Consider the following 57,526-nt stretch of genomic DNA (forward strand, 5'->3'; position numbering starts at 1 on the left):
CGTTATAACAAGCTGAAGTGTATTGCCGGTTTCCAGACCAGTTGAGCGAAACCAGGCCTTCTGCACTTCGTGTTCCTTGAATACAATTCGCCTTAGTCAAAAAACCGACAGCCAAAAAAGCCAAAGATGTAGCAATCAATACCCGGAGGGGAGTCCAAAACCGCTGCGTCCCCACTTGTGCAAAACGACCGAACCGACCACCGATGGCATCAATGAAGTCTCGTGCTACTGGCTCACTATCACCAGGCGATACGCGGCTTACCTTGTGCTGGTCCATTTTCTGGTCCATCATCATCGGCGGTCGGCTCCTTAAGAAGTCTTTTAGGCTAGAACCAGATTTTAGCCGATTCCTAAGAGGTCACCTGGGATAGTCAATCCTGGCAGAATTTCTACCTGACCATTGTCTGCACCTTCGGCAGGAACATTGGGATCAACTACTGGAGGCTCAATTACTGCATTTGGATCTTCCACAGGTGTTTCCACCGCTGGGGCTTCCGCTTCATTACCACCAGTGCTTGGGGTCGGCGTCCACACGTATTCCGGAACAGGTGGGTTGCCGTAGCCCAAAGATGGAACGGTATCCCATGTTTCTAGAGGAGTTGTTTCCAACGCCTGATCCATCGTTGCTTTCCAGATAGTGGCAGGGGAGTTGGAGCCGTACATATTGCCACCCCAAGTGTTGTACAGCGGAGTGTTATCAGAAGTACCTACCCAGACTGCGGTAGCTAGCTGCGGAGCAGCACCCAACATCCAAGCATCCTTGTTCGCACCAGTATCACCGAGCTGAGTGGTACCGGTCTTCGATGCAGAAACCTGCCCATCGGCAAGAGCGTTGCCGTTGGAATAAGAAGCAACTGGTCCCATCGCCTTGAGAAGATTCAAAGCCACCTTTTCAGAAACTCGGCGCTCACCTTCGCCATCTTCAAATTCATAAAGCACTTCGCCGCTGACGGTCTCAACCTTGGCCACAAAGTGTGGACGGTGCCAGATGCCCTCATTGGCAATTGTTGCCATTGCAGAAGCCATGTCCAAAGGACGGGACTCATACTGGCCCAAGATGATGCCCTCATAAGGGGTCTCACCGTTCTCGGTCAGAGTCTCTGGAATAGATGGCAAAGACTTTGCGATACCCAATGAATGCGCCATATCTGCAGTGTCTTGGGAGCCGTTTTCCAGATCCTGCTGCAGACGAATGAAGCTGGTGTTGTAGGAGTGCAACAGGGCCTGCTCGATAGAACAGGAACCACAACCAGTACCGCCAACATTTCCGATCCGCGCATCGCCAACAGTTACCGGCGCAGAACTATAAGGCTGTGACAGTGGAATACCTTGCTGCAGTGCAGCAGCTAGACCGAAAATCTTGAAAGTGGAACCAGTTTGGATTGGAGCATTTGCAAAGTCCCAACCAGTCGCATCTTCGCCACCGTAGTATGCACGCACTGCGCCGCTGTGTGGATCGATAGAAACGACAGCTGCACGGTTGTTCTCTGAAAGGGTCTCCAGTTGATCATGTACTGCATCAACTGCGCCTTCCTGAGCATTCGGATCAATGGTTGTGGTGACCCTCAAACCACGGTTTTGCACATCTTCTTCGGTAATACCAATTTCTGATAGCTCAGCCATGACCTGGTTCTTGATCAAGCCATTGGTTCCGGTTGCTTCTGTATAAGCACGGTTGTTGGCTGGATCAGTGGTTTCTGGGTACGTAGCTGTTGCTCGTTCTTCCGCAGTAATCGCACCAGTTTCCACCATGCCGTCCATGACATAGCTCCACCGCGATTCAGCCTCAACTGGGTTTACCCACGGATCAAGCTGGCTTGGGCGCTGAATGCTGGCTGCCAAAAGAGCACCTTCTGCAGCGGAGAGATCTTCAACTGGCTTGTCAAAGAATGCATGCGCTGCAGCCTGAACACCATAGGCGTTTCGGCCGAAGTACACAGTGTTGAGGTATGCCTCAAGGACTTCGTCCTTAGACCATTCATTGGCCATCTTTGCGGAATAGACCAACTCCTTAGCCTTACGGATAAGCGAACGTTCATCGCCCACCACAGCCTTTTTGACATACTGCTGTGTAATCGTAGAACCACCACCAGCTGATGGGTTGCCCGTGATCACGCCAAGGGCTGCACGCGCATAACCAGAGATGGAGAAACCTGGGTTGGTGTAAAACTCTCGGTCTTCCGCAGCCAAAACAGCATTGCTCACGGTGTCAGGAACCTGATCAATCGTTACCATCTGGCGGTTACCTTCTGGCGGAACGATTCGTGCCAGTTCGGTCTCACCATCGGAAGCATAAATTTGCGAAACCTGTGGTGATACCAGTTCTTCAGGCTCCGGAACATCCACCACGATGTACGCGCCCATGAAAACTATTGCAGGAATCAAAATGGCCGCAGCAATAACACCAATGATGGAGTTTCGTACTGCATGGCCCTTAGTATCTTTAGCGCCTTTTAGACGCCTTTTGCCACTGCTCTTTTTAGCAGAAGAATTATTAGTATTCGTCAACTGGTGTATCCGTTCAATCAGATTTGGTTCTTATCTGAAGCTTGTGCTGTAGAGAATACTGTGCCCAAGCCTTTTCATCTGAATCTGAGAATCAGCTGGCCGTCGCGGTTTCTGCCTTAAGCAGGTGATTCCACTTACAGACAGGACAAACTTCAACTGTATGCACCGTCGCTTGCCTCCCATTTTTTAACAACTGCTCAATTTCTTCTTCACGGCGGGCTGATCCCGCAGCTTTACCGATTTCATCGCCATAAACCCACAGCACCACACGCAAATCCTCGCTGCCACAAATCGGACAAGGATAATCTGTCAAGTCTCCGTGATATTTGCTCGCAGTGACCAAGATGAACTCGGCATCACAAATTGCGTCTTTTTGCACCAACCCCGCCCGAAACTGACGGAGTGTCTGCCTACGAGCTAGTTGGTGACTGATCTCATTTTGATATTGCACCACGATAAAAAGTGTAGTCCTAAGCAGTCCAATATCATGCTCTTCTGAACGACTCAGTTAGAATTGTCTCTAACCATAAAATCGTGGATGTGGCAGGAAAGTTACTTCCGCCCCCATTTAAGGCCTAAATTACATAAGCGTAAGTTGTTGTTTTTCTGTGTGAATTATTAATTTTCCCGTGGATAGGTTCCCCAACGGAAATTAATCTGCAATCCCGCTATGCTTGCAGACATGCCTAATGTAAACGCCGAGGAGTTGGCAGTCCGCGTGCGACCCGCGCTGACTAAACTTTACGTTCTTTATTTCCGCCGCTCCGCGAATTCTGATCTTTCGGGTCCACAGCTCACTATTTTGAGCCGCCTGGAAGAAAACGGCCCTTCCCGCATCAGCCGTATCGCTGAACTCGAAGATATTCGTATGCCTACCGCTTCCAATGCACTCCACCAGCTGGAACAGTTGAATCTGGTTGAGCGTATTCGAGATACCAAGGATCGTCGTGGTGTGCAGGTTCAGCTCACCGATCATGGCCGCGAAGAGCTTGAGCGTGTCAATCACGAACGAAACGCTGAAATGGCGCGAGTTCTTGAAATGCTGCCTCCTGAGAAGCTGGCACGCACCGAAGAGCTAGTTGACATTATTACTGAACTAGCAGAGGTGTACGGTAACTGGAAAGAAACCGACAGCGGTTCTTAATAGTTTTCTACATCTCAACACCGGAATTTGATGAAACAGCCCCTTCGCGTACTTATTTCTTGCCGGCCCGAAGAAACATCGGATCGCAAACGTAATGAACAAAATGATGCTGCGTTTGAGTTTGCCGCATGGCTAGCTCGTACTTCAGACATCAATGTTCGCGGAATCACAACTTTCATCCGCCCATGGCCTTCTACCTCCATTAGTAAACTTGGCGGGAAGTACCATAAGTGGTTCAAGAATTTGGATTCTCACTACCGAAATCGCACCGTCAAAGGGCTCAAAGAGTCCGGAGTTGAAAAATCACAATGGGATGATGACGTCTCAGTGTTTGTTGATGGTCCTTCTGAATCCACGCTGCTCACCCATGCCGCCGAAGAATTCGATGCAGACCTCATCTTGCTCAGCTCGGACGCGGCCGCACCTAAAGGCCGCTTCTTAGCCAGCTCCACTGCAGACGCACTCCTGCATTCCTCGCCCGTCCCTTTGGGATTAGTGCCACGAGGAGTCAATCTTTCCAAAAAGGGTGTCACCCGAGTCAACTACGCTTTCACCAATGAAAGCGATGACTTTGAACAAGGCTTGAACTACGCAGCAGAACTAGCCAGCACATGGAATGTTCCTCTGCGTATTCTGTCTTTCTCTCCAGCAGGAATTACCTCTGCGCCGACTTCTGGCAGTTTAGATCTTTCAACGGAGCTATCTTCCGAATGGCGCGAACTTACCTTGGCGTTACTCGACCGCGCACGCTATGGCGTCCTCCAAGACCATGGAGCTTTGAGCGTGAGTAGCGAAGTCGGTTCTGGTTGGGGTTGGAGCGGAGCCATTGATGCATTGAAGTGGAAGAAGGGTGATCTGCTTTGCCTTGGATCCCATCGCACCGATGCGTTATCTCGCGTCTTTGTGGGATCAGAAACAATGGAGATAATCCGTAATTCTCCTGTACCCACGATCATTTACCCGGGCCGTTAGGCTCACTTAACTTGGGTGACTAGACTTGAGGTGTCTGTAGAGGAGGGCAATTCCATGAACACCAATCCAGAGCACCCCGAAAATGATTTAGTCGACGAAGCTGATTTTTCTAATCGGCCCCGGACATACTCAGATAGTTTTGACGCTTTAGCCGATGCTCCTGATCCCAAGATCGAACAAGCTAAAAACAAGCAGTCCTCACGACAAGCCCTCATCTACCTATTTGCAGTTCCCCTAGTTACGTTCGTTTCCGCGTATCTATTGGCATGGGTATCTCGCCTACAAGGTGGCCCCATCTGTGAAGCCGGTGATGCTGTCTGGATTTGCTCCCGTGCTGCAGAATTATGGTGGCCTATCACCACTAGCCTGATTGCTTTTGGAGGCATGCTCGGATCTGCATGGATTCTCTACGATAAATACCGTAATTACCTGCGCTGGCGTCCATGGATGGGCGTGTTGTGGATTTTGATTCCATTCAGCATGCTGTGGGGAACTTCAGTGCTCACTTTGTCTATCTTGGGGCACTAACCAGAAGACACTAACAGCTGCTCAACATACCAAAGCCGGAACCACCTAAAAGGTGGTTCCGGCTTTTAGTATTTAAGCGCCGGTAGATCCTAGAACAACTTCAAATTCCAGTAGAGATGCTCCGGAGGCAACTGGTTTCTTGTCTGAACCGTGTGCTCCGTGGCCACCCTTGGATTTTTCAGCATCACGCCAAGCGTTGTAGCTTTCTTCATCTGCCCACTGGGTGACGACGAAGTAGCGGTCTTCACCAGCAACAGGACGAAGCAGCTGGAAGCCTTCAAATCCTGGGGAAGAATCCACTGCGTTTTTACGTGCGGCAAAGCGCTTTTCTAGCTCTTCACCAGCACCTTCAGGTACGGAAATGGCATTGATTTTAACGATACTCATACTGTGCCACCATACTTGAGTTTTAGGACTTAACTAGGGGATCAATTCCTTGTTTCGCGAAATCTGCTGCCATGTCTGCACATTTTTCGCGCTTGCAGTGACGGGTCTCAACGTTGCTGAAGCAATCAGGGCACATCAACACCAATTCGCGGCAATCGTCTTCATTCAGGCAATGCTCGAACTTGTTGGTTGGAGTATCGCAGTGAATGCAGTGCCCGAGGCGCTTGTAGTCATCGCCGAATTCCATGTGCATGCGCTTGTCGAAGACGTAGAGGGAGCCTTCCCACAGGCCCTTGTTGCCAAATTGTTCAGCGTAGCGGACGATACCACCATCGATTTGGTAGACCTCTTTGAAGCCCCGGTTGATCATGAGGGAGCTCAAGATTTCACAGCGGATACCGCCGGTGCAATAGGTGACCACAGGCTTGTCCTTGAGGTCATCGTATTTTCCGGATTCAATTTCTGCGATGAAATCGTGTGTGGTTTCTACATCTGGGACCACAGCGTCTTTGAACTTGCCGATTTGAGCTTCCATTGCGTTTCGGCCGTCAAAGAAGACAACTTCATCGCCACGGGATTCAACCAGTTCATTAACCTGTGCTGGCTTGAGGTGCACGCCGCCACCGACAATGCCGTTTTCATCGACCTGCAGCTCATCTGGTGCTCCGAAAGCCACGATTTCATTGCGAACTTTGACGCTGAGCTTTGGGAAATCCTCGGCGCTGCCCTCAGACCACTTGAATTTCATGCGGCTGAAGCCTGGAAGCTCACGGGTCTTTTTGATGTATGCCTTGCAATCATCAATGTCTCCGCCCACAGTGCCGTTGATGCCGTGGGAAGAAACTAGGATGCGACCACGAAGGTTTAGCGATTCGCAGAGCCCACGCTGCCACAGCTGCACAGCCTTAGGGTCAGAGAGCGGGGTGAATGCGTAATAAAGAAGAATTTTGTCGGTAGCCACAGTTCTTTAGTCTAGTGCGCTTGTGTGCTTCCTAAAAATGCCAGGATTTTTCGAGCAAGAGTCTGGAGCTAGTGAAGAAGTAGTAAAACCTCAATTAAGGTTTAACTCCCAAATGGGGGTGCTGCTTGATCGATCAACTGAGGATGCTTGATCGATCATGTGCATTTTCCGGTAGGAAACCCCACGTTATGGAACGTAGCGTCGAGAAGCGTGCAGCGAAGCTTTTTCTGTCGCGGCCGTTATCTTTTTAAGAGGAGAATTTTTAGATGAGCACGTCCACCATCAGGGTTGCCATTGCCGGAGTCGGAAACTGCGCGACCTCCCTTATTCAGGGTGTGGAATATTACCGAAATGCCGATCCCACTGAGACTGTGCCAGGTTTGATGCACGTTCAATTCGGCGATTATCACGTTGGCGATATTGAATTTGTGGCAGCATTTGATGTTGATGCAGAAAAAGTCGGCATCGATCTTGCCGATGCCACTGAAGCTTCACAAAACTGCACCATCAAAATTGCGGATGTCCCGCACACTGGCATTAATGTTTTGCGTGGCCCCACTCTTGATGGCCTGGGTGAGCACTACCGCGCCATGATCGATGAGTCCGCCGCCGAGCCAGTCGACGTTGTCCAGACGCTTATCGACGCACAAGCCGATGTTTTGGTGTCTTATCTTCCAGTGGGCTCCGAAGAAGCTGACAAATTTTATGCCCAAGCCGCAATCGATGCTGGTTGTGCCTTTGTTAATGCGCTTCCGGTGTTTATCGCTTCTGATCCAGAATGGGCACAGAAATTCACCGATGCTGGCATTCCGATTGTCGGTGATGATATTAAATCCCAAATCGGTGCAACCATTACCCACCGTGTGTTGGCACGACTTTTTGAAGAACGTGGCGTTCGTGTGGATCGCACCATGCAGCTCAACGTCGGTGGCAATATGGACTTCAAAAACATGCTTGATCGCAATCGCTTAGAGTCTAAGAAAATTTCCAAAACACAGGCTGTGACCTCCAATATTCCGGAAGGTCCCCTGGCCGGCAAGATTGAAGATCGCAATGTTCACATCGGACCATCCGACCATGTGCAGTGGCTAGATGACCGTAAATGGGCATATATCCGTCTCGAGGGCACTGCATTTGGTGGGGTGCCACTGAACCTGGAATACAAGCTTGAGGTCTGGGATTCGCCAAACTCCGCCGGCATCATTATTGATGCAGTCCGCGCAGCAAAGATTGCCCTTGACCGTGGCATTGGTGGGCCAATCATGCCCGCGAGCTCTTATTTGATGAAGTCCCCTCCAGAGCAGCTCCCCGATGATGTAGCACGAGAACGCCTGGAAGCATTCATCATCGATGCCTAATTAACGCTTTCGGTACAAAGCTTTACGTTGGTACTTCGGCTCGGAGGTAACCAATACTCCAAGGTTGCGGAAGATGCTCTCATCTACTGATCCCAGGATCGTGGTGGTGTGCACATCGCAGCCTTGGAGGTTTTTCAGTTCATCTAGTGCTCGGCGTGCTGTTTCGGAGTTCGCTGCAGATACGGAGAGGGCGATCAGCACTTCATCGGTATGCAGACGAGGGTTGCGGGATCCCAGGTGTTGGGTTTTCAGGGATTGGATCGGTTCGATAGATTCTGGGGACAGCAGATCTACGCTGCGATCAATGCCAGCGAGTTCCTTCAGTGCGTTGAGTACCATCGCTGCGGAACAACCCAGCAGTTCGGAAGTTTTGCCAGTGACCAGGCGTCCATCATTGAGTTCGATGGCACAGCCCGGCGCGCTGGTTGCTTCTTCGATTTCGAGTGCGCGGGCAACAACGCGGCGGTCGGCAACAGTGCAACCGGCCTTGCTCATGACGATGGCGATGCGCGCTGAAATCGTATCGTCCTGCTCCTCGCGGCGCTCGTCGACAAGTGCTTTGAAGTAACGGCGAACGATCTCTTGGCGGGCAGCTTCCTGGCAGGTGGCGTCGTCGATAATGGCATACCCGACCATGTTGACACCCATGTCGGTGGGGGATTTATAAGGTGAGGAGCCTGCGAGCATTTCCAGCATGGTTTTTAACAGTGGGAAGACTTCCACGTCGCGGTTATAGCTGGTGGCTTTGGAGTCATAGGCGGCGAGGTGGAAAGGGTCGATGATGTTGATGTCATCGAGGTCCGCGGTGGCGGCTTCGTAGGCCAGGTTGACTGGGTGCTCAAGTGGCAGGTTCCAGATTGGGAAGGTTTCAAACTTGGCATAGCCGGATTTAATGCCGCGCTGGTGATCGCCATAAATCTGGCTGAGGCAGGTAGCCAGCTTGCCGGATCCAGGGCCCGGCGCGGTGACAACAACGAGGTTGCGGCTGGTGTCCACGTACTCATTGATGCCGAAGCCTTCTTCGCTGACAATGCGGCGGGCATCAGTGGGGTAGCCGGGGATGACGCGGTGAGCAGCAACTTTAAGGCCAAGGCGCTCGAGGCGTTGTTTGAAAGCAAGTGCCTGGTAGTTATCATCTTCCAACTGCGTGAGCACCACATGCTCTGCCAAAAAGCCCAGTTCGCGGAAAACATCGATGAGGCGCAGGACATCTTCTTCATAAGAAATATCAAGATCTGCACGGGTCTTCTTGCGCTCGAGGTCCTTGGCGTTAATAGCCACCAAGATTTCTAGTTCATCTTTAAGTTCTGTGAGCATCGCTATTTTATTGTCGGGGGTAAAGCCCGGCAGTACGCGGGAGGCGTGCATATCATCAAAAAGTTTGCCGCCCATTTCCAGATACAGCTTGCCGCCGATCTGCTCGCGCCGTTCGTTGATGTGCTGCGACTGCATCTTGATATAGAGGTCGCGATCGAATCCGGTGCGCATAGCGTCAACTCCCCAGTTGCTTCGGCTGAAATCTAACCCCTGAAACTCTACCCGGACGCCCTATAAAAAGGGCAAGGCGCGTGGGAACCAAGCACTTTACGCGCTTATCGACGCCTTCCTCCCGGTTATTTCCCGCCCTCCATTCTTCCCGCTAGGGTTGATATTTATGCCTGAAGGACATGTGATTCATCGATTAGCTAGGGACCTTAATAAGAACTTTGGTGGTGCCGATTTAGAGGCCACGTCACCGCAAGGACGTTTTGCTGCTGAAGCTGCGCTTATTAATGGTCATCGCATCACGGTTGCGGAAGCCTTTGGCAAGCACCTTTTCGTGGAATTCGACTCAGATAATCCAGAACACATTCTCTATATCCACTTAGGCCTCATCGGCACATTCCACTTTGAACCTGCAGAAGAGACTCGTGGTCAGATCAGGCTGCACCTCTCTGATGGAGACATCGCAGCTAACCTGCGTGGACCCCAGTGGTGTCGGTTGATCACCGATGCTGAGCGCACTGTAGCCATTGGGAAACTAGGTGCGGATCCCATTCGTGATGATGCGGATCCAGAACCAATACGCATCAAAGTGCAACGCTCTGGCCGCAGCATCGGATCGTTGTTGATGGATCAAAAACTCTTTGCGGGAGTGGGCAATATTTACCGTGCAGAAACACTCTTCCGTCTCGGTATCTCACCTTTTGCTATTGGAAAAGACATCACCACCGCACAATTCCAGGCCATTTGGGCAGATCTTGTCGTTTTGATGAAAGACGGAGTCGTTGCCGGTCGTATTGATACTGTGCGCCACGAACACACTCCCGAAGCCATGGGCCGGCAACCTCGTAAAGATGACCACGGCGGTGAGGTTTATACCTACCGACGCACTGGCCAAGAGTGTTTCTTATGTGACACTCCCATCAAGGAGCAAGTGATGGAAGGCCGCAACCTGTTTTGGTGCCCGAGCTGCCAGAGCTAGTAAAAAACCAGACTGGGTGACCAAGCGAATGGAGTTTTTAGGGAGTCTTGGTCGCTGTGTCCGGTGTGAAATTTTTAAACCAGACCAGGTGACCAAAATGTGCTGACCCGATGTAACTTTTGGTCACCCAGTCTGGTGCATCTAAAAATCGCTCTTAAAGCCCCGAAAAGCACCCTCTCTAAAATGGCTTCTAAGCGCCTCGCGGACTCCATTCCAGGCAAACACTCATTCGAAAATATCGACCCCTTAAATCACCATTAACGGCGTTGCTCTTGCCAGAGGTCCCATTACCTGTAATGATGACGATTACACGTTTAAAGATCAGACAAGGAGTTAGGCCATGCGCTTTTATCAGCATTTACAACTGCTGCAAAAGCTTGCGCCGCCATGCCTGTTAAACGTGTTGGTTACGTAAAAAAGACCACTCAACACTTTTAAAGCCCTCTCCGGTGCAGCTGACATCAGCCACTGGGGAGGGCTTTTTCATATCTGACCTCTAAGTAAAGGAATTTTTCATGAATCATGTCATTAACTTCGCTTCCCATCTAGAAGACGCTGCTCTCAAACAAGCTGAAGCAACTGCCACCATGCCGTTTATCTATCCACATGTGGCACTCATGCCTGATGCACACTACGGGTTGGGTTCCTCGGTGGGCACGGTATTCGGAACCAAGGGTGCGATCATCCCGGCGGCCGTAGGCGTGGATATAGGTTGCGGAATGATAGGCGTGTGTACCAACTACACAGCTTCTGATCTGCAGGGGCGTGATTTGGTGATACTGCGGGATTACATAGAACGTGTCATTCCGCTGTCTCCGGGAAACTACAATTCCACCACGCTGAAGGACACCGTCAAACCAAAGATCGCAGAATTGGAGGAATTGGCAACCCGCGATGGCGTTGATCTGTCACATTCACCAACGTGGAAACGCCAGTTGGGTTCCCTTGGCGGCGGCAATCACTTCATTGAGCTGTGTCTTGATGAGTTGGATCGCGTGTGGATGTTCCTGCACTCAGGTTCCCGCGGTGTGGGCAACAAGATTGCACAGAAACACATCAAAGTTGCCAGAGCTGCCTGCACAGAAGTGGAACTTCCCGATCAGGATCTTGCCTACTTGAGCGAGGGCACTAAAGAATTTGATTCCTACATCAAGGAACTGAACTGGGCGCAGCGTTTTGCGTTCCTCAACAGGGAAGAGATGATGGACAGATTTGCTCGGGAACTGGGGTTTTTCGTCGACAAGCCGTTGGAAGAGGTGGAGCGCATCAACTGTCACCATAACTACACGGTTCCGGAGGAGCACTACGGCGAAACCGTGTGGCTCACCCGCAAGGGTGCCGTGTTGGCGGACGATGGCACGCCGGCGTTGATTCCGGGGTCGATGGGCACCGCGTCTTATGTGGTTAGTGGCAAAGGCAACACCGAGGCTTTGCGCTCTGCACCGCATGGCGCGGGCCGACGGATGTCACGCAACCAGGCTAAAAAACGCTTCTCGACGGCCGACCTGGACTCCCGGATGGCGGGCATTGTCTACCGGCCGGGCAAGGAGTGGATCGATGAGATCCCAGATGCCTACAAAGACATCGACCAGGTGATGGAAGATGCGAAAAATTTGGTGAAAATCCGGCATAAGCTGCGCCAGATCGTCAACGTAAAAGGCACCTAATTCAAGTTGGCGGTAAAGTGCAATAAGGTATTTTGACTGACATTTTTCAACGTTGAAGGATCGTGAATGCTTTGCGCCGGACATTGGCCCGGAACCAGCTGAAACTCAGCCACGTACTTTTCCGATGCATCCTGCCCCTACTCATCTCAGTGGTTCTACTGTGCGGATTGGTGCTGGCATGGTTTGTGTACCCAACAAAAGCTGAACCGCAACCCGTTGATGTTGTTTTGGTATTAGCTGGATCCAGCGATGGCAGGCACCAATACGGCGCTCAATTGGTGAAAGAAGGCTACGCCAGCAATTACGTTGTCTCCAACCCCAGCGGTGCGCGTGACAAAGTAGGTTATGCCCACTGTGCCGGGAAACTTCGACCCAAAAATGCCAGCTCTTTTTGTATGGATCCCTATCCTGTCATTACTTCTGGTGAAGCCCGCACGTTCAATGAGCTAGCCAAAAAAGAGAAATGGGAGAGCGTGCTTGTGGTGACAAGCCGTACGCATACGCAACGGGTGCGCAGCATGTTTTCCCAGTGCTACACCGGAAATTCCACAGTGCTCAATGTCAATAGCTTAGGACGCGCAGGCCTACATAATGCAGTCCTCCATGAAATTGGTGGTTACATCAAATTCTGGATCACCGCACCATGTGCATAAATGCGCTAGCGCTTTTCCAGTTCTAATAACCACTGCTTGGCTTCTAGGCCGCCTCGGTAACCACCCAAAGTGCCATCGGTTCTTAAGACTCGGTGACACGGAGCAAAAATAGGCAGCGGATTTGTGGCGCATGCACTACCCACAGCACGGACCGCACCCGCGTTTCCTAGATCGGCAGCAATCTGTTTGTAGGTTTTGCTCTCACCATAAGGAATAGAGAGCAAAAACTCCTGCACTTTGCCACGGAAGCTAAGTAAATTTTGATTCGGCCATTCCAATGGCGTACTAAAATCAGTGCGCTGGCCTGCAAAGTATTCTTTCAGCTCAGCGACTGCCTGTGCCAAAATGGCATTGCTGCCAGGAGTGGAACCGACCGTGCATGCTGCATAATTTTCATCAGAAAATGCCACATAACTCAGCCCTTGATCGCTTGCGACAAGAAGGAGTTCACCAATGGGAGATTCGAAACGTAAATGACGCATTTGTCTATATCCTCACAACGATTTTTCCTGAAGTTTTACCTTGCTCGACCAACCGATGGCCTTCCATAATATTGGCGGCATTGAGCCCATCCAGCACCGTAGCTGTAACTGCCTCAAACTGCCCACGATCCACCATGTCTGCGATCTTGTTTAAGATTTTTCCCTGCTCATCCATGTCCGGAGTATGAAACATTGCTCGGGTAAACATGAACTCCCAGTGCACAGCAATAGCTTTTTGCTTAAATGCGCCCAAGTTGGGATTCTCTGGATCATCAATAAGCACCAGGTGGGACTGTGGTTTCATCAACTCAGCTAGTTCACCCTCGCGCCCAGCGGTCCAGGAACTAAACACAAAATCTACGTCTGAAATCTGCTCGCTCAAGTTCTTTGAGTGATCAATGACTTCATGCGCACCAAGCTTTTTCACCCAGGCTTCTGATTCCGGGCGGGAAGCAGTTGCGACAACTTTCAATCCAGTGAGCGCACGAGCAATTTGGATAAGAGCAGAAGGGACTCCACCAGAACCGCCCAACACCAATAAGGTGCCAGTGGAAGACTGCGTGACACCCAAACGATCAAAAAGTGATTCCCACGCAGTAAGCGCAATAAGTGGAAGTGCTGCAGCATCATGAGGTTCTAAGCTTTTGGGCGCATGTCCCACGAGGCGTTCATCCACTACCTGAAACTGAGCGTTGCTTCCTGGACGTTGATTGGATCCGGCGTAAAAAACTTTATCGCCAGCAGAAAAAAGCGACACCTGAGATCCCACTGCCACCACGGTTCCTACAGCATCAAACCCTAAAATTTTAGGATGTGTTTGCTTCCCGGCGCGCATGCGCACCTTGGTGTCCACCGGATTGATGGATACAGCTTCTATCTGGACCAATAGATCTTGAGGGCCAGGGGTGGGGCGATCGACTTCTACATCAACTAAAAAATCTGGTTGCTCAGACGTGATGGAATCTAGCATTGCAACTGCAAACATAGTGGGATCTGGAGTATCAATCTGCACGCTCATGACCTCGATGCTAGTCCGAGAGTGCTTTTCATGCCGATATTTTTCTTCATCTTAGATTTGGATTAACTCCTCCTACCCAAGATGGTCTATCAAATTTACTACCACCGACTCTCCGGTGACCTCTTCCACGCCACCAGCCAAGGAGGAAATAAGGAGACTTTCTCCCTCACAAATTGTGGTGCGCACGTGCAGACCAAGCGATGAGTTAGTTTAATAACTTCCCTGGATATCCGCCTTTTTAGCGTGGCTGAATCTACTAACCACGGCTACTGTTTTTCATGACTTACTTTAACTTCTATGAGCTTCTTTAAAATTTTCCCCAGAAAAGGTTAATTCGCAGGCTCTCCTCTTTAATAAACAGCCCCTCGTATAAGGAAAACCCGCAACCATGAGCACTACCACCGCGCCTGAAGCCCGGTTCCCTGTCATCCCTTTGACCGCTATGAGTTTTGCGGCCTTTGTTTATGTCACTTTTGAAATGTTTGCGGTTGGTCTTATCAAACCAATGTCTCGTGATCTTGGGGTGACAGAATCCAGCATTGGTCTTTTAATGACCATTTATGCGGGCGTTGTTGCAGTCGTGACCATTCCGGCAATGATGTGGGTATCGCGGTTTAATAAGCGCACAATTTTCCTGATCACCCTCGCGTTTTTGGTCACAGGAATTATCATCCAGGCCCTGACCATCAACTACGCAATGCTTGCTGCAGGTCGCATCATCGCAGCTTTAACGCACGGTGTGTTTTGGGCGCTAGTAGGGCCGATGGCAGCGCGAATGTCCCCGGGACATACTGGGCGTGCAGTGGGTGTGGTCTCTATTGGATCGACCATGGCGCTAGTGGTGGGTTCACCATTGGCAACGTGGATTGGTGAGCTTATTGGCTGGCGCCCGGCGACATGGATTCTTGGCATTCTCACAATTGCTGCTGTTGTTGTCCTACTCCCAACAGTACCGTCATTGCCACCACTGACACCCAATGAATCTGCGACAGCAGAGAAGAAAACCATGCCTTGGGGTTTGATCTCTTTGGTGCTGTTCCTGCTGAGCGCAGTCACTGGTGTGTTTGCCGCATATACCTACCTCGGGCTCATCATTGCAGAGACAGTAGGGGATAGCTTTGTCTCCATCGGACTCTTTGTCTTTGGCGCATTGGGACTCATCGGCGTGACTGTAGCAACGCGCACCGTGGATCAACGCATGTTACGCGGCAGCGTTCACACCACCACATTTTTTGTCATCGCAGCAATTTTGGGGCAGATCGCGTTTGGCCTTGAAGGCAGCTTGGCAGTAGTTATTATCTTTCTTGCTGTCATAGTTTTCGGTGGAGCTTATGGTGCGCTGCCTACACTTGGCACCACGATTTTCCTCCATGCGGGTCGGAATAATCCGGATTCTGCTTCATCGATTTATGTCGTGACTTATCAGGTGGGTATTGCTTCTGGTGCAGCACTTGGCGCGATGGCGGTGGATGCCAATTGGATTGCCGGCACCTTGTGGATCATGGCTGCCCTCTCGCTTGCTTCCACGCTGGTTTTGGCTTTGTGGTCTCGTCCATTGCTGAAATAAAGGCAAGTTTATGCACCGGAAATTTTTCTTTGCAAACAGTTAAATTCATAACAAGTCACCCCTGCACAAAATTAGCAATAAAGGTCAGGGGTATTTTACAAATGTTCGCATAGCGGAGTTTTTGTTGAGCGACAGAATTGGCTAGTGTTTTTGTTCCAGAACCTTTAAGAAGGTTCGCTATTCCATAAAAACATCGATCTACAAGGCCAAATGATATGACCATCGAGCTGCAGCGTTCCACCCAAAACCTCACCCATGAGGAAATCTTCGAAGCACACGAGGGCGGCAAGCTCTCTGTTAGCTCCACTCGTCCGCTGCGCGATATGCGCGATCTCTCCCTCGCCTACACCCCAGGTGTGGCAAAGGTCTGCGAGGCAATCGCAGAAGATCCAGAGGTTGCTCGCACACACACTGGCATCGGCAACACCGTTGCGGTTATTTCCGATGGCACTGCCGTCCTTGGTCTTGGCGATATCGGACCACAGGCATCCCTTCCTGTCATGGAAGGCAAGGCGCAGCTGTTCAACTCCTTCGCCGGATTGAAGGCTATTCCTATTGTCTTGAATGTTCACGATGTTGATGCATTAGTAGAAACCATCGCAGCCATCGCGCCGTCCTTTGGCGCGATCAACCTGGAGGACATCTCCGCACCTCGTTGCTTTGAGGTAGAACGCCGTCTCATCGAACGTCTAGACATCCCAGTCATGCACGATGATCAGCATGGCACCGCCGTGGTTATCCTTGCAGCGCTGCGCAGCTCCCTCAAGTTAATGGATCGTAAGATCGAAGACCTTAAGATCGTTATTTCCGGCGCAGGGGCCGCAGGCGTGGCAGCTGTAGATATGCTGAGCAATGCAGGCGCAACAGACATTGTTGTCCTGGATTCCCGCGGCATCATCCACGACAGCCGTGAGGATCTTTCCCCAGTTAAGGAAGCCCTCGCAGCCAAGACCAACCCTCGCGGAATCAGCGGTGGCATCAACGAAGCGTTCACTGGCGCAGATCTATTCATCGGCGTTTCCGGTGGCAATATCGGCGAGGAAGCCCTCAAACTGATGGCTCCACAGCCAATCCTGTTCACCCTGGCTAACCCCACCCCAGAGATCGATCCTGAACTATCCCAGAAGTACGGCGCGATCGTAGCAACTGGCCGTTCTGATCTGCCAAACCAGATCAACAACGTGCTGGCATTCCCAGGAATCTTCGCTGGCGCTCTCGCAGCCAAGGCAAAGAAAATCACTCCAGAAATGAAGCTTGCTGCTGCAGAAGCAATCGCAGCCATCGTTGCTGATGAGCTCGATGCCGGCCACATTGTGCCTACCGCACTGGACCCTCGAGTTGCCCCAGCAGTTAAGGCCGCAGTCCAGGCTGTTGCCGAAGCACAAGGCGCTTAACAAGATCGCTTGTCGACGCGCCCCTCTTCCGATAGTGCCCCACGCCCCATCCGTCCCCGATGGGGCTTTTCGGTTTGCAACATGTTACGTAATGCAGCCTTAAACAGAAAGGAGTCCTCCCATGACTAATCAAACCGCTGGTGATGCACCTCGTAATCTCCAAAAAGTAGGAGCGAAAGTCTATCGGGTTTCAGGCGGCATGCGCCGAAGTGCTGTCACTGGAAAGTTCGTCGTCTCCGGGAAAAGCAAGATCGTGGCCAAACGTGCTGGCAGGACTTCTAAGTAGCAGAGGCTATCAGTCACCCTCCCCAAAAAACAGGAGGGCGTCGAAAAGCTAAACCAACGTGCGGTAGAGGGCGTCGAAAAGCTCTCTTGCCTTGGTGTAATGCTCGGCAAAGCGCGGCTGATGCGCGGTGCCAAATGGTGGCGTCGCGCGAGGAGCGCCTGGTTCCAACTGCTCAAGAACGATGAGCGCGGTGCCGCGGAGAGTCGCGCGCTTCATCTCTAGCGGAATAACTGGGGTATCCAGGGCGTCGGCCAGCATCGCCAGGAACTCTGGATGGTCAGTGGCAACTCGGCCGGAGGCAATAACGCGCTCTGGGGCCGCACCGGCTAGCTCCATGTGCTCCCATACTCGCTGGTAGGAAAGTGCGAGTGATTCAAAAACTCCACGCCACATCTGCTCTGGGCCGGTCTGTTCTTGAATATTAGTGATCGTTGCCTGCGCGGATGCTGCCCAACCAATCGAGCGTTCACCAGAGAAAAATGGCAGTACAGCAGGTGTGCCTTCCAGTGGTTCACGGATCAGTACTTCATCCAGATTCTCAGGCTTGATCACCGTGCGTTCCAACCATGTCACAGCACGTCCGACATCATTGAGCGCGCCGCCCACGATGCACTGATCGCGGGATACTCGGTAGCACCACAAGCCTGAAGGAATCTCGGCTGGAACGCTGGGCAAAATAACGCGCATTGCGCCAGAGGTAGCAGCAGCCACCGCCACCGTGCGTGAATCAACAGCACCTGGGCCAATATTGGATGGCCAACCATCAGGGATTGCATGAAACCATGGAATCTCTTCCAATTGTTTCCACTTTTCATCCGCAACGACAGCATTAGTGGCAGGTTCATCAGGATTTCTGATCTCACCAAAAAGCGCTGGGTCAATGCCAATATTCTGCAGAATTGGTAAATCAAGCTCACCGGTGTGCGCATCCAAAATGCCACTCCAGGCTGCAATAGACATAGCCATTCCGGTGATGCCAGCAAGTTTGAAATAAACGTACTCACCGATCGTCATCACATATTTAGCCTGTGCGAAAGCCTCAGGGAACTCAGCTTTCAGCCACAAAAGACGGGCAGGATGATAAGAGGTATGCAGTCGGACACCAGTGCGTCCGTGGTAGGCTTCCTCATCAATCTCCGCGCGAAGCTGCTCCACATACTTCGCGGAACGAGAATCCGCGTAGGTAATGCACGGAGTCAAAGCGTTGCCAGCGGCATCCACCAATACCAATGAAGAAGCAAAAGAATCAAGCGCAACGGCTGCGATCTGATCTTTAATATTATGATCATCGGCTGCTTTAAGAATGCCGTTGATAACCTCGGTGATCTCTCTAACAACCTGATCAGCATCAATCGTGGACACACCTTCACCAGTAGTGAATTCATGTGATTCCCGCTGTTTGGTGCCCTTAATCGGGCAACCAGAAGCATCATAAAGACCACCACGAGATGCAGTGGAGCCGATATCCATAGCTAGGATATACGGACCACGTGAGTCATCGAAAGGGATGGACATTGTTGGAATTGATCCCATAAGGCTTCCTTTAAAGGTCAGACTAATAAAGAGCGTCCTTTAAGGATATAGCCTGAAGCTCAATCACTTTATCCGGGTCGCCTAACCGAGGGCCGAGCGCCACCAAAACTATAAAAACTACCGCCAAAATCAGAGCCAACCAGACCCATATGTAGAAAAATCTCCAGCCGAAAATCTTGGCAATCGTAGCTCCCGCAGCAGCGCCTAAAGTATTGAAAATAATGTCATCAATATCGCTGTAGCCCAGCATGAATACATATTGGGAAACCTCAATGGCCATGCTGAATAACGCGCCAAGCAGCATTGTTTTCAGTACTGCATTTTTCTGCCAATATTTCCGCGGAGAGGATTTCAGCAGTGCGTATAAAAGCACTCCAAAAGGAACGAAGAATGCGAAATTTCCGCCATACCCAAAAAGCGGCGAAAACCACGATCCAGATTCGAGAAAATCATTAAAGGGAGCAATAGAAATAGAACGATTTCTATGAGCTTCTGGCACCCACAACAACCCAATGACAAAAAATGATTTCAACATGGTCAAAGAGACCATCACTGCACTATAAGCAAGTAGTGCCAAGCACATGACGGGAGTCGACGGAGTTTTCATGTCTACTGATCGTATAGCTGCACCTGAGATTTTTCTGGTCTCCAAAGAGATTAAATAGCCATGCTCGAATAGAGCATCATCGCCATCACACTTAAGGAACCTGCCATCACTATTCCACTGATCACTTTGCTCGCTTTCACAGGTACGCACACCGCAACCACAGCGCCGATCATGCCGCCGATGGAGTTGCACAGGAGATCATCAACATCTGAATAGCCCACAGCGAACACCCACTGCAATACCTCAATAATCAGACTGCTTAGCCCTGCGAAGAGGACTGTTTCCACAAAGGGAAAACGGTGGCCTAATTTACGCAGCGCTGTATAGAGGAAAAATCCAAAAGGTATAAACAATGCGATATTGCCGAAAGTATTAGTCCACGGCCCCCACCAGATTGGAGCGTCCACAAAGCCATTGAAAAGTTCCAGATCAATCGACCTGAACTGATGTGCCTCGGTGTTCCACAATCCGCCTAAAGAAAGCCGATTTTTCAACAGTGTCATCATCACAAGCAGCACAACATACACACCAAAAGAAATAGAAAACAGCAGCCAAGAGACTTTTCCTTCGCGGCCTGGCCGAGTGGTGTGGTGAGATTGCTGTGGTGCTTGTGGCACCTGAATCCCTGAAGCGTGAGTGGTCGACATGAGAAACTACCCTAAAACGATGCCCTGTGCGTTTACTGCAAGGTTTCAGCAAAAACGCTACGGAACTGCGAATAGATTGCTCGAGAGTACGGTGGGCCACATGGATTCTGAATTTGATCTCATTGTTATTGGATTTGGCAAAGCTGGAAAAACTATCGCGATGAAACGCTCAGCAGCCGGAGATAAAGTTGCACTGATTGAGCAAAGTCCACACATGTACGGGGGAACGTGCATCAACATTGGATGTATCCCCACAAAGAAATTGTTGTTTGAGACTTCCTTAGGAACAAATTTCGTAGATGCAGTGGCAGCGCGCGATGAGTTGATCGGAAAACTCAATGCCAAGAATCTGCACATGGCGCAAGATAAGGGCGTGACTGTTATTGATGGCACGGCACGTTTTACGAACAGCCATGAAATCACAGTAACTGCAGGCGATGACACTCTTGTACTGCATGCATCGAAAATTGTAATCAACACTGGATCCACACCAGTACTCCCAGATGTGCCCGGTATAGACAATCCGCATGTCTTTGATTCCACCAGCATCCAACATATTTCACCGCTGCCTAAACATCTAGCCATCATTGGTGGCGGCCCCATCGGATTGGAATTTGCCACGCTTTTTAGCGGACAAGGCTCCCATGTGACGATTATCGATCGTGCCGAGGTTGCGCTGCACAATTTCGATAGCGAAATCGCCGAGCTCGCACAAAGTGACCTTGAAGCACGCGGCATCACCTTTCTCAACAGTGCTGAACTCACTGGGTTCAGCGGCGACTTTACAGTTCATCTCAAAGACCGCGACCTCAACGTCGATGCTGCCCTCATCGCCGTCGGCCGTCGCCCAGCCACCACGGGGCTCGGGCTTGAGCAAGCGGGCATCAACACCGGCACGCGTGGCGAAGTGCTTGTCGACGCCCACCTCCGGACAAATATCGACGGCATCTTCGCTGTAGGGGACGTCAATGGTGGACCACAATTTACTTATGTTTCCTACGATGACCACCGCATTGTGCTTGATCAGCTCGCAGGAAAAAGTAAGAAAAGTACAAAGAATCGCTTGATTCCGACCACCACGTTCCTCGAACCTCCACTATCTACCGTCGGAGTAACTACCGATCTCGGCGATAACGTAGTGGTGAAGAAGGCTCTTATCGCAGATATGCCCATGGTTCCTCGACCAAAGATCATTAACCAGGCATCAGGCATGGTGAAGTTTTACGTCGATAAGCACTCTGATGCCTTAGTGGGGGCGACGTTGTACTGCGCTGATTCCCAAGAAATCATCAACACTGTCGCGTTGGCCATGCGTCACGGCATCACGGCTTCTGAGCTGGGCGAGGGCATTTACACGCACCCCGCCACCTCAGAGATTTTTAACCAGTTGCTAGAGAACTAACGCAGCGGGTTAAAAGGCTTGATGATCGAATTCGTCTTGCCGGTAGCCATCAGCTCTGCCAAATATTTTCCGGTGGCAGGGCCAAGCACAATGCCCCACATGCCGTGGCCACCAGCAACATAGATATTTTCCGCCTTGGTCTGACCGATCAGTGGACGGCCATCTGGAGTAACCGGACGCGAACCAACCCATTCATCTTGGCGTTCATCAAAATCCACACCCCGCATGAGGCGTTTTGCTTGAGACACAATCGCCTCAACTCTTCGTGGCTGGAAAGGCTCATCTGGCCCACGGAACTCCATCGTGCCCGCAATGCGGAATCTACCCTGATACGGAGTACACGCCATGCGATGGTGGGGCAGATACACAGAATGTTGTGCGGGAATATCGGTTGCTACTGAAAAGGAATAACCTCGACCAGCTTGCACAAGAGTTTTTACTCCGTATTCCCGAACTAGCCCCGGCAACCAAGCTCCAGTAGCGATAACCACTTTGTCAGCTTCTTCACGACTACCATCAGCCAAAATAACCGCAGGACGACTATCACCCTTTGCCACATGAACGACTTCCGCACCAGCATGGATCGTGCCGCCACGTTTCACCACTGAATCGGCCAATGACTGAACATAAGGACCCGGCTCGATGAAGCGTTGACCTTCCAAGCGATAAGCCACCTGGATTTCCTCACTCAGCATCGGGGCAAGCTCTTGAGGGTTATCCAAACGCGTCATCTCCGCTTTTTGGCCATGCCGGACAACACCAGCAATTTCTTTGAGGAACCCCGCTGATTGGCTCTCTTCTTCAAAGCCAATAACAAATGGACCTTCATGCGTGAGTTCTTCTACGCCACCAAGTGCCAGCTCGTCGAAGGCAGCAAGCGCTACCTTATCGATCGCAGTGAGATCAGCCATGGTGGAGTCCCATTTGCTCTGAAAAGCTTGGGCCATAAATTGCACGAGGAAAAGCCACAGTTTGGGATCTACACGAAGTGGCATATGCATAGGGGAGACCGGATTGAAGAGTTCCTTAGGCCCATACATCCAGAGACCTGACTCCGATAAAGGGATGGTTTTTGCCGGTGCTAACCAGCCAGCATTACCCCAAGATGAGCCAGCAGCAACACCATCCCGATCAAGGACGGTCACCTCAAACCCACGTTCTTGCAGATGCCAAGCGGTGGATAACCCCACCATCCCAGCTCCAACAACAATGACTTTTCCAGACGAACTCATGAAACCCTCCTGATTGTGGGGTGGACTCCTAGTAAGCCCAGTATCCATGAGTTTCTCCATGCATGTGCCTTTTTCTGTAGACAGATCCTAGGCATAGAAAATCCCTGTGCACCTTTTGCAAGGTGCACAGGGATTGAAAAATTCTAGTTTGAACTAGAACTTGAGATCGATGCCAACCTGTGCGGCAGCCTGCTCGATTGCAGGAAGGTTTGCATTGATCAGACCGAAAGCTGCAACTGCGGTTGCGGCGATGGTGTAGCCGTACCAAGCAGAGCCGAATGGGGTTGCCTCATCGAAATCCTTGGAAGAGCCCCAAACTGCACGCTCGCTCTCATTAGCGTCGAGTGCATTTCCAATCTCAGAGGAAGCGGAAGAGCCAGCTGCAGAGGACTCAGCCATTGCTGGAGTAGCGGAGAAAGCCAGTGCACCAGCAGCAAGCAGAGCTACGGATGTGGTACGAAGTTTACGCATGAAAAAATCCTTTGATTTCAAATGGAATATTGTACTAATAGGTTACCAAGTTTACAAACAATAAGCTGAGTTTAACCTGCACCTTTGTAAGGTAAATCTTATTCCATCTAAGGTCAAGGACCTTTTGGGGATATAAATTTATGAATATAAATATTGCATAACCGTGATTCCACACACATTTTAGTTGATGTGGGAACAAAAATGTGGCTGCGGGTAGTTATGCAGAGTATGACTACTGTTACCCAAGACATCATGGCAATTGACGAAGACGCACAGAACCTTCTCTTCCGCGAAGCTCGCACCGCAAATGCTTTCACAAATGAGCCAATCTCAGACGAGCAGATCCAGGCAATCTTTGATCTGGTCAAGTGGGCTCCAACCGCAATGAACTCCCAGCCACTCCGCGTGGTCATCGTTCGTTCTGAAGAAGCAAAGGCGCGCCTCGTCCCATTGATGGCTGAAGGAAACCAGGCAAAGGTTGCTGCAGCACCAGCAGTTGCACTCCTGGCAGCAGACGTTGATTTCCACGATGAGATGCCAAAGCTTTTCCCACACTTCGCAGGTGCACGCGATATGTTCGCTGCTGATGAGTCCTCACGCTCTTCCACCGCAGAACTCAACGCTGGCCTACAGGTCGGCTACGCAATCATCGGAATCCGTGCAGCTGGCCTCGCTGCAGGACCAATGACTGGTATGGATGCAGAAGCTATCTCCAAGGAGTTCTTCCCTGACGGACGCCACCGCGTTCTCGTTGCCATCAACATGGGCAAGCCAGCTGAGGAAGGTGCTTGGCATGACCGCCTGCCACGCCTTGGCATGGATGAAGTTGTTGAAACTCTTTAATTAAATCGCAAGAAATGCCCTGGACGGGTTCACTGTCCAGGGCATTTTTCTATTCTTCACATCATGCGGGCGGGCAGGTGTCCTGCGTGCGGAATACATTCCTAAAGTTCGACTTCTCATGCTCAACTTCAATAGGATTTTCCAAAATTTCATAGTGAAGTCGGTGATGAGAAGTCGAACTTTAGGTACTCACGCTGAAGACATCCACATCACACACATAAAAAGCTGCACCCACCCTAAGAAAAGGGTGGGTGCAGCTTTTTCAAGCTGTGGGAATTACTTCACCACAAGGTTGACCATGCGGCCTGGGACAACAATCTGCTTGATGAGGTTCTTACCCGCGAGTTGTTCCTGCACCTTCTCGTCGGCAAGCGCTACTTCGATGACCTGCTCCTGGCTGGCATCGGCTGCAACGGTGATGCGGCTGCGCACCTTGCCGTTGACCTGGACTGGCAGTTCGATTTCATCGTCGGTGAGCCATTTTTCCTCAAAGGTTGGGAATGGTTCGTAAGTGACGGTGTCGTCGTGACCAAGCTTCTGCCAGAGTTCCTCTGCGATGTGTGGCGCAACAGGGGAAGCCATGACAATAAGTGGCAAGACCGCGCCAGTTGGGATGGTGTTTGGGTAGGTCTTGGTCAGGTAGTTGACGTACTCAATGAGCTTGGCAACCACGGTGTTGACACGCAGGTTGGTGTAATCATCACGCACACCTGCGATGGTGCGGTGCAGCTGCTTGTTGTCATCATCGGTGAGTGCTTCCATATCGCGGGTGAGCACTTCGCCGGTGTTCTCATCAACGATCAAGCGCCACATGCGCTGGAGGAAGCGCTGTGCGCCGACCACGTCCTTGGTTGCCCATGGACGTGAGGTGTCCAGTGGCCCCATGGCCATTTCGTAGACGCGCAGGGTATCAGCACCAAAATTGTTGCAGATGTCATCTGGGGCGACGGCGTTTTTGAGGGACTTGCCCATTTTTCCGTATTCCTGGTTGACTTCTTCACCCTGGTAGAAGAATTTTCCATCCTTCTCTTCCACCTCATCGGCAGCCACGTAGACGCCACGGGAATCGGTGTAGGCAAATGCCTGGATGTAGCCCTGGTTGTAGAGACGGCGGTATGGCTCCTTGGAGGAAACATGTCCGAGGTCAAAGAGGACTTTGTGCCAGAAGCGTGCGTACAGCAAGTGCAAAACAGCATGTTCCACGCCACCGACGTAGAGGTCTACGCCGCCTGGATCATTTGGTCCATGGGTTTCTGGACGTGGGCCAGTCCAGTAGCGTTCGTTTTCAATGTTGCAGAACTGCTCATCGTTGCTTGGATCGATATAGCGCAGCTGGTACCAGGAAGATCCGGCCCACTGTGGCATCACGTTGGTGTCGCGAGTGTACTTCTTTTTGCCATCACCAAGGTCCAGTTCCACCTCGACCCATTCGCGGGCCTTTGCTAGTGGTGGGGATGGCTCTGAGTCTGCGTCTTCTGGGTCGAAGGAGACAGGCTTGTAGTCTTCTACCTCTGGCAGCTCTACTGGCAGCATAGATGCTGGCAGGGCGTGTGCCTGGCCGTTTTCATCATAAACAATTGGGAAAGGCTCGCCCCAGTAACGCTGGCGGGCAAAGAGCCAATCGCGGAGCTTGTACTGAATGGTGCCACGGCCGAGTTCTTTTTCTTCCAGCCACTCAATCGTCTGTGCAACAGCTTCAGCCTTAGCCAGTCCGTTGAGATCCAAGCCTTCGTCATTGGCGGAGTTTACAGCCGCACCAGACTCAGTGAACGCCGCTTCTGCGATGTTACCGCCGGAGACAACTTCCACGATTGGCAGGCCAAGTTCGGTGGCGAATTCATAGTCACGCTCATCGTGCGCAGGAACAGCCATGATGGCGCCGGTTCCGTAGCCGGTGAGAACGTAATCGGCGATGAATACAGGAATCTGATCGCCATTGACTGGGTTGGTGGCATAAACGCCAACGAAAACGCCGGTCTTTTCCTTGTTTTCCTGGCGCTCTAGATCAGATTTAGCGGCAATAGATGCGCGGTATGCTGCAACAGCTTCCGCAGGGGTTGCCTGCGCGTTGGTCCAACGAGCATCAACACCGTCATAGGTTCCAGCCTTGCTCAACAGGACGTCAACCAGCTCATGCTCAGGTGCAAGAACCATGTAGGTTGCACCGAACAGGGTGTCTGGGCGGGTAGTGAATACCGTGACGGTTTCGCCTTCCACGGAGAAATCCACCTCGGCGCCACGGGAGCGACCGATCCAGTTACGCTGCATAGACTTGACCTTGTCAGTCCAATCAAGCAGCTCGAGGTCATCGATGAGGCGATCTGAATATGCGGTAATGCGCATCATCCACTGGGACAAGTTCTTGCGGAAAACTGGGAAATTACCGCGCTCAGAACGGCCGTCCGAGGTTACTTCCTCGTTTGCCAGCACAGTGCCCAGACCTGGACACCAGTTCACGGTGGAGTTGGAGCGATAAACAAGGCGGTAGTCATCCACCGCTTTTTGCTTTTCGATGTCTCCCAGCGCGCTGTAATCCGCTCCGTCCTTAGTCTTCAGCTCGCCGGACTCCAGCAATGGAATCAGTTCACTGATTGGGCGGGCCTTCTGCTGGTCCACATCAAACCAAGAGTTAAAGATCTGCAGGAAGATCCACTGCGTCCACTTGTAGAACTCTGGATCCGTGGTAGCTACTGCACGGCGGGAATCATGTCCCAAGCCAAGCGCTTCGAGCTGACGCTTCATATTTTCGATGTTGGCCATCGTGGTGGCGCGAGGGTGCGTACCGGTTTGGATAGCGTACTGCTCTGCAGGCAAACCGAAGGAGTCATAGCCCAAAGTGTGCAAAACATTCTTGCCCAGCATGCGGTTGTAGCGGGCAAAAACATCCGTGGCGATATAGCCCAGTGGGTGTCCCACGTGCAGGCCAGCACCAGATGGGTAAGGGAACATATCCTGAACAAAGAGCTTGTCATCAGGAAGTGCTTTACCGTCCGCAGGCGCTAGATCACCCACCGGGTTGGGTGCGTTGAATGTGCCGTTTTCAGTCCAGTAATTCTGCCACTCACCTTCGATCTTATTGGCAAGTTCCGGGGTATAACGGAACGCCAGGGGAGTGGTGCCTTCGCTCGGGTTAGTCATGGTTAAACAGTGTAGTAGGTACACGCGACATCTCATGTGTGGAGGGCAATTCTCCGCCCTCTGAGATAAGAGAACCATCGGTAGATATGCTTGGGTTTTATGTGGAAACCACTGCTTGTCACCGTCGGGTTAATCAGTCTTGTCTGTGGAGCAATCGGGGTTATTTTACCAATAATCCCTACAACACCGTTTCTTCTACTAAGCGCCTTTTGCTTTGCCCGAGGTTCTACGCGACTGCATAACTGTCTTATGTCGCACCGAATTTTTGGCCAGTACATTTCCAATTATTACAATCACGCCATGACACCCCGTCATAAATTCCAGACGCTGCTTACCTTGTGGTTTGGCATTATTATTTCCTGCGTCCTGATCGAAGCAACGGTTCCTTGGATTATCCTGCCCAGTATCGCGCTGGGTGTCAGCATCCACATCTTCAGGCTCAAACCCCGACCAGAAGCATTAGCTATTGGGAACGCTCCTGAAGAGGATTCAGCCTCCGAGCCACATTTTGCTGATGATCATAAGGCTTAATTGCCTCCAACACGTTTCGCGTATCCAAATAAGTGACCGAGAGGTCATAGTGCATCTGCAAATTCAGCCAAAATTGCGGGTCAGGGCCAAGATAAGCGGCTAAACGGAGTGCAGTATCTGCTGTGATTGCACGTTTCCCATGGACAATTTCATTAATTCTGCGTGGTGGCACACCTATTGCTCGCGCCAATCCATTTTGGGATAACTCCAAAGGCTCCATGAATTCTTCACGCAGAATTTCTCCCGGCATCACGGGCTGTTCATTATTGTTGCGTTCGCCTGCATTACTCACCCGACTACCGCCCCCAATCATTTTCTAGTTAAGGCTTATAAGTATAACGTTTTGCAACATAGCCACCCCTTCAGGGTAGAGTTTATGGCCTGAACTGCATTATAACGCAATACGTTATAGACTATAATTACACCAATCCACCTATAACGCAATTCGACATAGGTGGGCATAGTAAACCTGCTTCTAATGGTAGTTTTGTGGAGGAATGAATTTTAAAAATCTAATTTGGGAAGAAAATCCACCCAAAATCCCAACCCGAGAAGGGCGCCACAAAATTATTTTCCAGAGCTCCCCCCAGGCCCCTGGGCCAAGTTTTGTATCTTAAGCAAGGAAATTTGGGCCAAATCCACGAAAAGCACCCGACCAGGATCCCCATCAAGGGACTAACGGGGCCCGACCCATACCAAAACCCATACGGAGGCATCAAGTACCTTAAACAAGCACACAGATACAAAAAGCCCCTATTGCACCTACATCCTTCAACCTTTGCAGTGTTTTGGAAGCTTGCCCAGTAAATAGAAATAAAAAAAATGGTCATGATCCCCCCACTGAGGGATCATGACCATTTAAGAAGCTTTTACAGCCAGCGCGGTGGTTCTGGAACTTCTCCGATAGAAGAAGTCACACCATCTAGTCCGCGGCCGGAGGCATAGCGGACAATGCCAGCGAGGCTGCCAGTGAGAACAATCTCGTTCTCCCCAGCGGCGGCCGAGTAGCGGACCCCGGAGGACTCGTCGACAAGCACAAGCCCTTCACCGGCTCCTTGTCCAGCCCATTTTGCAGTGATTTCCGCTGCCAAGGTGTGCAAGATGACCTCAGGAAGATCACCAAAGGTAGCAACCGCTCCAAGATCAACAGCGTGGATCCATACTTCTCGTGAGCGCATCCACAAGGTCTCGCTGGCCGGGACAGTGCGTCCCTGAGCCGTGAGCACCTCATGTGACCATGCCTCTTGCGAAGTTTCACGCCAATCCACGTCTAGACGCGCAACGGAATGCTCATGCAAGTTGCGCAGCGCATCAGGACTGAGGGTGGACCCATAAGCGATTTCCTCATTGCGCGCCTGGGGGGAGGCGTACATTGGGGTCTTCTCACCGCTATTTGCCCAGTGCATGAGGTTGCACAGTGCGATGGCGTTATAAGCCACGTGGGCAATCAGGTGGGAACGAGTCCATCCTTTAAGGATGGTCTCTTCGCCAAATTCAGCGTTATCCACAAGAGATAGCTGACGGGAATAGTGCGATGTACCCAACCTTGCCAGAGCCAGCCGCTCCTCCAGCGGAAGATCATGGAAAGTTGTCATTTATTCAAACACCGTCTTGTTCGCGATGTAACCAAGGCCCTGGATTTCAACCTTGACTGTCTCGCCATCGCCGATGTAGCGCTGTGGGTTGCGCGCATGTCCAACGCCGCCTGGAGTACCGGTAACGATGACGTCGCCTGCATCCAGTGGGTAGATATGAGTGATGTATTCAATGAGCTTTTCTGGGCTAAAGACCAGGTCATTGGTTGGGGTGGACTGAACCTTCTCGCCTTCGAGGTAGGTTGCCAGCTCGCCGCCGAACTCAAATGCATCTGGAGTGGTCATCCATGGGCCGAAGCCTGCGGACTTTTCCAAGGACTTACCCTGGTGCCACTGTGGGGTCTTTGCAGGTGCTGCGTACTGGAAATCGCGGGTGGTGTAATCGTTCATTACTGCGTAGCCAGCGATGTACTCAGCTGCATCAGCTTCCTTCACGCGACGTGCGCGCTTGCCAATGATAACTGCCATTTCGCCTTCCCAGTCAAGAGCCTTATTAGCCCACTCTGGAACGACGACATCGTCGAATGGCCCGATCAAAGCATCAGGGAACTTCACAAACAGGGTTGGGGTGTCTGGAAGGCTACGGCCCATTTCCTTGATGTGGTTTGCGTAGTTAAGACCGACACAAACGACCTTCTTTGGAGCTGGAACTACAGCGTCAAGATCCTTGTTCTCAAAGGTCACAGCCTCGCCAGAAGCGTTGTCTGCGAGTTCACGCCAGTTGCTTTCTTGAAGCAGTTCGCTGACGTTTGCAAAGCCCTCAATGGCAGTTGCGGTGTTTTCAGATTCAACACGTGCAGCAATGGTGGTGCCGTTGGTGCGGATTGTTGCGAGACGCATAAGTTTCTAGATTCCTTCCGGAGTAAAAGTACGTGCGAGGTTTAGAGCCTCGAAGATTGGTGCATCAGAGAAGCAGAAGAGGTCTACGCCCTCATCGCCTGCGATGATATTCCACTTCTGCCACGACGGTACATTGATCACATCGCCATGGTTAGCTTCGAAGGTTTTCTCCCCAACATTAATTGTTGCAGAGCCTTCAAATACCTGGAAGCAGCGGTTTCCTACCTCATGGATTGGGGTAGTGACAGCTCCTGGGCGCAGGCGGTGGAACTCGGCGCGGATGGTGGTCATAACATCGCCACCAGTAGTTGGATTGGTGAAGCGGATTGCTGCATGACCCGGTGCGACGGTTCCTGGATGGCCTGCGGCTTCCAACGCTAGCTGATCGTTGAGTGCTGCATCGGTGTGCTCCCAGGCATAACGGCCGATAGGGGAGTAAGAGGTCTTGCCTGGGAAGGCTACTGGGCGCAGGCCTGGATGAGCCCACAGCTGCTCAGAGCGGGACAGGTCTGGAGTGGACTCGTCGGTGAGCTTTTCGGTTCCGTATTCAAAGAATCCGGTGTCCATTTGATAAGCAAATGGAATATCGAGGCCATCCAACCAAGCCATTGGCTCGGTCGCTATGTTGTGGTGTCCGTGGTAGTTCCAACCTGGGGTAAGTAAGAAATCGCCACGCTTCATTGGTACTGGGTCGCCGTTAACTACAGTCCATACGCCTTCGCCTTCAATGACAAAGCGGAATGCATTTTGGGAGTGGCGGTGTTCTGGAGCATTTTCGCCAGGTGCTAGGTACTGAATTGCAGCCCACAGGGTAGGGGAGATGTAGGTGTTGCCGTCAAGGCCTGGGTTTGCCAGGCCAATCGCACGACGTTCGCCGCCGCGGCCCACTGGAACAAGATCGCCAGAGCGCTTTGCTAGCTTGAGCAGTTCTTCCCAATCCCATTTGTGAGCCACTGCGCGTGGTTCTGGGTGGTTGGGCATAAGTCCACCGATTTGAGTCCACAAAGGCTTGAGGTGAAGATCATCCATGCGCTTGTACATGGTGTCTAGCTCTGCTTGCTCTTCTGGGGTTGCGGGTGGGACTTCCTGCTTTACGTGTTCAGTTGAGTAGTCATTTTTACCTGGGGCACCCATATCGTCGGAGTCCTCCTTCTACGTATGTTGTAGATGCTTTCTTCACGTGGCAACCAGTGGCAATCACTTAAATGTTGCAGCGCCACATGTAATCACATCTAGCAATCTTTATAGTTTGTGACTTTGAACATATTGGTCTTTGAAACGTGACTCAAGATATTTCCGCTATACGGAAAATGTAGCTAGTGGGGGTGCGAATCAGAAGAAAAATGCCCCCACTCATCCTTTTTCAGGCACTCGGTAGGTGGCCAAAGCCCTATTGAGGTCACGTATGTGCCGATCTAGGGCACGTACAGCTTTCGGATAGGCCTCACGAAAGCGGTTTGAGGGCACTGCCAGCGAGATTGCACCAAGAACATCACCCACCTCATTCAATAAAGGCTCCGCCACTGCACTGACATCCTGCTCAAAGAAGCCAAAATTGGCTCCATGCCCGCGATCGCGGGTGCGACGCAGACGCTTCCTCAAGTTTTCAAATTCCTCATCACCAAGAGAGGGATGCAGCCCGCGCAATTCCCGCACAGACATCTCCGCAAGCATTACCAATCCACCCGCATTTTGCGTAGCCGGCATGACCTGACCTCGGCGATTTCCCACTCGCACCGGATTCGACCCTTCAACACTGTGAATGAAATGCACGCTATTGCCCTGCAGGATCATCAGGTGACTGGTTTCCCCCGTTTCTTTACTCATGGACTCCATGTAATGGCTACACATTTCCGTTAAGTCGGCCCCCAGCCCCGGCTGCAAGGCTGATGTAGCTAAAGCCGGACCCGGCAAATATGTTCTTGATTCACTCCTGACAGCAAAACCACGATAGACCAGCATGGACATGGATCGGTGGATGGTAGAAACCCCTACATCCAGAGTGCTCGCGGCGCCAGAAATGGTCAGCCGACCAGCATCGCGGAGCAGCAAAATAAGCTGCAACGCAGTGTCCACAGAACTTAAGAAATCTTTCGGGGGTAGCCCCTGGGTGGGTGCAACGGTTTCCATAATCTCCCTTTCCACATAGCGGAATCTCTTTGATTGTAACTTGGCTCACCCCGAATATGTGTTTATGACATCACACGCAGCAACACCGGGTGGGACAGTGGCTGGGCCACCACCCGGAGGATTAACTGGCTCTGAAATAGAAAATAAGGGATTAACCATTCTGGGAATTAGCGGTCGCCGACTGGCAGCCGTTCTCATTGGCTGGTTCTTTGTTATTTTCGACGGTTACGACCTCATCGTATATGGCACCGTCCAATCCGCGCTCGCTAGGGAATGGGACCTCAACTCCGCAACCCTTGGCACCATCGGATCCACAGCATTCTTCGGTATGGCTATCGGCGCTGTTTTTATTGGACGGCTTTCTGACCGTGTCGGACGCAAAGCAGCTGTTATCGGATCTGTCTTGATCCTCTCTATCTTCACCATGCTGTGTGCATTTGCACCAAACCCATGGGTTTTCGGTGCACTTCGCTTCATCGCAGGCCTTGGCCTCGGTGGCTTGGTGCCATCCGTAAACGCTATGACTTCTGATCTCGTGCCACGCAAGACCATGTCTGCATGGGCAACGGTCATGATGTCTGGTGTGCCAATCGGTGGTTCTATCGCTGCTGTCTTGGCACTGTCGGTAGTTCCTTCCTCTGAGGAGTGGGGCTGGCGCTTCATGTTCCTCATCGCACTGATCCCACTGGTCATCGGCTTGCCTATCGCTATGAAGGTCATTCCTTCTGACAAAGCCATCAAGGTGGATCACGAGCTGCGCGAAGGCCACGATGAACCTGCTGGCTTCAAGGATCTTCTTGTGGATCGCTACCGCTGGATCTCCATTTGGTTCGCGCTCGCTACATTTGTCACCCTGCTGGCATGGTACGGCCTCGGCACGTGGCTGCCACGTCTCATGGAAACTGCTGGTTATGAATTCGGCCATGCGCTGATGTTCACCCTGGCACTCAACTTGGGCGCTGTCATCGGCTCTATTGTCACCGCATGGGCAGGCGACCGCTTCGGCCCAATTCGCTCCGGCGTCGTCGCCGCAGGTGTTGCAGGTATTGCACTGCTCCTCCTGTTGACTTACCCACCGGTAAGCGCTGTTTACCTCATCCTCATTCTGGCTGGCGTTGGTACTCACGGCACCCAGATTCTCATCATCGCAGCTGTTGCAAACTTCTACCCAAGTAACCTCCGCGGTACCGCACTTGGTTGGGCACTGGGCGTGGGACGTATCGGCGCAGTCGTTGCTCCACAGCTTGCTGGCCTGCTGCTCGCATGGAACCTTGGTGTCAACTCCAACTTCATCATGTTCGGTGTTGCAGCATTGCTCTCCGCGGTGGCGCTCAGCGTGCTGCTGCGCTTGCAGAAATCGTTCGGATCCATCCACAAAGTTGAAATTCAAGGCTAGAACTCACCTCTTAAAAGTAAGGAAACCTCACTCTCATGTCTCTTCCATATTCTGATGAACTAAACGGTCAAAAGATCATTATTTCTGGCGGCGGTATTGGCGGCGCTGCTGGCGCACTCGCCTTGGCACTGCGTGGTGCCGATGTCACTCTTTATGAGCGCGCACCTGAGTTCAAAGAGGTCGGCGCTGGCCTGCAAATCGGCCCTCACGGCTGGCGCATGCTGGAGTCTTGGGGCCTGCTCGATCAAATCGTTGCAGCGGGTTTCCTTCCAGAAGACATGCAGTTCCGCGATGCAGTAAACCGCGAAACTATCCTGACTTTGCACTTTGATGAGGAGTTCCAGCAGCACTACGGCGGACGCTACCTCGTGATCCACCGCTCTGATTTGCTGAATATCCTGGTAACCAACGCTATTGAAGCTGGAGCAAAGCTCAACAACGGTATCTTGGTCACCGATTCCCGCACCGTCGACGGCGGTATTGAGGTCGACATCGAGTCCTCCATCAACGAAGGTGAAGACAAAGAAACGGTGCTTGCCGACGCCTTCCTCGCCTTCGACGGCATCCACTCCGTCATGCGCAAGAAGCTTGCCAACGACGCCCCTGTTGCTTCCTCCTACGTGGCCTACCGTGGCACTTCCAAGTTGGCAGAAGACGTAGAAATGCAGGGCCTCAAGTCCGTCATCGGCTACATCGGACCACACGTCCACTTCATCCAGTACCCGCTTCGTGGCGGAGAACTACTCAACCAGGTTGCGGTCTTTGAATCCCAGCGCTACCTCGAAGGCCGCGCAGCAGGCGAGATCCCAGAAGACTGGGGCAACCCAGAAGAACTCGACCAGGCTTATAGCCACTGCGACACCTTTATCCAGGACCGCCTGAACACCCTGTGGCGCAACAACTGGTGGCAGATGTCCGACCGCGAGCCACTAGAAAACTGGCGCATCGGCCGCATGTTGCTGCTTGGCGACGCCGCCCACCCACCACTTCAGTACCTCGCCTCAGGCGCAGTCATGGCTATGGAAGACGCCGAAGCTGTCGCACTATTCGCAGCTGATGCTGCACGTGCAGGCAAGCTTGATTGGGAAGAGGTCTTGGCAGAAGTTGAAGCCGAGCGTCGCCCACGTTGTACCCGTATCCAAACTGTTGGCCGCTTCTGGGGTGAACTCTGGCATGTTGAAGGCACCGCACGCCTCATCCGTAATGAAGTCTTCCGTCAGGCAGACCGCACCGGCTGGTTCGTCTACGCAGACTGGCTGTGGGGCTACGATGCGTCCAAGCGCGCCCACATTGCCAACCCTGAGCTCGGCGAAATGCCACAGGCTCTGAAAGAGTGGCGATACGCTCTGCTCGAGCAAAACTAAATTATCTTAAGAAAACTCCCCGTACATTACTTTCAATGTGCGGGGATTTTTGTTGTGCGCATGACTCTCATAACTGTTCATCGATTTTCTGAACTGCAGCTCTATAGCCGGATACTTTCCAGTTTCAGGCTTTCGGTGCTAGTTCTTAAGTATCTGGGTGTAACTCCCTCCACACACCCTCCATACACCGGCGTACCCAAACAAAACCAAAAACGATTCGGGACCTTTGGTCGCCAGAACAAATTTACAGAGCCAGATAACCTCATATTTGACCAAGATTTCTCTTTCAGAAGCCCCCTTGGCCAGCAGGTGAAGTAAGGTGCAAAAGCTGGCGCAACCGGCTCAAAAAATATGACCTCACAGAATCGCTCCTAAAGCGCACGCAGGACCCAACTGACACAAATAAGTCGGATCGCTTAAACAGACCGCAGAGGATGGTTACCAAAACCCAACGTGACTCCACTTAGAGGGGGCTAAGCAACACGATGAAAGCTAGCTTTGCCATTTGCATAAATAGATATAAATGTTTTCTGAATATATTCCTGCAGTACTGACAATATTTATATTCAGTCCATCATTCGTTCACTTAATGGTCCTACCTTTAGGGGCAGTGCATTTCCTTCTGTATAGGAAATGTTTTTGACATTTTAAAAGTGAAAGGTCCTCATGACTTCCCGTCGCTATATCTCTGCCGTACTTATTGCAGCCTTGGCCTTCGGTTCCGCCGTATCCGTCGCTCATGCCCAAGACACAGATCTAGGCTCCCGCTTCACCCTCGGTGTGCTGCCTGACACCCAGTTCTACTCCCGCTATTCAACTCCAGATACCGGGAACCTGTATGAACATCGCTACGGATCTGAGCCTTTTGCTACCCAAACACAATGGTTGGTAGATAACCAAGAAGAGTTAAATATTCCATTCACTACACATTTGGGTGACGTGGTTGATCAAGCCCCGGCCATTCAGGAGTGGGAAGTCGCCGATCGTTCGATGCAGATCCTTGAAGAAGGAGGGATGAACTACTCAATCCTTCCAGGCAATCACGACATCACCTCTAATGGAACTCCAACTCGTTTCACTGAGTACTTCTCCGCAGAGCGTGCGGCAGGAAACGATACCTTCGGTGAGCGTTACGGTGAAGCAAACAATGAATCCGAGTTCCATATCTTTAATGCAGAAGGGCAGCAGTACCTCGTTTTAGCTTTGGCATGGCGTGCTGATGACGCAACCCTCGCATGGGCACAAAGTGTCATTGATGCACACCCAACGCTCCCTGTCATCCTCATCAGTCACGAAATCTCTAACATCGATGCAAACGGCGACATCTTCCTCTCCGACAGCTACGGTCAAGGTCTCTGGGATAGTTTCATTTCAAAAAATGACCAGATTTTCCTCACGATCAGTGGACACCACCACGGCGCGGGCTACCGAATCGACCGCAACGAGGCCGGACATGATGTTGTCAATGTCCTCCAAGACAACCAAATGGCCTACCAAGGTGGCAACGGCATCCTTGGCTTAATCCAATTTGATCTTTCTGGAAACTCCCTGGATATGACGGCGCTTTCCCCGTGGGTGGCAGCCAAACCTGCTGATTCCTTGAATCAATTCGACCATTTGATTCCAGAGGGCTCCGGTGATTCCTGGAGTGTCGACATGGACTTCGCCGAGCGTTTTGGCGGTTTTGCCCCAGAGTGGACGATTGGTGATGAAAACGATCCAGATTATGCTGCGAAGGCACGCGAGATCGTCTCCACTGGCTATATCCCACCAACCATTGAAGCCGGTGATCTACCTGTCAACAGCAACGATTTCCCACAGGTTGCAAACACCGCGGTGCACTGGCGCCCAGGTTCAACCACCATCGACGGAATGCAAGCTCAAGATGGTCAAGCTGTTGCTCCCGGCGCGGTTATTCCTGACATTGCCAATGGTGACGACATGGTTCGCGCTGAACTAAACATTCGCGGAGCAGAAGGCTCTCAAACAGCAGACATCACCTATGTAGCAGGAGACACCCACGAACTCTCCTCTGATACCGGCTCGTTGAAGTGGGTTGATCCTGCAGGAAACAGCCAGCGATTGAACTGGTTTGAGACCGCTGCTGATGCTGCGATCAACTCTGAAGACTTTGAAGATGGCTACACCTTTGAGACCTTCATCAAGATCGATGATGCATTCGATGGTGATAATCATTGGATGGGTGCAATCTCTAGGCAGGGCGAGCGCGGTGTAATCGCAGAGAACATGCCAGAAGGTGAAGAACCTCCAGCTGCACTTGCAGTCTCTTCTCTTCGCGAACTTCAGTGGACCACTGTCGCCATCGAAGGCACCACTACCGGTACTTCAAACTGGTCTCACGAAGTGCCAAAGGGTGAATGGTTGCACGTTGCTATCGTCAATAATCCAGATACTGACACCGTAGAAATGTTCGTCAACGGCGCACCAATTTTGCGTGATGTCATTGGTGCAGAAGGCCTCGCTACCGCTGGCGAAGCGTGGCTAATCGGAGCAAACATGTGGGAAGCAGATCCAGCAAACCCATGGTTCGGCCAGGTTGGAGAGACGCGCATCGTTCACGGCGCCATCGGCCAAGACCAATGGCTAACTGCCCGCGCTGCAGATCACGGTATCCCTGCAGAGCCTTCAGGTTCTACCACTGGATCTTCCACCGGTGGTTTCCTTGGAGTGTTTGCTGCCATCACAGGAATAATCGGTGGCGCCATCGCTCTGTTTACTTTGAACCATCCAGTGATCAACCAGCTTAAAGATCAGCTGCGCAATTTCGGCCTGAACTTTTAGGATAACGAGATTTAAGTTAAGACCGCCAAAGCATTATTAAGCTTGGGATAAGAGACAAAATGCGCTTACCCAAGCTGGCCTCTTAATACCGAATTTGAAAATCCAACCCCTTAACCAAAATAAAAATCGCACCAGCCACATAAGCCGGTGCGATCATAATTAGCGGAATTTTACTTGCGGTGATCCACGTCCGATGGGGTGATATCAAAGGCAACGCGATCGTCTTCGTCGATGTCTTCTGGGGAAGTGGTGTGCAGCTTACCCTTTGCGTATTTGTTCACAATGACAGCAATGGCGCCGTCGCCGGTGACGTTGGCAGCAGTACCGAAGGAGTCGATGGCGATATAGGCAGCAATCATAAGTGCGACCTGTTCGGTGTCGAATCCCAGCATAGAGGACAGCATGCCTGTTGCAGCCATAATTGCGCCGCCTGGAACACCTGGTGCAGCAATCATGGTGATGCCAAGCATGAGGAGGAAGCCAACGGACAGGCCGACGCTGATATCCATGTCGTACATAAATACGACCGCGAAGGCAAAGAGGCCGATTTTCATCATGGAGCCAGCTAGGTGGATCGTGGCGCACAGTGGAACAACGAAGCCTGCAACGTTTACGTCAACATCGTTTTTCAAGGTCTGCTGGTAGGTCACCGGAATGGTTGCTGCTGATGAGGAAGTACCTAGCGCAGTGAAGTAGGCAGGAAGCATGTTCTTAAACAACTTCCATGGGTTCTTCTTAGCTACGACACCTGCGATGATGAACTGGATTGCCAGGAATATTAAGGTTCCAACAACTGCCAGAATCAGTACCTTTCCGAAAGCGGAGATGATTTCCATGAGGCCGCCGTTCATGCCCATGCCCAAGAAAATGCCGAAGATGAAGACTGGCAGCAGTGGAATGACAAAAGCAGTGATGGTTTTCATGACTACTCGTTCAAGCTCGCGGGTGACCTTGAAGAGGGTGTCTGATTTCACGACAGCCATGCCCAATCCCAAACAGAAGGCCAGAAGCAGTGCTGTCATCACGTCGAATGGTGGTGGCATTTCAATATTGAAGTATGGCTGCAAGGCATCGGCATCAAGGTCGATTTCAGCTACACTCTGGTGGTCTTTGAGCATCCAAGGGTAGAGGGCTTGGGACACGCCATAAGCAATGAGGCCGGAGAAAATGGTTGATGCATATGCGATGGCTGCAACGATGCCAAGCCATTTGCCAGCACCTCGACCAAGACCTGCGATTGCAGGTGCAATGAGTGCGAAAATCAGCACTGGGATGAAAAAGCCCAGGAAGTTGCCGAATAGGCCGTTGAAGGTGGTGAAGATCTCAGCGAGCCACACCGGGAAGAAGAGGCTGCAGACGATTCCGAGGATGATCGCAATGATCACTCGGAACAGCAGCGACGAGCTCACGCTCTTTATATCCATGGTTGTTCCTATGTTTCTAATCAGGAGCCGTCTAGAAAACGCAAGACAGCGCGTGATGGAATTTTGTGTGCGGCTTGGAAGTGGCAGGCTAAAAACCCACGTAAAATCTGCGAAGATCACAAAAACCTGCCTGGAGCCTTAGAAACTCCACCAACCAACTGCGACGAGTGTCAGATTACTGCAGGTTTATGGTCAAACCTAGTTGTTGGAAGCAAAGCATCATACCTTTAACCCCTTATTCCTGCAGTTTCGGATTACTCCCTGGAATGCGGGTGGGGATAGAGTTGTTGTTATGACGGTGATCGGAATTATTCTTGGCAGCCTGTTTGGCATTTTTGCAGTCCTTCTCATCGTGGTCGGTGCTTTGGGGTGGGCGGCTAAGCTCCCTGGCAACCCGGTTGTTGGTATTCGTGTCCCTGAGGTGCGTAAATCTCAGGAGATGTGGGATATGGCGCACCGCGTTGCTGGCCCCTTATGGGTGCTGTCTGGGGTTTCCTTTGTTATTGCGTCACTAGTTGCTTTTGTTGCTTCTGGTTGGATGTGGCTGGTTGTGGCTTTGGGTGTTGTCGCAGGCATTGTTTTTATAGGAATGGGTGCAGGCATGGCTGCACACACTGTTGCGATGGTTGATGCTAAGCGCAGTCGCGAAAACCCCGAAACTCCTGAAGCACCAGTGTCCGCTGAGATCGAAGAGGCCGGTGGCGTGACCATTACCTCACCGATTCTAAATAAGACTCCACAAAATGCTCCCAAGATTGATTTGGATGCAGTGCGTAGAGCTGCGGAAAAGGAAAACTAGCCATCGAAAAACGGTTTGGGGTGTGATGACTACTTACGGTAGTCATCACACCCCAAACCGTTTTGTTGTTCACTTTAATGTGCAAGAAGTAAGCAGCCTTTTACAGCGATGCCAAAACATGGATCTTCATTATCTGAAAATTAATTTTCTTAGCATCACATTTGTCGAACTAATTTAGCTACTTCCAAAGGAACTTCCGCCACCGCCTGTTGAAGGCTTCTTGTCGTCGCCTGGCTTGTCACCAGGTTTATCATCACCAGGCTTGCCGTCGCCTGGCTTGTTGTCAGCAGGCTTTCCATCAACTGGAAGTTCAATACTGGTTCCTGGTTGACCATTTTGGCAAGCTGTGAGAACTGGGCTTAGGAATGCCTGCATTGGTCGAAGTGGATTAAGACTCTCAGTTAACGCATTTTTCAGCCACTCTCGATTGCCCTCAAGTTCTTCTTTTAAAGGTTCTTCAATATTGGTGAACATATCAACAAATTTCAACGCGGTTTCTGCATTGCTTACAGGAATCTGTAGACGGTCAGTCTCACCGTTATACAGAATATTCCAATAGTGGAACAGGTGCTTTTCAAATCCCAAAATACCGAACCAATAGTCCAATAAGATACCTGCTTCACTCAAATTTTGAGAGTTTTCAGGAACGATAGGAACGCCAGCAGCTATCGCTTTTGCATCGATTTCGTCTATCAAAGCTCTAATTGTGCCAAATTTGGCAGATTCCTGTTCCCACTCTTGAATATCCTCATAGGCCTTGAAGCTATCGCCTACCTGCTGCAGCTCATTAAGCTCGTCAGTTGCGGACGGAACTCGGTCTTTGATGGCCTCGATAAGGCCTACACGAGCTTCGCGGAATTTAGAATCAGAAAACTGTTTTTCACTATCTGTGAATGAAATCTGACAAACATTATCTGTGATGGTCAGATCAGCAGCTTGCGCTGAGGGGACGCAAATGCCTGCAATAGCAACGACTGCGCTTGCGAAAACCATTGGCAAAGCGGAAATACGCATAGTTTCTCCAATGTGAAGTGGGGGATGTGTAGCAGTTCCGATTAGAACAAAATGATCGTAACTTACTGGACAATGCCTGGCAGCATTATGTCTAATTACTTAACACATTCGGAGGTATTGCCATACTTTTATCAGCTCAATACCAGACATGTTTCGATAGTTTGTTAAATGACCGATCGCTTACTTTCCCCCGGCCAACCATCTGTAACTCTTATTCTTCGAGAAGTTTTGCGCAAGGGACGACGTGCTTTCCCATCGCCAACCACATTGTGACGCCCTTGTTTCAGACGACTCACAGCGTAATACGCATCAGGGCTGGAGAGATTTTCAACCCAAAGATGTTTAATAATTGAGACAAGCTTCCCACTATGTGATAAAGTCCCATTTTGTGAATAACTCTTGTCTCAGTCAAAGCACCCAGTGGTGGTGGCGCGCTAACTAAGCGAGCCTGACACCTCAAGTTGTTTTCACTTTGATGATTTTTTTAAGGCTCGTACTTCGTTCGACGAAGAAGCGGGCCTTTTGTGGTTTTTAGCCCACAACCGGCAAGCCCTGGATCGAATGAAGCTCGCAGCGAGTAATTATTTGATGTTTCCCAGAAAGGCTTCAGCCCCACAATGATTTCCTCGGTAGGTGCCCCATGAGCACGAATCCGCATGTTTTCTCCCTAGATGTCCGCTATCACGAGGATGCTTCTGCGTTGTTTGCCCATTTGGGTGGCACGACCGCAGATGACGCAGCTCTGTTGGAAAGCGCTGATATCACCACTAAGAATGGTATTTCTTCCCTCGCGGTGTTGAAGAGCTCGGTGCGCATTACGTGCACCGGCAATAAGGTTGTTACTGAGCCTTTGACGGATTCGGGTAGGGAAGTGGTTGCGCGCCTCACGCAGCAGCTTTCCCAGTACCACACTGCTGAAAACACTTTTAGCTTCCCCGCCTCCGAGGCCGTTGATGAGCGCGAGCGCCTCACTGCTCCAAGCACCGTCGAGGTGCTGCGCAAGTTGCAGTTCGAGTCTGGCTACAGCGACGCGTCCGTGCCACTGCTAATGGGTGGTTTCGCCTTTGATTTCCTAGAAACCTTTGAAACGCTCCCCGCAGTCGAGGAGAGCGTCAACACTTACCCTGATTACCAGTTCGTCCTTGCTGAAATCGTCCTGGACATCAATCACCAGGACCAGACCGCCAAACTCACCGGCGTCTCCAACGCCCCAGGCGAGCTCGAGGCCGAGCTTAATAAGCTGGCATCGCTTATCGACGCTGCCCTCCCCGCAACCGAACACGCCTATCAAACCACCCCTCACGACGGCGACACACTTCGCGTCGTGGCTGATATTCCCGATGCTCAGTTCCGCACCCAGATCAATGAGCTGAAAGAAAACATTTACAACGGTGACATCTACCAAGTTGTCCCGGCGCGTACTTTCACCGCTCCGTGCCCGGATGCGTTTGCTGCTTATTTGCAGTTGCGTGCCACCAACCCGTCGCCGTACATGTTCTACATCCGTGGACTCAACGAAGGCCGCTCCTATGAACTTTTTGGCGCCTCTCCTGAGTCCAACCTCAAGTTCACCGCTGCTAACCGTGAGCTACAGCTGTACCCAATCGCAGGTACCCGTCCCCGTGGACTCAACCCAGATGGCACCATCAACGATGAGCTAGATATCCGCAATGAGTTGGATATGCGCACTGATGCCAAAGAAATCGCCGAGCACACCATGCTTGTGGATCTGGCCCGCAATGATCTAGCGCGCGTTTCTGTTCCAGCATCGCGCCGGGTTGCGGATCTGTTGCAGGTGGATCGCTATTCTCGCGTTATGCATTTGGTGTCTCGTGTGACTGCCACTTTGGATCCAGAGCTGGATGCTTTGGACGCGTATCGCGCGTGCATGAATATGGGCACGTTGACCGGCGCTCCGAAGCTGCGCGCTATGGAGCTGCTGCGCGGCGTCGAAAAGCGTAGGCGTGGTTCTTATGGTGGGGCAGTGGGCTACCTGCGTGGCAATGGCGATATGGATAACTGCATTGTTATTCGTTCGGCGTTTGTTCAGGATGGTGTGGCTGCGGTGCAGGCCGGCGCTGGTGTGGTCCGCGATTCTAATCCTCAATCCGAAGCCGATGAAACGTTGCACAAGGCTTATGCCGTGCTCAATGCGATCGCGCTTGCTGCTGGTTCCACTTTGGAGGTCATCCGATGACACACGTTGTTCTCATTGATAATCACGATTCTTTTGTTTATAACTTGGTCGATGCTTTCGCTGTCGCGGGTTATAAGTGCACGGTGTTTCGCAATACTGTGCCGGTCGAGACAATTCTGGCAGCCAACCCAGATTTGATCTGTTTGTCTCCTGGTCCGGGTTACCCAGCGGATGCGGGCAATATGATGGCGTTGATTGAACGCACACTTGGGCAGATTCCGCTGCTGGGCATTTGCCTCGGATACCAAGCGCTCATTGAGCACCATGGCGGCAAGGTTGAGCCATGCGGGCCAGTTCATGGAACCACCGATAACATGATTCTGAGCGATGCTGGTGTGGACAATCCTGTGTTTGCAGGTCTTGCCATTGATGGAGAGCCTGATCATCCAGAGGTTCCTGGCCGCAAGGTACCTATTGCCCGCTACCACTCTTTGGGTTGTGTCCAGGCGCCTGAAGGCATGGAGTCTTTAGGCACCTGTTCTTCGTCGATCGGCGATGTGATCATGGCTGCGCAGACCGTGGATGGGAAAGCCATTGGTCTGCAATTCCACCCAGAATCGGTACTCAGTCCCACCGGCCCAATCATCTTGGCTCGCTGTGTCGAACAACTTTTAGCAACTAATTAAAAGGATTTGATGTATGACTTCTCCAGCAACACTCAAAGTTCTCAATGCTTACCTCGATAACCCGAATCCTTCTCTCGAGGAGGCCATCGAGGTATTCACTCCACTAACCGTCGGTGAATACGATGATGTGCACATCGCGGCGTTGCTTGCCACCATCCGTACTCGCGGTGAGCAGTTTGCCGATATTGCCGGCGCAGCGAAGGCCTTCCTGGCTGCGGGCCGCCCATTCCCCATCACGGGTGCTGGCCTCTTAGATTCTGCTGGCACGGGTGGCGATGGTGCAAACACTATCAATATCACCACTGGCGCATCTCTGATTGCCGCCTCCGGCGGAGTCAAGCTGGTCAAATGCGGCAACCGCTCCGTGAGCTCCAAGTCTGGTTCCGCGGATGTGTTGGAAGCCTTGAATATTCCTCTGGGGCTAGATATTGATCGCGCAGTGAAATGGTTTGAGGCCTCCAACTTCACCTTCCTGTTCGCCCCTGCTTACAACCCAGCGATTGCGCATGTGCAGCCTGTGCGCCAGGCATTGAAGTTCCCCACCATCTTCAACACCCTGGGCCCGCTGTTGTCCCCAGCTCGTCCAGAGCGCCAAATCATGGGTGTGGCCAACCCGAAGGCGGGTCAGCTTATTGCGGAGGTATTCCGCGAACTTGGCCGCAAGCGTGCGCTGGTTGTGCACGGTGCGGGCACTGATGAAATCGCGGTCCACGGCACCACCTTGATCTGGGAGCTCAAAGAAGACGGCAGCATCGAGCACTATTCCATCGAGCCAGAAGATATCGGCATTGGTCGTTATGAGCTCATCGATCTCGTTGGTGGTGTGGGTACAGAAAACGCCGAAGCCATGCGCGCTACGTTTGCTGGCACCGGCCCAGTTGCACACCGCGATGCTTTGGCAGCTTCTGCTGGCGCCATGTTCTATCTGAACGGTGATGTGGATTCCCTCAAGAACGGTGTCACCAAGGCGCTTGGTTTACTTGCCGATGGCACCACTCAGGCGTGGTTGGCTAAGCATGAAGAGATCGATTATTCAGATGAGGAGACCTCCAATGACAAGTAAAAACTTGCCTACCGTATTGGAAAATATCGTTGAAGGCCGTCGTGGCCATCTCGAAGAAATTCGCGCACGTATCGCCCATGTTGATGTAGACGCACTGCCACAATCTGAGCGTTCCCTCTACGATTCTTTGAACAAGGGCAGGGGAGGGGCGCGCTTCATCATGGAGTGCAAATCCGCTTCTCCATCTTTGGGCATGATCCGCGAGCATTACCAGCCAGGCGAGATCGCGCGCGTGTATTCCCGTTATGCCAGCGGCATTTCTGTGCTGTGCGAGCCAGATCGTTTTGGTGGCGATTATGATCACCTCGCCACCGTGGCTGCCACTTCTCATCTGCCAGTGCTGTGCAAGGATTTCATCATTGATCCGGTGCAGGTACATGCAGCACGCTACTTCGGCGCCGATGCCATCTTGCTGATGCTCTCTGTCTTATCTGATGATGAGTACGCAGAGCTTGCCGCTGAAGCTGCTCGCTTCAACCTGGATATCCTCACCGAGGTTATTGACGAGGAAGAAGTAGAGCGCGCCATCAAGCTCGGCGCCAAGATCTTCGGTGTTAATCACCGCAATCTCCATGATCTCTCCATTGATCTGAATCGCTCTGGCCGGTTGGCCAAACTCATTCCAGACGATGCCGTGTTGATCTCTGAGTCCGGCGTGCGCGATACCGAAACCGTTCGTCAGCTTGGCGGTCATTCCAATGGTTTCCTCGTTGGTTCCCAGCTCACCAGCCAGCCGAATGTTGATCTGGCTGCTCGCGAACTGGTTTATGGCCCCAACAAGGTCTGTGGCCTCACCTCCGCAACTGCCGCACAAGCTGCCCGCGCAGCCGGCGCAGTCTATGGTGGACTGATTTTTGAAGAGGCTTCTCCGCGCAATGTTTCACGTGAAACATCGCAAGAAATCATTGCCGCAGAACCCAATCTTCGCTATGTCGCCGTCAGTCGTCGCACCTCCGGGTACCAAGAATTGCTTATCGACGGCATCTTCGCCGTACAAATCCATGCCCCACTGCAGGGCAGCGTCGAAGCGGAAAAGGCGCTCATCGCGGCTGTCCGCGCAGAGGTCGGCGAAGACGTCCAGGTCTGGCGTGCCATCTCCATGACCAATCCTTTGGGCGCAGACATTGCCCTCGCATTGGCAGCCGATGTGGACAAGCTCGTGCTCGATGCCAACGATGGCGGCAGTGGGGAAGTCTTCGACTGGGATACAGTTCCGGCATCTGTGAAGGCGAAGTCTTTGCTCGCCGGTGGCATCTCCCCAGAGAACGTCACAGCAGCTCTCGCAGTTGGCTGCGCCGGTGTGGATATCAACTCCGGTGTGGAATATCCTGCAGGTGCTGGCACCTGGGCAGGGGCAAAAGACTCTGGCGCACTGCTGAAAATTTTCGCCACCATCTCCAACTTCCACTATTAAAGGTTTAAATAGAATCATGACTGATAAAAAAGCTCTGGGTGGCTCCACACTACTGCCCGCATACTTTGGTGAATTTGGTGGACAGTTCGTTGCTGAATCACTCCTCCCTGCTCTGGATCAGCTAGAAAAGGCATTCGTCGATGCCACCAATAGCGAAGAATTCCGCAAGGAACTCGGCGACTATCTCCGCGATTACCTCGGCCGCCCAACCCCGCTGACCGAATGCTCCAACCTGCCACTCGCAGGCGAAGGCAAAGGCTTTGCGCGGATCTTCCTCAAGCGCGAAGACCTCGTCCACGGCGGTGCACACAAAACTAACCAGGTGATCGGCCAGGTGCTGCTTGCCAAGCGCATGGGCAAAACCCGCATCATCGCAGAGACCGGCGCAGGCCAGCACGGCACCGCCACCGCTCTCGCATGTGCGCTCATGGGCCTCGAGTGCGTTGTCTACATGGGCGCCAAGGACGTTGCCCGCCAGCAGCCCAACGTCTACCGCATGCAGCTGCACGGCGCGAAGGTCATCCCCGTGGAATCTGGTTCCGGCACCCTGAAGGACGCCGTGAATGAGGCGCTGCGCGATTGGACCGCAACCTTCCACGAGTCCCACTACCTTCTGGGCACCGCCGCCGGCCCGCACCCATTCCCAACCATCGTGCGTGAATTCCACAAGGTGATCTCTGAGGAAGCCAAGGCACAGATGCTAGAGCGCACCGGCAAGCTTCCCGACGTTGTGGTCGCCTGCGTCGGTGGTGGCTCCAACGCCATCGGCATGTTCGCAGACTTCATTGACGATGAAGGCGTAGAGCTCGTCGGCGCTGAGCCAGCCGGTGAAGGCCTCGACTCCGGCAAGCACGGCGCAACCATCACCAACGGTCAGATCGGCATCCTGCACGGCACCCGTTCCTACCTGATGCGCAACTCCGACGGCCAAGTGGAAGAGTCCTACTCCATCTCCGCCGGACTTGATTACCCAGGTGTCGGCCCACAGCATGCACACCTGCACGCCACTGGCCGCGCTACTTATGTGGGCATCACCGATGCAGAAGCACTGCAGGCGTTCCAATACCTGGCTCGCTACGAAGGCATCATTCCAGCGCTCGAATCTTCCCACGCTTTTGCTTATGCCCTTAAGCGCGCAAAGACTGCAGAAGAAGAAGGCAAGAACATCACCATCCTCGTGTCCCTCTCCGGCCGCGGCGATAAAGATGTGAACCACATCCGCCAGACCCTTGAAGAGAACCCAGACCTGATCCTGAAGGACAACCGATGAGCCGTTTTGATGATCTTTTTGTCCGCCTCGATGATCAGGCAGGGGAGGGCGCCTTTGTTCCCTTCATCATGCTGAGCGATCCTGATCCAGAAGCATGCTTCCAGATCATTTCCACCGCCATTGAAGCCGGCGCAGATGCACTGGAACTTGGTCTGCCATTTTCCGATCCAGTTGCTGACGGCCCAACCGTTGCGGAATCTCACCTGCGCGCCCTCGATGGTGGCTCCACCATCGACGGGGCCTTGGCTCAGATCCGACGCGTCCGCGCTGCTTTCCCAGAGATTCCCATCGGCATGCTTATCTACGGCAATGTGCCATTCACCCGCGGCTTGGACCGCTTTTACCAAGAGTTCGCCGAAGCCGGTGTGGATTCCATCCTGATCCCAGATGTTCCTGTCCGCGAAGGTGCGCCGTTTACTGCAGCGGCTGTGGAAGCCGGAATCGATCCCATCTACATCGCTCCTGCCAATGCCAGCGAGCAAACTCTTGAAGGTGTCTCCGCCGCTTCCAAGGGCTACATCTACGCAATTTCTCGCGATGGTGTCACGGGCACTGAGCGTGAATCTTCCACCGAGGGGCTAGCGGCAGTGGTGGATAACATCAAGAAATTTGGTGGCGCTCCGATCCTGCTCGGCTTTGGCATCTCCTCACCACAGCATGTGGCTGATGCCATTACCGCTGGCGCATCCGGTGCGATTACCGGCTCCGCCATCACCAAGATCATTGCATCCCACTGTGAAGGTGAGCATCCGCACCCTTCCAAAGTTCGCGATATGGACAGCTTGAAGAAGGATCTGACTGACTTTGTTTCTGCCATGAAGGCAGCAACAAAGAAGGCATAGTTTAAAAATAGGGGCAATGTTTCACGTGAAACATTGCCCCTAAAAACACTCAAAGCCACCTCTGGATTCAGGGGTGGCTTTGAGTGTTTTAACGCCGGAGGGTCGTGGCGTCGGCAAGCAATTTAGGAACGTGCAGGCGGCTTCGGTGCCCCAGCTGGCGGTGCAATCTTCGGATAAGACCGCGCGCTGCTGCTTGCTGCCGGAGCAGCTTCAGCCTTAGCAATACGCTCACGCCCCGGCGCTGGCTCCCAGCCACCATCGACTACACGCTTCTGGAAGATCATCGCACCGCCAAGCAAAATCGCGGCAATGATAAGCAGCAGAATGAGTCCACCAAGACCATTCACCTTGGCAGCAGAACCAACGGCAATACCGAACCAACCAAAGTCCGCATCGCCGAAAGTGGTGTTCTCAGAGCCGAAGGAGCCCAAGACGCCAAGCAGGAATGCTGGCAAGAAAGTAATCAACAGACCATTGGCGAACGCGCCGAAGATTGCTCCTCGACGTCCACCGGTGGCATTTCCGTAGACACCAGCCGCACCACCAGTGAAGAAGTGGGGGACCAAGCCAGGCAGGATAAGCGCAACGCCAAAGACTGGGTTGAGCCAAGAACCCAACACTGCAAGGCCGACAAGACCACCAACGAAGGAAGAAATGAAACCGATGAGCACAGCGTTCTGTGCATAAGGGAACACGATCGGAGCATCCAGCGCTGGGATAGCTCCAGGCACTACCTTGGCGGCAATGCCCTGGAACGCTGGAACCAGCTCACCAAGAATGGTGCGCACACCAAAGAGGATGACAGCCACGGCAACACCAAACTGCAGACCCTGAGTAAAGGACTGCATGATGTAGTTGCCCACATTGGATGCGCCATTAGGGAACGCAGTGAACGCTTCTTCAGTACCCGCGCGAAGCATGAACAAGATCGCCAACACGATGTACATGATCGCCATCGACAATGCGGTAGACACCATGGAATCGCGGAGGAAGCGCAAACCTTCTGGCACCTTCATGTCTTCAGTAGAAGGGCTTGCCTTCTTGCCTTTGCCACCGACCAGACGTCCAACGGCACCCGCCGCAACATAACCTGCAGTGCCAAAGTGTCCCATCGCAATGGAATCATCACCAGTGATGCGACGCGTCCACGGATGCACAAACGCGGGCATGGCAACCATGAGAATACCCAGCAGCAGAGCGCCCACGCCGACAACAATCCACGCATCAAATCCAGCAGTAGCCAAAATGATGGTCAGCATAGTCGCCATGAACAACACGTGGTGTCCAGTGAGGAAGACATAACGCAGGTTGGTGAAACGAGCCAACACCAAGGAAATCGCAAAGCCCAGGATCATCAACCACGCGACCTGTGCGCCGTATTCAGCTTGCGCAATTCCGGCGATGGCTTCATTAGTCGGGACAACGCCCTTCATGCCTGTAGCGCCCATGATCATGGCACCCAGTGGTTCCAGAGAAGCCGTAACTAATCCAGCGCCCGCACCAATGAGCAAGAAACCCAGAGTTGCTTTGATTGCTCCGCCGATAACCTGACCGACAGATTTACCCAATGCCGACAAACCCACGGCGGTGATAATACCGATGAGGAATGCGGGCACCGCAAGAATTTCATTAACAAGGAAAAGCGGGATGGTTAACCAATCCATTTTAAAGTTCCTTAAACGCTAGATGTCGTAGAGTTCACGAAGTGCAGCATCAATTTCATCTGCACTAGTAAAGTCATTGATGACATGGACAGGAATTCCGACATCGCCTAAGGTGCGGGCAATCTCGCCAGAGGTCAAAATCAGATCAGCCTCATTAGCTTTTCCCTTGGCTGAAATCGTGTCTGTGGCTTCCACAGTCATGTACGGGCTCCAGCCCCAAGCATCAAAAACTTGCTCGAGGGTGTTCTTGAGAAACAGGGATGTACCCAATCCATTGCCACAAACCGTGAGGATCTTATCCTGAGTGGTAGTCTGCGCCGCGGCTGCTGTCACTGGAGCAGGGGAGGATGCTTGCTTTGGGGCCGCAGCCTTTTCTAAGATCGCCTGAATTTCTTCAGGGGTCTGCGCCTGATTGAGTTCGGTGCGGTATTTACCAAGCGCTTTGGCAAGCGCAGCCATCGCCTTGTTGTGCGATGTGGAATCTTGAGCAGCAAGAGCCACGATCAGATCAACTGGATCATTTTTCTCATGCCCAAATGAAATGGGAGTTGCCAAGCGTACCCAGGACATCGCGGTCTCATGGACTGCTTCGCTTGGACGTGCATGCGCAAAAGCAAAGCCTGGAGCCACAACAATATAAGGCCCATTTTCTTCTACGCTGGCGATCATGGCATCGGTGTAGGCGGAATCAATACTGTGCGTTTTTTCTAGCAATGCACCTGCAGCGCGAATACCGTCACGCCAATCGGTGACCGTGCGGTCAAGTTCTATGCGTTCTGCTTTCAGCAGATCTTTGAGGACAAACATAAACAGATATTAATCCACGCATGATGATTCATAAATACACAGATGGGCAACCGTATTTACTTTTATGCAATCGTTACCAACAGTAGAAACATCAATTCAGTTGACCTTCCACAAGGTTGATCTGAAACACTCTCCGGACCTAAAAAATCTACTGCTTTTTACACTCAAGTGGAGTTGAATTAGAGCTATGAACACTCCCGCTATGCATGTTCACAATCTCACGATTGGATTTGGCTCGCTCATAGCTGTCAACGATCTCAGCCTGACCGTTGAACAGGGGAGCATCCATGGATTTCTCGGGCCCAATGGCGCAGGAAAATCCACCACTATCCGGGCACTCATTGGAGTGCTTAGGCCTCGTTCTGGTTCAGTTTCTGTGTTGGGACAAGACCCAGTGAAATACCCTGAAGTACTCAGAGGAGTTGGATATGTTGCAGGCGATGCCACCTTATGGGAACACCTCACTGGTGCAGAGGTCATAAGAGCATTAGAAACACTTCGCAAAACGCACTCAAACCGCGCGCTCGAAAATGAACTCATTGAGGCTTTTCAATTAGACCCATCAAAAAAAATCCGAGAATACTCTACCGGTAATAGACGCAAAGTCAGTCTCATTACAGCACTCAGCCACGAGCCAAAGTTGCTTATTCTCGACGAACCCACTGCGGGCCTCGACCCAATCATGGAGCAAGTGTTTCTTGATCAAGTACGACGTGCTCGACATAATGGAACGTCTGTATTGCTCAGTAGCCATATTTTAAGTGAAGTTGAGCAGCTTTGTGATTATGTCACTGTGCTCAAAGATGGAAGAGCAGTCGCTTCCAATGAAGTGAGCTATTTAAGAAAAATTTCAGCCCATAGAATCACCGCAACTCTGCGAGAGATTCCCAAAGCACTTATCGACAATAAAGATGTCGTCTTCAACGCAGGACATCTCAGTATGACTTGCGATGCATCGGCAGTATCAAGGATCTTGCGCATCATCATCGATTCTGGTGGCCAAGATATCACGAGCACCAGTGCCTCTTTGGAGGAGATTTTTCTTCGCCACTATAGCGATAATGAAGGCGAGGAGGCTTAGCCGTGATCCGCTTCAATTTACGTTTACGTCGAACATTTATTCTGTGGTGGCTGCTTGGGATGTGGGCCTTTCTGCTCATCACACCACCGTCTTATGTGGCAACCTATCCAGATCTAGCAAGCCGTGGACCAGTTGTTGCAAGTGTGCAAAGCAATATGGGAACCCAAGCAATGTATGGACACTTGCCGTCCCCCGGAACAATTGGCCAATTAACCACGTGGGAGACCGGAGCATGGTTGTGTCTTCTGTCTGCGGTGATGATGGTACTGCTGTTTAGTTCTCTCTACCGAAAATCGGAAAGTAGTGGTTTGTCTGAACATTTCTATGCTGCAGGCTATTCACGTGCTTCACAATTGAGAGCTGCGCTATCCACGGGAGCACTCATCGCAGTTATTCATGGTGCAATGTGCGCAGCAATTCTCATCGCATTCAGATATCTCAGCATCCCGGAAATCACCGTGGCTGGCAGCCTCGCATTCGGTACCGCTCTCTTCCTGACGATGCTTTCGTCCCTGGCACTAACCAGCATGGTGCACAGCTTGTGGGGGAGGGGAGCCAACTTCAATCGCATTGGTTTACTTGGAGTAGGAACAGCATTCCTTATTCGAATGGTGGCAGATACTTCCACAATTAACGGAATCCACTACCTCAATTGGATCACGCCCCTTGGTTGGCGTTCCCTGATCAATCCGTTCACAAACAACAACTGGGCAGTGTGCATAATCCTCTTTGCACTCTGCATCGCATTAATTGGAATAGCGTTTCTTCTCGACACACAGCGTGCTTACAACAGCCGCATCCTTCGCATTTCATTTCCAAGGCGCCACCAAAAGCTAGATATCCGGGTTCGGGGGTTGTTTGATTTGAATCTCCGCATTCACCGGAGCAACATCCTCGCCTGGTCGATAGTCATTGGTCTGATTTTGCTCACCATGCTTCCCCTCATCAATTCCTTGCTCCCATCCTTGCAAAATGATCCGGCCACTATGCAAGCCATCGAAACTTTGATGCCCGCCGGTGATCTACAAACCACCTTTATCATTTACGTATTTCAAATAGCATCGATTCTCCTCAGCATCGCAACAGTCCAGCCCATCATTAGTTTTGTGAGGCAGGAACGCCTCGGGCTCATCGACACCATGCGCAGCACCGGAGTGCGCCGCTGGTCGCCCCTTTGGGGCTCCATTGCAATAAGCTTTTCGACGCTTTCCTCCTGTACCGTTTTCGCCATCATAGGCGCTTTTCTAGGGTTGTTTATCCAACCTTCGGCAGTGGAAGGTGGGACACGGATAGTTCTACTGGCAAGTCTTTCCATTGCCATTCATGCCCTTTTCCCCCTCGGGCTTGCCACAGTTCTTGCGGGATTAGTTCCACGATTAATCCACCTTGCATGGATCCCCATCATCACGGCTTCTGTGGTGTCCCTCTTCGGCCCAGTACTCTCACTTTCAGAATCCCAAATGGATCTCTCGCCACTTAATCATTCCTGGGCTGCCTCCGGGGAACCTATATGGCCTCTGTTTTGTTTCATGGTCACAGGAGGAACATTTCTTGCAATTGGACTTCTGGGAATGCAGCGAAGGGACTTGCTTTAGGCAAGTGGCTAAACAGGAACAACTGAACAATACTGGGCACTATGACTCAATCAGCCTCCACCTGTAACCGTCGTATGTTTCTCCTTGGAACTGCAACAACTTTCGCAGGCGCATTTCTTGCTGCCTGCGGAACCGCACCCAATGAAGAAATTGCAGCCACCGAAGTTCCAGTGGGCAGCTCCGTGATCCTGGGCTCTGTGATCATTGCGCAACCTACTGCGGGAAACTTCGTGGCATATTCTTCTGCTTGCCCGCACCAGGGTTCACGCATCACCAAGGTTGATGGGGATACTGTCATTTGCACCAACCACAACTCTATTTTCAATATCGCGGATGGGGCAGTAGTAGATGGCCCGGCGCGATCCGGACTCAGCAGCGCAACCCTTAAACAAGATGGCGATACACTGAGCGCTTCCGTTTAAAAGAAAAGGCAATGTTTCACGTGAAACATTGCCTTTTCTCATCTACCAAGCACCCCGGGAGTAAGAAGGTGGGTAGGAAATTTCTTTCCGCGATTGACCCAATTCATGCGCCGCCTGCAGCGGCCACGATGGATATCTCAGTGCAGCCCGACCGAGTGAGATAATATCCGCGTCCCCCTGATCAAGGTGGTGCTGCGCCTGGGCGGCATCCGTAATGAGCCCAACTGTGGAAGTGGGAATACCAACTCCTTGCTTTACGCGACGGGCAAACTGCACCTGATAGCTAGGACCTACTGGAATATCGGCAGGCACAGCGCCAGCAGTGGAAATATCAACAGCATCCACTCCAAGCTCACTCAGCTCTGATACCAACTGAACAGTTTGATCACCATCCCATGATGGCTCTCCGTCGATCCAATCAGTAGCTGAGATCCGGGCAATCAAGGGCATGGTTTCAGGAATCACTGCACGAATAGCCTGAACCACTTCCCGGAAAAGACGAGTCCTATTCTCAAAAGAGCCACCATAGTTATCAGTTCGCTTATTCGCTAGAGGAGTAAGGAATTGATGCAAAAGGTATCCATGAGCGCCATGGACTTCAATCACATCGAAGCCCGCGCGCACAGCTCGCTGCGCTGACTCCGCAAAATCTCGAATGATTTTATCGATACCTTCTTGATCTAATTCCGTCGGAACTGCAAGACCTGGTTGAGCAATCGCACTAGGGCCAAAAGTCTCCCAGCCAGATTCCTCAATGGGCTGAGTGCCTGTTGGATACTCTGGCAGAGCCGGATAGGTGCTCGCTTTACGTCCAGCGTGATTAAGCTGCACTCCCATGAGGGATCCTTGAGAATGAACAAAGTCTGTAATTTTCTTCCACGCTTCCACTTGGTTGTCATTCCACAATCCGGTACACGTAGGAGAAATCCTTCCTTCAGGATTCACACCTGTTGATTCTGCAATCAACAACCCGAAGCCACCGACCGCCCGGGCTCCGTAATGGACTAAATGCCAATCAAGGGGAACACCATCAAAATTATTTGCTTGATACTGGCACATTGGAGCAAGCCACATCCGGTTCGGAATTTCTACACCACGAAGAGTAATTGGAGAAAGCAAGGAAGTCATAGCGTCGAGGGTAGTCCACATTAAGAAATTCAGGCCAAGGAAAACTCAGGCCTATAGGCTTCCGACTTTCAGCATAGTGACGAAACATATCCACTACGGAGCTAAACCATTATTAAGTATTCAACGATCTAAATCCCCCACCGCTTAGGCGGTGGGGAGGCAGGGAGGCGTCGAAAAGTAAAATCTTTTAAGGGGTGCTTTAAAGCAAAGATCTCCACCAACCGCCGTACACTAAAGCTCATGCTTGAACGCCTGAAACGTCTAGATCCACTCATTGTCCTCATTGTGTTGGCTGTCATTATTGCGATCATCATTCCCGTTCGCGGAGCCGCGGCAGAATGGTTCGATATCGCCGTCAAGATCGCTATCGCGTTACTCTTCTTCCTTTATGGTGCCAGGTTATCCACCCAAGAAGCACTTAATGGCCTGAAGCACTGGCGGCTGCACATCACTATTTTGCTTATTACTTTCGCGATTTTCCCACTGATCGGCATTGGCTTAGAACCAATGACCGCCTTTGTGTCAGAAGATATTTATCGTGGCATCTTATTCCTCACACTCGTTCCATCCACCGTGCAATCCTCGGTGGCCTTTACATCCATAGCTAAGGGAAATATTGCTGGCGCAATTGTGTCGGCTTCACTCTCCAATCTTGCCGGTGTGTTCCTCACCCCGCTGTTGGTGATGCTGGTGATGTCCGCGAATGGGGGAGTCCACATTGATTCTCGAGTGTTCCTCAATATTGCCATTCAGCTCCTGCTGCCATTTATCCTTGGACAACTCTGCCGTCGCTGGGTGAAAGGCTTCGCAGCAAACAAGGCAACCAAAATCGTGGACCGCGGATCTATCGCAATGGTGGTGTATTCCGCATTCTCTGCAGGTGTAGTTGCAGGTATCTGGACCACGGTCAGCGTCTGGGAAATTGTGTACCTCATCGGGTTCTCCGTACTGATGGTCATCGCCATGCTCTGGTTCTCACTATTTTTGGCTACCCGACTTGGATTTAACCGTGCAGATTCCATTGCTATTCAATTCTGTGGAACAAAGAAATCTTTGGCCACAGGCCTTCCCATGGCTGCAGTTATTTTCGGTGGAGCCAATATTGGTTTGCTCATCTTGCCGCTCATGATCTTCCACCAGGTTCAGCTCATGATCTGTGCGTGGCTTGCTGCCAAGTACGGACGTGATGCTCAGGAGCAAAAAGCAAAGGTTTAAAAACTTCGTCCGAAGCTGGCTGATCAAGCAATCAACGTGGACACCATCTCATCTGGGTGTCCACTTTTTTGTTTCCCAAAAACTCTCAATTCACAGAAAAAGGAGAGATGAATAAAACACCTTCCCCTAATAGACAGCATGGTCTAGATTAGCTTGAAATAAGAATTTCAACAGATACTAAGGCCACTCTCATCATGATTAACACGCTGCACGCACTTCCCGTCAATGAAACCGAATGGCACGCCTGGCATTTCTCCCGAAACAAAGATGCCATTGCACGCACTGGAGCAACAAGCTTAAGCACCACCCATTGGGTAAGCGCCACATCTTTGAAGGAAGCTCATACCTTCCCTTCCTTACCTGGACGCTGGTATCACAAGGGCGGTGGAGTAGTAGGAGCACATTTACCTCCTTCATTTACCACGACAGGAACAGTTCAATTACGCCCCGGTGAGCTCTTAGTTGCAGAGGATTTCACACTCACTGTGATTGAGCGTTTAGGGGAATTTGCCCTTCAGGTGTTTGATGCACGCAATCCTCAACGGCTGGAGTTTCAATCCATAGCGGCGTTCCCACCATCTGCAAAATGGCGCATCGAGGCACGCTTTTTCCCTGAGCCAGATACCGTTAATATAACTGCCGCCGATGGTGTCATCGTTGCTATTCCCACGGCCGGATGGGTGCACTTTTTAAAAAATCGGGTTGATTACCGCCTGCGGGTTACGGTCCAGAGCAAGAATTTACGCGCACTTTTTAGTGACAACTCTGCAACCTTGGGTGTGTACCCGCACCGCTTTGTTGATATTCCACGCCCAGATTTCGAAGGCAACACCATTATCGATTTCAATCGCTCCTACCTTCCACCCAAGGCCTTAAACCAGAATTTCCTGTGCCCCGCACCAAGTTTGAACAACCACCTCAACCTCACCGTGGAGGCAGGGGAGAAATGGGTTGTTGCGGGGAATTAACGTAATTTCTGTCATTCTCACTGAAAAAGCCTGAAGCTCGCTTAAAGTAACAACCGTGAAGGATGGCTCGTTGGGGC

General features: G+C 51.8%; 53 protein-coding genes (1 of these 53 cut by a window edge). 29 read left to right on the plus strand and 24 right to left on the minus strand.

Annotated features, from left to right (window positions below):
- The 3 genes from ccrud_RS13510 to ccrud_RS13520 all read right to left on the minus strand — a co-directional run.
- Positions 1-277: the 5' end (the start) of a glycosyltransferase family 87 protein gene (locus ccrud_RS13510; RefSeq protein ID WP_245670292.1), read on the minus strand. It extends 1,169 nt beyond the left edge of the window; only the first 277 of its 1,446 coding nucleotides appear in the window; its start codon is at positions 275-277; the stop codon falls past the left edge of the window.
- Positions 278-339: 62 nt separating this feature from the next.
- Positions 340-2,508 (minus strand): transglycosylase domain-containing protein, encoded by a 2,169-nt coding sequence (locus ccrud_RS13515; protein ID WP_066569019.1) that lies wholly within the window; start codon positions 2,506-2,508, stop codon positions 340-342.
- A 91-nt stretch (positions 2,509-2,599) separates the two neighbouring features.
- A complete protein-coding gene (locus ccrud_RS13520; protein WP_066569023.1) occupies positions 2,600-2,962 on the minus strand; it encodes a DUF5318 family protein in 363 nt (120 codons plus the stop codon).
- Between the two features lie 216 nt (positions 2,963-3,178).
- On the opposite strand from ccrud_RS13520, the gene ccrud_RS13525 reads away from it, so the two are divergent.
- Genes ccrud_RS13525 through ccrud_RS13535 form a run of 3 tightly spaced genes read left to right on the plus strand, consistent with a single transcriptional unit; the run spans position 3,179 to position 5,152 of the window.
- Positions 3,179-3,652: a MarR family winged helix-turn-helix transcriptional regulator gene (locus tag ccrud_RS13525; RefSeq protein ID WP_066569026.1), complete on the plus strand. Its 474-nt coding sequence runs from the start codon at positions 3,179-3,181 to the stop codon at positions 3,650-3,652.
- Between the two features lie 30 nt (positions 3,653-3,682).
- Positions 3,683-4,624 (plus strand): universal stress protein, encoded by a 942-nt coding sequence (locus ccrud_RS13530; RefSeq protein WP_066569029.1) that lies wholly within the window; start codon positions 3,683-3,685, stop codon positions 4,622-4,624.
- A gap of 54 nt (positions 4,625-4,678) precedes the next feature.
- Positions 4,679-5,152, plus strand: coding sequence for a hypothetical protein (locus ccrud_RS13535; RefSeq protein WP_066569032.1), 474 nt, complete (start codon positions 4,679-4,681; stop codon positions 5,150-5,152).
- 72 nt (positions 5,153-5,224) lie between these two features.
- Here ccrud_RS13535 and ccrud_RS13540 read toward each other — a convergent pair whose 3' ends face one another.
- Both ccrud_RS13540 and trhO read right to left on the minus strand, forming a co-directional pair.
- Positions 5,225-5,539, minus strand: a complete 315-nt coding sequence (locus ccrud_RS13540; RefSeq protein ID WP_066569035.1) for an antibiotic biosynthesis monooxygenase family protein — start codon at positions 5,537-5,539, stop codon at positions 5,225-5,227.
- Positions 5,540-5,561: 22 nt separating this feature from the next.
- Positions 5,562-6,500, minus strand: coding sequence for an oxygen-dependent tRNA uridine(34) hydroxylase TrhO (gene trhO, locus ccrud_RS13545; protein ID WP_066569037.1), 939 nt, complete (start codon positions 6,498-6,500; stop codon positions 5,562-5,564).
- Positions 6,501-6,766: 266 nt separating this feature from the next.
- On the opposite strand from trhO, the gene ccrud_RS13550 reads away from it, so the two are divergent.
- Complete coding sequence (locus ccrud_RS13550; protein ID WP_066569039.1) at positions 6,767-7,858, plus strand: inositol-3-phosphate synthase; 1,092 nt, start codon at positions 6,767-6,769, stop codon at positions 7,856-7,858.
- Here the strand turns inward: ccrud_RS13550 and ccrud_RS13555 are convergent, their stop codons facing one another.
- Positions 7,859-9,346, minus strand: coding sequence for a DUF1846 domain-containing protein (locus ccrud_RS13555; RefSeq protein ID WP_066569041.1), 1,488 nt, complete (start codon positions 9,344-9,346; stop codon positions 7,859-7,861).
- Positions 9,347-9,512: 166 nt separating this feature from the next.
- Here ccrud_RS13555 and ccrud_RS13560 point away from each other — a divergent pair, with 166 nt between their 5' ends.
- The 3 genes from ccrud_RS13560 to ccrud_RS13570 all read left to right on the plus strand — a co-directional run bounded on the left by ccrud_RS13560 (position 9,513) and on the right by ccrud_RS13570 (position 12,642).
- Positions 9,513-10,322 carry an Fpg/Nei family DNA glycosylase gene (locus ccrud_RS13560; RefSeq protein WP_066569044.1) on the plus strand — a complete coding sequence of 270 codons (810 nt, stop codon included), beginning with the start codon at positions 9,513-9,515 and terminating at the stop codon, positions 10,320-10,322.
- Between the two features lie 515 nt (positions 10,323-10,837).
- Positions 10,838-11,989, plus strand: a complete 1,152-nt coding sequence (locus ccrud_RS13565; protein ID WP_066569054.1) for an RtcB family protein — start codon at positions 10,838-10,840, stop codon at positions 11,987-11,989.
- A 62-nt stretch (positions 11,990-12,051) separates the two neighbouring features.
- Complete coding sequence (locus tag ccrud_RS13570; protein ID WP_245670294.1) at positions 12,052-12,642, plus strand: YdcF family protein; 591 nt, start codon at positions 12,052-12,054, stop codon at positions 12,640-12,642.
- A 5-nt stretch (positions 12,643-12,647) separates the two neighbouring features.
- Here the strand turns inward: ccrud_RS13570 and ccrud_RS13575 are convergent, their stop codons facing one another.
- Together ccrud_RS13575 and ccrud_RS13580 are read right to left on the minus strand one after the other, a co-directional pair.
- Positions 12,648-13,124, minus strand: a complete 477-nt coding sequence (locus ccrud_RS13575; protein WP_066569057.1) for a methylated-DNA--[protein]-cysteine S-methyltransferase — start codon at positions 13,122-13,124, stop codon at positions 12,648-12,650.
- A 4-nt stretch (positions 13,125-13,128) separates the two neighbouring features.
- Positions 13,129-14,142, minus strand: coding sequence for a zinc-binding alcohol dehydrogenase family protein (locus ccrud_RS13580; protein WP_066569060.1), 1,014 nt, complete (start codon positions 14,140-14,142; stop codon positions 13,129-13,131).
- Positions 14,143-14,530: 388 nt separating this feature from the next.
- Here ccrud_RS13580 and ccrud_RS13585 point away from each other — a divergent pair, with 388 nt between their 5' ends.
- The 3 genes from ccrud_RS13585 to ccrud_RS15455 all read left to right on the plus strand — a co-directional run bounded on the left by ccrud_RS13585 (position 14,531) and on the right by ccrud_RS15455 (position 17,389).
- Positions 14,531-15,709 carry an MFS transporter gene (locus tag ccrud_RS13585; RefSeq protein ID WP_066569062.1) on the plus strand — a complete coding sequence of 393 codons (1,179 nt, stop codon included), beginning with the start codon at positions 14,531-14,533 and terminating at the stop codon, positions 15,707-15,709.
- A 215-nt stretch (positions 15,710-15,924) separates the two neighbouring features.
- Complete coding sequence (locus ccrud_RS13590) at positions 15,925-17,103, plus strand: NAD(P)-dependent malic enzyme (RefSeq protein WP_066569065.1); 1,179 nt, start codon at positions 15,925-15,927, stop codon at positions 17,101-17,103.
- A 121-nt stretch (positions 17,104-17,224) separates the two neighbouring features.
- Positions 17,225-17,389, plus strand: a complete 165-nt coding sequence (locus tag ccrud_RS15455) for a hypothetical protein (protein WP_157776031.1) — start codon at positions 17,225-17,227, stop codon at positions 17,387-17,389.
- 48 nt (positions 17,390-17,437) lie between these two features.
- On the opposite strand, the gene ccrud_RS13595 is transcribed toward ccrud_RS15455, so the two are convergent.
- The 3 genes from ccrud_RS13595 to ccrud_RS13605 are packed head-to-tail and all read right to left on the minus strand — an operon-like array spanning position 17,438 to position 20,176.
- Positions 17,438-18,922, minus strand: a complete 1,485-nt coding sequence (locus ccrud_RS13595) for a gluconokinase (RefSeq protein WP_066569068.1) — start codon at positions 18,920-18,922, stop codon at positions 17,438-17,440.
- A 22-nt stretch (positions 18,923-18,944) separates the two neighbouring features.
- Positions 18,945-19,529, minus strand: a complete 585-nt coding sequence (locus ccrud_RS13600) for a VanZ family protein (protein WP_066569071.1) — start codon at positions 19,527-19,529, stop codon at positions 18,945-18,947.
- Positions 19,530-19,579: 50 nt separating this feature from the next.
- Positions 19,580-20,176 (minus strand): VanZ family protein, encoded by a 597-nt coding sequence (locus ccrud_RS13605; protein ID WP_066569073.1) that lies wholly within the window; start codon positions 20,174-20,176, stop codon positions 19,580-19,582.
- Between the two features lie 100 nt (positions 20,177-20,276).
- On the opposite strand from ccrud_RS13605, the gene ccrud_RS13610 reads away from it, so the two are divergent.
- Positions 20,277-21,578: an FAD-dependent oxidoreductase gene (locus ccrud_RS13610; RefSeq protein WP_066569075.1), complete on the plus strand. Its 1,302-nt coding sequence runs from the start codon at positions 20,277-20,279 to the stop codon at positions 21,576-21,578.
- Here ccrud_RS13610 and ccrud_RS13615 read toward each other — a convergent pair.
- Both ccrud_RS13615 and ccrud_RS13620 read right to left on the minus strand, forming a co-directional pair.
- The gene (locus ccrud_RS13615) at positions 21,575-22,810 is read right to left on the minus strand and encodes a D-amino acid dehydrogenase (protein ID WP_066569078.1); all 1,236 of its coding nucleotides are present in this window, start codon (positions 22,808-22,810) and stop codon (positions 21,575-21,577) included. The genes ccrud_RS13610 and ccrud_RS13615 overlap by 4 nt on opposite strands.
- Before the next feature lie 153 nt (positions 22,811-22,963).
- A complete protein-coding gene (locus tag ccrud_RS13620; protein ID WP_066569081.1) occupies positions 22,964-23,281 on the minus strand; it encodes a hypothetical protein in 318 nt (105 codons plus the stop codon).
- A gap of 228 nt (positions 23,282-23,509) precedes the next feature.
- Between ccrud_RS13620 and ccrud_RS13625 the strand changes: the two genes are divergently transcribed.
- Positions 23,510-24,124 carry a malonic semialdehyde reductase gene (locus ccrud_RS13625; protein WP_066570039.1) on the plus strand — a complete coding sequence of 205 codons (615 nt, stop codon included), beginning with the start codon at positions 23,510-23,512 and terminating at the stop codon, positions 24,122-24,124.
- A 276-nt stretch (positions 24,125-24,400) separates the two neighbouring features.
- Here ccrud_RS13625 and leuS read toward each other — a convergent pair whose 3' ends face one another.
- Positions 24,401-27,262, minus strand: a complete 2,862-nt coding sequence (gene leuS, locus ccrud_RS13630; RefSeq protein ID WP_066569083.1) for a leucine--tRNA ligase — start codon at positions 27,260-27,262, stop codon at positions 24,401-24,403.
- 99 nt (positions 27,263-27,361) lie between these two features.
- Here leuS and ccrud_RS15100 point away from each other — a divergent pair, with 99 nt between their 5' ends.
- Positions 27,362-27,793 (plus strand): YbaN family protein, encoded by a 432-nt coding sequence (locus ccrud_RS15100; protein ID WP_074025545.1) that lies wholly within the window; start codon positions 27,362-27,364, stop codon positions 27,791-27,793.
- Here ccrud_RS15100 and ccrud_RS13635 read toward each other — a convergent pair.
- The 5 genes from ccrud_RS13635 to ccrud_RS13655 all read right to left on the minus strand — a co-directional run bounded on the left by ccrud_RS13635 (position 27,726) and on the right by ccrud_RS13655 (position 32,358).
- Positions 27,726-28,106, minus strand: coding sequence for a HigA family addiction module antitoxin (locus ccrud_RS13635; RefSeq protein ID WP_066569086.1), 381 nt, complete (start codon positions 28,104-28,106; stop codon positions 27,726-27,728). The genes ccrud_RS15100 and ccrud_RS13635 overlap by 68 nt on opposite strands.
- Before the next feature lie 556 nt (positions 28,107-28,662).
- Positions 28,663-29,388 (minus strand): maleylpyruvate isomerase family mycothiol-dependent enzyme, encoded by a 726-nt coding sequence (locus ccrud_RS13640; protein ID WP_066569089.1) that lies wholly within the window; start codon positions 29,386-29,388, stop codon positions 28,663-28,665.
- On the minus strand, positions 29,389-30,228 hold the full coding sequence (locus ccrud_RS13645; protein ID WP_066569092.1) for a fumarylacetoacetate hydrolase family protein: 840 nt from the start codon (positions 30,226-30,228) through the stop codon (positions 29,389-29,391). It abuts the gene before it with no gap.
- A gap of 6 nt (positions 30,229-30,234) precedes the next feature.
- On the minus strand, positions 30,235-31,362 hold the full coding sequence (locus tag ccrud_RS13650; RefSeq protein ID WP_066569095.1) for a cupin domain-containing protein: 1,128 nt from the start codon (positions 31,360-31,362) through the stop codon (positions 30,235-30,237).
- Between the two features lie 219 nt (positions 31,363-31,581).
- The gene (locus ccrud_RS13655; RefSeq protein WP_066569098.1) at positions 31,582-32,358 is read right to left on the minus strand and encodes an IclR family transcriptional regulator; all 777 of its coding nucleotides are present in this window, start codon (positions 32,356-32,358) and stop codon (positions 31,582-31,584) included.
- Between the two features lie 64 nt (positions 32,359-32,422).
- Here ccrud_RS13655 and ccrud_RS13660 point away from each other — a divergent pair, with 64 nt between their 5' ends.
- From ccrud_RS13660 to ccrud_RS13670, 3 genes are all read left to right on the plus strand, one after another.
- Positions 32,423-33,754, plus strand: a complete 1,332-nt coding sequence (locus ccrud_RS13660) for an MFS transporter (RefSeq protein ID WP_066569102.1) — start codon at positions 32,423-32,425, stop codon at positions 33,752-33,754.
- 35 nt (positions 33,755-33,789) lie between these two features.
- The gene (locus ccrud_RS13665; RefSeq protein WP_066569105.1) at positions 33,790-35,118 is read left to right on the plus strand and encodes an FAD-dependent monooxygenase; all 1,329 of its coding nucleotides are present in this window, start codon (positions 33,790-33,792) and stop codon (positions 35,116-35,118) included.
- 666 nt (positions 35,119-35,784) lie between these two features.
- Positions 35,785-37,920: a LamG-like jellyroll fold domain-containing protein gene (locus ccrud_RS13670; protein WP_066569107.1), complete on the plus strand. Its 2,136-nt coding sequence runs from the start codon at positions 35,785-35,787 to the stop codon at positions 37,918-37,920.
- Positions 37,921-38,090: 170 nt separating this feature from the next.
- On the opposite strand, the gene ccrud_RS13675 is transcribed toward ccrud_RS13670, so the two are convergent.
- Positions 38,091-39,344, minus strand: coding sequence for a dicarboxylate/amino acid:cation symporter (locus ccrud_RS13675; protein ID WP_245670296.1), 1,254 nt, complete (start codon positions 39,342-39,344; stop codon positions 38,091-38,093).
- A 292-nt stretch (positions 39,345-39,636) separates the two neighbouring features.
- Here ccrud_RS13675 and ccrud_RS13680 point away from each other — a divergent pair, with 292 nt between their 5' ends.
- Positions 39,637-40,143: an SdpI family protein gene (locus ccrud_RS13680; protein ID WP_066569109.1), complete on the plus strand. Its 507-nt coding sequence runs from the start codon at positions 39,637-39,639 to the stop codon at positions 40,141-40,143.
- A gap of 174 nt (positions 40,144-40,317) precedes the next feature.
- Here ccrud_RS13680 and ccrud_RS15600 read toward each other — a convergent pair whose 3' ends face one another.
- Positions 40,318-41,157 carry a hypothetical protein gene (locus ccrud_RS15600; protein ID WP_066569110.1) on the minus strand — a complete coding sequence of 280 codons (840 nt, stop codon included), beginning with the start codon at positions 41,155-41,157 and terminating at the stop codon, positions 40,318-40,320.
- A 388-nt stretch (positions 41,158-41,545) separates the two neighbouring features.
- Here ccrud_RS15600 and trpL point away from each other — a divergent pair, with 388 nt between their 5' ends.
- From trpL to trpA, 7 genes are all read left to right on the plus strand, one after another.
- Complete coding sequence (gene trpL, locus ccrud_RS15605; RefSeq protein ID WP_020948662.1) at positions 41,546-41,599, plus strand: trp operon leader peptide; 54 nt, start codon at positions 41,546-41,548, stop codon at positions 41,597-41,599.
- A 198-nt stretch (positions 41,600-41,797) separates the two neighbouring features.
- Positions 41,798-43,354, plus strand: a complete 1,557-nt coding sequence (locus ccrud_RS13690) for an anthranilate synthase component 1 (protein WP_066569111.1) — start codon at positions 41,798-41,800, stop codon at positions 43,352-43,354.
- Entirely contained in the window at positions 43,351-43,980 is a 630-nt protein-coding gene (locus ccrud_RS13695; RefSeq protein ID WP_066569112.1) for an anthranilate synthase component II, read from the plus strand. The genes ccrud_RS13690 and ccrud_RS13695 overlap by 4 nt, the downstream gene beginning before the upstream one ends.
- 13 nt (positions 43,981-43,993) lie before the next feature.
- Complete coding sequence (trpD, locus tag ccrud_RS13700) at positions 43,994-45,043, plus strand: anthranilate phosphoribosyltransferase (protein ID WP_066569114.1); 1,050 nt, start codon at positions 43,994-43,996, stop codon at positions 45,041-45,043.
- The gene (gene trpCF / locus ccrud_RS13705; protein WP_066569116.1) at positions 45,033-46,457 is read left to right on the plus strand and encodes a bifunctional indole-3-glycerol-phosphate synthase TrpC/phosphoribosylanthranilate isomerase TrpF; all 1,425 of its coding nucleotides are present in this window, start codon (positions 45,033-45,035) and stop codon (positions 46,455-46,457) included. The genes trpD and trpCF overlap by 11 nt, the downstream gene beginning before the upstream one ends.
- Positions 46,458-46,473: 16 nt before the next feature.
- On the plus strand, positions 46,474-47,727 hold the full coding sequence (gene trpB / locus ccrud_RS13710) for a tryptophan synthase subunit beta (RefSeq protein WP_066569118.1): 1,254 nt from the start codon (positions 46,474-46,476) through the stop codon (positions 47,725-47,727).
- A complete protein-coding gene (gene trpA, locus ccrud_RS13715; protein ID WP_066569120.1) occupies positions 47,724-48,569 on the plus strand; it encodes a tryptophan synthase subunit alpha in 846 nt (281 codons plus the stop codon). Before trpB ends, trpA begins: the two co-directional genes overlap by 4 nt.
- 122 nt (positions 48,570-48,691) lie before the next feature.
- Here the strand turns inward: trpA and ccrud_RS13720 are convergent, their stop codons facing one another.
- Positions 48,692-50,233 carry a PTS ascorbate transporter subunit IIC gene (locus ccrud_RS13720; protein ID WP_066569124.1) on the minus strand — a complete coding sequence of 514 codons (1,542 nt, stop codon included), beginning with the start codon at positions 50,231-50,233 and terminating at the stop codon, positions 48,692-48,694.
- An 18-nt stretch (positions 50,234-50,251) separates the two neighbouring features.
- Entirely contained in the window at positions 50,252-51,040 is a 789-nt protein-coding gene (locus tag ccrud_RS13725) for a PTS sugar transporter subunit IIAB (protein ID WP_066569127.1), read from the minus strand.
- A 187-nt stretch (positions 51,041-51,227) separates the two neighbouring features.
- Here ccrud_RS13725 and ccrud_RS13730 point away from each other — a divergent pair, with 187 nt between their 5' ends.
- The 3 genes from ccrud_RS13730 (at position 51,228) to ccrud_RS13740 (ending at position 54,138) form a co-directional block, all read left to right on the plus strand.
- Positions 51,228-52,121 carry an ABC transporter ATP-binding protein gene (locus tag ccrud_RS13730; protein ID WP_066569130.1) on the plus strand — a complete coding sequence of 298 codons (894 nt, stop codon included), beginning with the start codon at positions 51,228-51,230 and terminating at the stop codon, positions 52,119-52,121.
- 2 nt (positions 52,122-52,123) lie between these two features.
- Entirely contained in the window at positions 52,124-53,716 is a 1,593-nt protein-coding gene (locus ccrud_RS13735; protein ID WP_066569132.1) for an ABC transporter permease, read from the plus strand.
- A 74-nt stretch (positions 53,717-53,790) separates the two neighbouring features.
- Positions 53,791-54,138, plus strand: coding sequence for a Rieske (2Fe-2S) protein (locus ccrud_RS13740; RefSeq protein WP_066570045.1), 348 nt, complete (start codon positions 53,791-53,793; stop codon positions 54,136-54,138).
- A 42-nt stretch (positions 54,139-54,180) separates the two neighbouring features.
- On the opposite strand, the gene ccrud_RS13745 is transcribed toward ccrud_RS13740, so the two are convergent.
- The gene (locus ccrud_RS13745; RefSeq protein ID WP_066569134.1) at positions 54,181-55,266 is read right to left on the minus strand and encodes an NADH:flavin oxidoreductase/NADH oxidase; all 1,086 of its coding nucleotides are present in this window, start codon (positions 55,264-55,266) and stop codon (positions 54,181-54,183) included.
- Positions 55,267-55,506: 240 nt separating this feature from the next.
- On the opposite strand from ccrud_RS13745, the gene ccrud_RS13750 reads away from it, so the two are divergent.
- A complete protein-coding gene (locus tag ccrud_RS13750; protein WP_066569137.1) occupies positions 55,507-56,481 on the plus strand; it encodes a bile acid:sodium symporter family protein in 975 nt (324 codons plus the stop codon).
- A gap of 194 nt (positions 56,482-56,675) precedes the next feature.
- Positions 56,676-57,449, plus strand: coding sequence for a DUF1684 domain-containing protein (locus ccrud_RS13755; RefSeq protein ID WP_066569141.1), 774 nt, complete (start codon positions 56,676-56,678; stop codon positions 57,447-57,449).
- Positions 57,450-57,526 lie beyond the last annotated feature (77 nt).

This window comes from Corynebacterium crudilactis (assembly GCF_001643015.1).
GTDB lineage: Bacteria > Actinomycetota > Actinomycetes > Mycobacteriales > Mycobacteriaceae > Corynebacterium > Corynebacterium crudilactis.

Excerpts from the sequence above, each read along its gene's own strand:
- ccrud_RS13610 (WP_066569075.1), top strand. The coding sequence starts at position 20,277 with ATGGATTCTGAATTTGATCTCATTGTTATTGGATTTGGCAAAGCTGGA.
- ccrud_RS13590 (WP_066569065.1), top strand. The coding sequence starts at position 15,925 with ATGACCATCGAGCTGCAGCGTTCCACCCAAAACCTCACCCATGAGGAA.
- ccrud_RS13575 (WP_066569057.1), bottom strand. The coding sequence starts at position 13,124 with ATGCGTCATTTACGTTTCGAATCTCCCATTGGTGAACTCCTTCTTGTC.
- ccrud_RS13595 (WP_066569068.1), bottom strand. The coding sequence starts at position 18,922 with ATGGGATCAATTCCAACAATGTCCATCCCTTTCGATGACTCACGTGGT.
- ccrud_RS13680 (WP_066569109.1), top strand. The coding sequence starts at position 39,637 with ATGACGGTGATCGGAATTATTCTTGGCAGCCTGTTTGGCATTTTTGCA.
- ccrud_RS13620 (WP_066569081.1), bottom strand. The coding sequence starts at position 23,281 with ATGCGTAAACTTCGTACCACATCCGTAGCTCTGCTTGCTGCTGGTGCA.
- ccrud_RS13660 (WP_066569102.1), top strand. The coding sequence starts at position 32,423 with ATGACATCACACGCAGCAACACCGGGTGGGACAGTGGCTGGGCCACCA.
- ccrud_RS13530 (WP_066569029.1), top strand. The coding sequence starts at position 3,683 with ATGAAACAGCCCCTTCGCGTACTTATTTCTTGCCGGCCCGAAGAAACA.
- trpD (WP_066569114.1), top strand. The coding sequence starts at position 43,994 with ATGACTTCTCCAGCAACACTCAAAGTTCTCAATGCTTACCTCGATAAC.
- ccrud_RS13550 (WP_066569039.1), top strand. The coding sequence starts at position 6,767 with ATGAGCACGTCCACCATCAGGGTTGCCATTGCCGGAGTCGGAAACTGC.
- ccrud_RS13740 (WP_066570045.1), top strand. The coding sequence starts at position 53,791 with ATGTTTCTCCTTGGAACTGCAACAACTTTCGCAGGCGCATTTCTTGCT.
- ccrud_RS13675 (WP_245670296.1), bottom strand. The coding sequence starts at position 39,344 with ATGGATATAAAGAGCGTGAGCTCGTCGCTGCTGTTCCGAGTGATCATT.
- ccrud_RS13535 (WP_066569032.1), top strand. The coding sequence starts at position 4,679 with ATGAACACCAATCCAGAGCACCCCGAAAATGATTTAGTCGACGAAGCT.
- ccrud_RS15100 (WP_074025545.1), top strand. The coding sequence starts at position 27,362 with ATGTGGAAACCACTGCTTGTCACCGTCGGGTTAATCAGTCTTGTCTGT.
- ccrud_RS13665 (WP_066569105.1), top strand. The coding sequence starts at position 33,790 with ATGTCTCTTCCATATTCTGATGAACTAAACGGTCAAAAGATCATTATT.
- trpCF (WP_066569116.1), top strand. The coding sequence starts at position 45,033 with ATGACAAGTAAAAACTTGCCTACCGTATTGGAAAATATCGTTGAAGGC.
- ccrud_RS13635 (WP_066569086.1), bottom strand. The coding sequence starts at position 28,106 with ATGATTGGGGGCGGTAGTCGGGTGAGTAATGCAGGCGAACGCAACAAT.
- ccrud_RS13640 (WP_066569089.1), bottom strand. The coding sequence starts at position 29,388 with ATGACAACTTTCCATGATCTTCCGCTGGAGGAGCGGCTGGCTCTGGCA.
- ccrud_RS13565 (WP_066569054.1), top strand. The coding sequence starts at position 10,838 with ATGAATCATGTCATTAACTTCGCTTCCCATCTAGAAGACGCTGCTCTC.
- ccrud_RS13525 (WP_066569026.1), top strand. The coding sequence starts at position 3,179 with ATGCTTGCAGACATGCCTAATGTAAACGCCGAGGAGTTGGCAGTCCGC.
- ccrud_RS13670 (WP_066569107.1), top strand. The coding sequence starts at position 35,785 with ATGACTTCCCGTCGCTATATCTCTGCCGTACTTATTGCAGCCTTGGCC.
- ccrud_RS13555 (WP_066569041.1), bottom strand. The coding sequence starts at position 9,346 with ATGCGCACCGGATTCGATCGCGACCTCTATATCAAGATGCAGTCGCAG.
- ccrud_RS13745 (WP_066569134.1), bottom strand. The coding sequence starts at position 55,266 with ATGACTTCCTTGCTTTCTCCAATTACTCTTCGTGGTGTAGAAATTCCG.
- ccrud_RS13580 (WP_066569060.1), bottom strand. The coding sequence starts at position 14,142 with ATGAGCGTGCAGATTGATACTCCAGATCCCACTATGTTTGCAGTTGCA.
- ccrud_RS13690 (WP_066569111.1), top strand. The coding sequence starts at position 41,798 with ATGAGCACGAATCCGCATGTTTTCTCCCTAGATGTCCGCTATCACGAG.
- ccrud_RS13615 (WP_066569078.1), bottom strand. The coding sequence starts at position 22,810 with ATGAGTTCGTCTGGAAAAGTCATTGTTGTTGGAGCTGGGATGGTGGGG.
- ccrud_RS13720 (WP_066569124.1), bottom strand. The coding sequence starts at position 50,233 with ATGGATTGGTTAACCATCCCGCTTTTCCTTGTTAATGAAATTCTTGCG.
- ccrud_RS13560 (WP_066569044.1), top strand. The coding sequence starts at position 9,513 with ATGCCTGAAGGACATGTGATTCATCGATTAGCTAGGGACCTTAATAAG.
- ccrud_RS13730 (WP_066569130.1), top strand. The coding sequence starts at position 51,228 with ATGAACACTCCCGCTATGCATGTTCACAATCTCACGATTGGATTTGGC.
- ccrud_RS13625 (WP_066570039.1), top strand. The coding sequence starts at position 23,510 with ATGACTACTGTTACCCAAGACATCATGGCAATTGACGAAGACGCACAG.
- trpA (WP_066569120.1), top strand. The coding sequence starts at position 47,724 with ATGAGCCGTTTTGATGATCTTTTTGTCCGCCTCGATGATCAGGCAGGG.
- leuS (WP_066569083.1), bottom strand. The coding sequence starts at position 27,262 with ATGACTAACCCGAGCGAAGGCACCACTCCCCTGGCGTTCCGTTATACC.
- ccrud_RS15600 (WP_066569110.1), bottom strand. The coding sequence starts at position 41,157 with ATGCGTATTTCCGCTTTGCCAATGGTTTTCGCAAGCGCAGTCGTTGCT.
- ccrud_RS13650 (WP_066569095.1), bottom strand. The coding sequence starts at position 31,362 with ATGGGTGCCCCAGGTAAAAATGACTACTCAACTGAACACGTAAAGCAG.
- ccrud_RS13750 (WP_066569137.1), top strand. The coding sequence starts at position 55,507 with ATGCTTGAACGCCTGAAACGTCTAGATCCACTCATTGTCCTCATTGTG.
- trpB (WP_066569118.1), top strand. The coding sequence starts at position 46,474 with ATGACTGATAAAAAAGCTCTGGGTGGCTCCACACTACTGCCCGCATAC.
- ccrud_RS13585 (WP_066569062.1), top strand. The coding sequence starts at position 14,531 with ATGAGCACTACCACCGCGCCTGAAGCCCGGTTCCCTGTCATCCCTTTG.
- ccrud_RS13655 (WP_066569098.1), bottom strand. The coding sequence starts at position 32,358 with ATGGAAACCGTTGCACCCACCCAGGGGCTACCCCCGAAAGATTTCTTA.
- ccrud_RS13755 (WP_066569141.1), top strand. The coding sequence starts at position 56,676 with ATGATTAACACGCTGCACGCACTTCCCGTCAATGAAACCGAATGGCAC.
- ccrud_RS13605 (WP_066569073.1), bottom strand. The coding sequence starts at position 20,176 with ATGTCGACCACTCACGCTTCAGGGATTCAGGTGCCACAAGCACCACAG.
- ccrud_RS13600 (WP_066569071.1), bottom strand. The coding sequence starts at position 19,529 with ATGAAAACTCCGTCGACTCCCGTCATGTGCTTGGCACTACTTGCTTAT.
- ccrud_RS13695 (WP_066569112.1), top strand. The coding sequence starts at position 43,351 with ATGACACACGTTGTTCTCATTGATAATCACGATTCTTTTGTTTATAAC.
- ccrud_RS13725 (WP_066569127.1), bottom strand. The coding sequence starts at position 51,040 with ATGTTTGTCCTCAAAGATCTGCTGAAAGCAGAACGCATAGAACTTGAC.
- ccrud_RS13540 (WP_066569035.1), bottom strand. The coding sequence starts at position 5,539 with ATGAGTATCGTTAAAATCAATGCCATTTCCGTACCTGAAGGTGCTGGT.
- ccrud_RS13645 (WP_066569092.1), bottom strand. The coding sequence starts at position 30,228 with ATGCGTCTCGCAACAATCCGCACCAACGGCACCACCATTGCTGCACGT.
- ccrud_RS15455 (WP_157776031.1), top strand. The coding sequence starts at position 17,225 with ATGACTAATCAAACCGCTGGTGATGCACCTCGTAATCTCCAAAAAGTA.